We start from the raw sequence: 57671 nt of genomic DNA, 5'->3' as shown, positions 1-57671 counted from the left end.
ACCGGTCGAACGGTGGTACACGATCACCGGGATCGAGGACTCCCCGACGGCGTACCGGACGTGGTCGACCAGCCCGGAAGGCGGACCGGTGACCAGGTAGGGCGGCAGGAGGAGGACGCCGTCCGCGCCGCCCGCCTCAGCCGCCGCGATCCCGGCACGGGCCGTCGCCGCACCGCCGCCCGCCCCGACCCACACCGGCACCCGCCCGGCGACGACCTCACGAGCCTTACGCAGGATCGCCGCGTGCTCGTCCGGGGACAGCGAGCTGAATTCGCCCGTACCGCAGGCGACGAACAGCGCCCCGGCTCCGGCGGCCACGTGGCTCTCGACGGTTTCCGCGAACGCGTCGAGGTTGAGTTCCAGCCCCTCGGTGAAGGGGGTCAAGGGGAACGCCAGTAGGCCGTCGAGCTCGACTCGTGTTGACGAGTTCTCGGCGGGAGAACGTGCCTCGAACTTGGGCTGTGCCATGGATTTCTCTTTCGTTCTTTGTGGATGGTCCCGGGTTCGGGCCCGGTCAGGCGGGCACGGTGGTGCCGTCCTGCGACTTGCGGGGTAGGACGTCGTCGTCGCGGTCGATCGTGTCGATGATCTCGTCGGTGGAGGCCTTGCGTTCGGGCATGAGGTAGCCGAGCCCGATGAACAGCCCCAACGAGACCAGGATCGGGGTGGACACGGTGACCGCGAGGGTGGCGTTGTAGCCGTAATAAGCGATCGCGTAGGCGACGAGACCGCCCGCCCACGAGATCAGCGCCGCGCGGGAGCCGGAACCGCGGAACCACGGGAGCATGCCGAGCAGCAGCGGCACCGAGATCGGGCCCATCAGGGCGGCGACCCAGAGCACCACGATACCGAGCACACCACCGAGTTTGGGGGCCTGCGTGGCGACCGCCATGGTCAGCACGATGAAGATCGCGGTAGTGACGCGGGCGGCCAGCAGACCCTGCGCTTCGGTCCACCGCCGGGTCTTCTTGAACAGCACCGGCAGCATGTCGCGGGTGATGACCGCGGAGATCGCGTTCGCGTCGGACGACACCATCGCCATCGTGTGGGAGAAGATGCCGGCCAGCACCAGCCCGATCAGTCCCGGCGGCAGGAAGGTCGTCGTCATGATCGCGTAGGCGTTGTCCGGGTTCTCGATGTTCGGGATCAGCAGCGGTGCCGCGAACATCGGGAACATCATGAACACGGGCCACACCAGGTACAGGATCGAAGAGAGCCGCGCGCCCCGTCGTGCCGCGTGCGTATCCGGCGCGGCCATGTAGCGCTGCGCCAGGTTCCACATACCGCCGTTGTACTCCAGTGTCTTCACCAGCACGTAGACGAGTAGCACGACAGTGGTGAACTTCGACGTGGTCGGGTTGAGGTGGCTCGGCGGGAGGTCGCCCCACATGGTCCACAGACCGGAGACGCCGCCGAGTTTGCCCAGCACCACCCAGAGCATGGCGATGGCCGCGATGGCCTGGATCACGAACTGGCCGAAGTCGGTGAGCGCGTCGGCCCACAGACCGCCGACGGTGCAGTAGGCCAGCGTGACCGAGCCGGTGATGATGATGCCCCAGGTGTAGTCCACCCCGGCGAAGACGTTGAGGATGGTGGCGATCGCGAACCACTTAGCCGCGATGTCGAAGATCTTCAACAGGCTGCCGCTCCAGGCCAGCGCCTGCTGAGTGGGCACGTTGAAGCGTTTCGCCAGATACTCGAGCGGCGAGGCCACCCCCAGCTTCGACCGGAGCCTGTTCCAGCGTGCGGCGAACAGCCAGCTGCCGATACCGACGCCGATGCCGATACTGGCCATGCCCCAGAAGTAGACGGTGATCCCGCTCGTATAGGCCACGCCCGCGTAGGCGACGAACAGCACCGCGCTGTAGCCGGACATGTGATGTGAGATCCCGGTCAGCCACCAGGGCATCCGGCCTCCGGCGGTGAAGAAGTCCTTCACATCGTGGATCCGTTTGTGCGACCACCAGCCGATCACGACCATCAACGCGAAATACGCGCAGACCATCGCCCAGTCGAGTACGTGCACCGCTGACTCCTTTCCGCGTTCACGAAGGCCCAGCCCGACCTGTTCACATGCATGAACGGAGTCTGTTATAGTGATTATGTTCATCCATAAGAACGCTGTTCGGACGCTAATATGGCCGGAGTCACAAGTCAACGGCCGGATGGAGGAGCGCGGATGCCACCGCAGGAAGCCGCTGTCACCGTGGCGAACGGCGCGTCCGCCGCGCCCGAACCCGCCGGGGTCAAATCGGCCCGGCGGGCGATAGACCTCATCGAGGCCTTCGCCGCGAACGACGTCTGGCTTTCGTTGTCAGATCTCCACGCACGCACCGGTTTCCCCAGGTCGAGCCTGCACGGGCTGCTCCGCACCCTGCTCGAAGCAGGCTGGCTGGAGGTGGACACCAACACCGCCCGCTACCGTCTCGGCGTCCGCGCGCTGATCTGCGGAACGGCGTACCTGGACCGCGACCCGGTCGTCCCGTACGCGACCGAGGCACTGGAACGGATTCGGGAGAAGACCGGCTTCACCGCGCACTTCGCGCGCCGCGAAGGCACTGATGTCGTCTACCTGGAGACGCGCGAGTCCCGACACTCGACGCATCTCGTCTCCCGCGTCGGCCGCACCTTGCCCACCCACGCGACCGCGCTGGGGAAGGCGTTGCTGGCCGAACTGACGCACGACGAAATCGACGCGCTCCTGACCGGGGAGCTGTCGGCGCTGACCCCGAACACCATCACCACGGCCGAAGCACTGCACGCCGAATGCGCGAAGACCCGCGAACGCGGCTATGCGGCGGAAATCGAGGAAGGGAGCCTCGGCGTCCGGTGCGTCGCGGCCGTGATCCCGTACCGCATCCCCGGCACCGACGCGATCAGTTGCTCCATGCCGGTCACCGAAGTCACCGACGCCGACGCCCGGCGCGTCGGTGAACTCCTCGCCGAAATCACCGCGGAACTCGGCCAGCAACTGCGCCGCGCCGGCATCCGCTGACCGACCCGCACTTCTTCCACTGACAAGGGGCACCCATGGCAGACCAGCGCGTCCTGATCACCGGCTCGGCGGGCATCGTCGGCACCCTGATGCGGCCGCGGCTGCGCCGTTCCGGGCGGATACTGCGGCTGCTCGACCTGGCTTCGCAGCCCGAAGCCGAAGCGGGCGAGAGCGTCGAACTGATCACCGCCTCGGTGACCGACCCGGAGGCGATGGCTAAGGCGTGCGACGGCGTCGACGCGTTGATCCACCTCGGCGGGCACAGCCGTGAGAACTCGTGGGAAGCCACCCTCGACGTCAACATCAACGGCACCCACACCGTTCTCGAGGCCGCGCGGGCGGCCGGTGTGCCGCGCGTGATCCTCGCTTCCAGCAACCATTCCGTCGGCTTCCGCCGCAACGACGACGCGGGCGAAGACGGCCTCCCCGCCGACTCGTCGCCGCGGCCCGACACCTATTACGGCGTCAGCAAAGCGACCATCGAAGCGCTCGGCAGCCTGTACCACTCGCGGTTCGGCATGGACGTGATCGTCATCCGGATCGGCTCCTGCTTCGAAAACCCGCTCGTCCTCGGTCCGCGCGGCCTGACGACCTGGCTCTCCCCCGACGACGGCGCCCGCCTGTTCGAGGCCTGCCTGAGTTACCCCTCCCCCGGCTACCGGCTGATCTGGGGCGTCTCGGACAACACGCGCCGGGTCTACTCACTCGCCGAAGCCGAGGCGCTGGGCTACAAATCGCTCGACAACGCGGAGACCTACGCGGATCAGCTGGCGGACAAGCCCGCGCCGACCGGAGTGGCTGCGGAATACGTCGGCGGGCCGTTCTGCACCGCACCGCTGGGGGCGCACAACCCGCTCTGAGGCGAGACGGCCGCATCCCGGTGGGCGGCCGCTTTCACACCGTGCGTCGTGAGTGTGCTGAACGACTGGAGCGGTTCGCGGCGGGGTCGTGAGTGGCAAATAGGGTTAGAACACGAATCGCCACTCACGACCCCCTGTACCGACACCCCGCGTACCCCTGGCGCCATACCGGCAACAGTCCATAAAGGACACCATGGGCCGAGGTGCGCGAGCTGTCGTCACCGACAAAAAGGACGACCTGAGCCACCGGCTCGATCACGCCATATTCGTCCTACCACTCACGACCCTGCCCTGACAGTGAGACCCCGGCCGGCGTCAAAACGCCTCAAGACTCCGAGAGGAGGCTGGGATTCTCGGTCAGCCAGAGAACGCCGGCCGGGGGAAGCTGGAGGATCGCGGAGGCCGGCTGGCCGTGCCACGCCTCCTCCGTCGCCTCAACCTCGCCCAGGTTGCCCACATCCGAGCCACCGTAGGAACCCGCATCCGTGTTGAGCACCTCGCGCCAACGGCCCGCCGACGGCAGACCGACGCGGTAGTCGTGGTGCGGGGTCCCGGCGAAGTTCGCCACACACGCCAGACGTGAGCCGTCCTCGCCGATGCGCAGGAAGCTGAGCACGTTGCCGCCCGAGTCGTTGGCGTCGATCCAGGCGAACCCCTCCGGGGTGGTGTCCCGGCTGAACAGCGCCGGGGTCGAGCGATACAGCTCGTTCAGGGTGCGCACCAGCTCCCACACTCCTCTGTGCAGGGGCGCGTCCAGCAGATGCCAGTCGAGCGAACGTGATTCCGCCCATTCGGCGGCCTGGCCGAATTCGCCGCCCATGAACAGCAACTGCTTGCCGGGGTGCGCCCACATGAACGCCAGCAGCGAACGCAGTCCGGCCGCCTTGTTCCACTCGTCGCCGGGCATCCGGTCCCACAGCGATCCCTTGCCGTGCACCACTTCGTCGTGGGACAGCGGCAGCATGAAATTCTCGCTCCAGGCATAGGCGAGGGAGAACGTCATCTCGTTGTGGTGGTAGGCGCGGTGCACCGGCTCATGGGACAGATAACGCAGCGTGTCGTGCATCCAGCCCATGTTCCACTTGAAGCCGAAACCGAGCCCGCCAAGATGCGTGGGGCGCGTGACGCCCGGCCAGGCGGTGGACTCCTCGGCCACCATCACCACCCCGGGGTGTCGCTTGTAGACGGTGGCGTTCAACTCCTGAAGAAATCGTACGGCGTCCAGGTTTTCCCGACCACCGTATTGGTTGGGCAGCCACTCCCCATCCTTACGCGAGTAATCGAGGTAGAGCATCGACGCGACCGCGTCGACCCGAAGGCCGTCCAGGTGGAATTCGTCGAGCCAGTACAGCGCGTTGGCCACCAGGAAGTTGCGGACTTCGTTGCGGCCGAAGTCGAATACGAGGGTGCCCCAGTCCGGCTGTTCGCCGCGGCGCGGGTCCGCGTGTTCGTACAGCGGCGTGCCGTCGAACCGGGCGAGCGCCCAGCTGTCACGCGGGAAATGCGCCGGTACCCAGTCGACGAGCACGCCGATGCCCCGCCGGTGCAGATGGTCGACGAAGTACCGGAAGTCGTCCGGCGAACCGAACCGCGCGGTCGGCGCGTAGTACGAAGTGACCTGATAGCCCCAAGAGCCGCCGAAGGGGTGCTCCGACACCGGCAACAGCTCGACGTGTGTGAAGCCGGTCTCGACCAGGTAGTCGCCCAGCTGCTCGGCCAATTCACGATAGTCCAGGCCGGCGCGCCACGAGGCGAGGTGCACCTCGTAGACGCTCATCGGCGCCTTCGCCCAGTCGGTCGCCTCGCGCCGCGCGACCCATTCCTCGTCACCCCAGGTGTAGGCGGACGTGGTGACCACCGACGCCGTCGCCGGTGGTGTCTCGGTGGCGAACGCCATCGGGTCGGCCTTCTCGTGCCAAGTGCCGTCCTGGCCGAGGATGCGGAACTTGTAGCAGGTGCCCGGCTTGACGTCGGGCAGGAACAGCTCCCAGACACCGGACGAGCCGAGCGAGCGCATCGGCTGCGCGCGCCCGTCCCAGCCGTTGAAGTCACCGATCACGCGCACGCCTCGCGCGTTCGGCGCCCACACCGCGAACGACGTGCCCTCGACGACACCGTTCGGCGTCTCGTAGGAGTGCACCCGCGCTCCCAGCACCTCCCAGAGGCGCTCGTGCCTGCCTTCGCCGATCAAGTGCAGGTCCAGCTCCCCCACCGTCGGCAGCCAGCGGTACGGATCGTCCGTGACGACGGTGTGCCCGTCATAGTCGACCTCGAGCCGGTAGTCGCCGGGATGCTCGGGAACCGCGACGGCGAACAGCGCGTCGGCCACTCGCTCCATCGGGTATCGGTGGCCGCCGACGCACAGCGTGACGGCCTTCGCGCCGGGCCGCAGCGTCCGCACCGCGAACGCGGTGCCCGCCGAATGGGCGCCCAGCACCGAGTGCGGATTGTGGTGGGACCCGGCCAGGAGCCGGTCGATATCGGCGGCCGGCGGGGCGGCGTCGGGCAGGTCGTCCGGTGCGGCGTTCGAGTTCACGCTTCTCCTTGAGCGATGCGGGCGATCGAGGCGAGCGGCACGCCCAGCCAGTCCGGCCGGTTCGCGTACTCGTAGGCCACCTCGTAGATCGCCTTGTCCAGTTCGAAGGCCCGCAACAGTTCGTCTTGGTCGCCGGGGGACACCGACGTGTCTTCCCTCGCCACGGCGTAGCCCTTGTAGAAGGCGGCGCGGTTGCGTGCGGCCCACTCGGCTGCCTGCTGCGCCAGTTCCACGTCGTCCGGCTGCCCGACCAGCATCTGCTGAGCGGCGTAGTCGAACGAACGCAGCATGCCGGCGACGTCCCGCAGCGGCGAGCGGAGCGCCTGCCGCTCCTCGACCGGGGCGGCGGGCTCGCCTTCGAAGTCGATCAGCAACCAGCCGTTGACCGTCCTCAGCACCTGACCGAGATGCAGATCTCCGTGGATGTACTGCATCGGGACGGCGTCGGCGGATACCCCGCGCAGCCTCTCGAATGCCGTCCGCAGCATCGGGGCGTGCTCGGCCAGCTCCGGCACTTGCCCGACGACGGTCTCCAGCCGGGCGACCATCGCCCGCACGGTGCGTTCGAGTTCGGCGGCGTCGGCGGCCTCCGAACCGAGGGCCTTCGCCAAGTCCGCGTGCACCTCGGCGACCGCTCGGCCGAGCCGCTCGGCCTCACCGGCGAAATCGCCGCCGACCTCTTCGGCGTGCCGGTCCTGGCTCGCCATCAGGTCCCGGACGCTCGTGGTGGCCATCGCCCAGCCGTCGACGGCGTCGGGAATGAACCGCTGAAGCATCCCGACCGTGGTCGGCTCCCCGTCCAGCTCACCGGTGATCGAGCCCAGCGGCTGCGCGATGTGCTTGCTGCCGATCTTCTGCAGGGCGCGATGCAGCAGCAAGTCCTTGTTCTCGCCAGGGCTCAGCTTGCGGAACAATTTCAGGATGTACTGGCCGCCGTACACGAGCGATGTGTTGCTCTGTTCGGAAGTGATCGGCCGAGCCCGCAGCCCGGTGTCGAGCTCGATCCCGGCTTCGTGCTCGAACGACAGCGTTCCGACCTGACCGCCGCGGGCCATCAGGTCCAGCAGCACGCTGGTCAGGTCCGCGTCACCGGACGCCTCGTACGCGTTGAGCTCGCCGCCGGCGCCGATCCAGCTGGTGGAGGTGATCTCCGGCGGATGCGTGCGGCGTCCGACGAGCAGCTGGTAGGGCTCACGCCGCCCGTCCTGATCGACTTCGACGACCACGTGCAGCAACTGCGGGTCGCCCTCGACCAGCTCGGTCACGCCGAGCGGCCGGACGGCGGTCACGGGCCGGTCCTTGCCGGCGAACCAGCGCTGCTTCGGCAGCCAGTGCTTCAGATCAGTGGCCAGTTCTTCGACCAGCACACGGGGGTCGATCAAAAGGGTCTCACCTCGTTTCGCCTGCTTCTGCCGGGCTCTGCAGTTGAAACCAGTAGAAGCCATGTCCGGGCAAGGTCAGCAGATAAGGCAGCTCGCCGATGCTCGGGAACTGCACGCCGCCGGTCAGCTCCACCGGCGTGGCCCCGCGGTGCGCCGCGAGGTCCAGTTCCACCGGCTGCGGGAAGCGGGAGAGGTTGTTGACGCAGAGCACCACGTCCTCACCGCCGTCCGGCCGTTTCCAGTGCCGCTTGTAGGCCAGCACGCTGGGGTTGGACCCACCGAGGTCCAGGAACTCGCCCGCGGCGAAGGCGTGGTGCTGTTTGCGCACCTCGATCATCCGCCGGGTCCAGTTGAGCAGCGAAGAGGCGTTGTTCGACTGCGCCTCGACATTGAGTCCCTGGTAGCCGTAGACCGGGTCCATGATCACCGGCAGGTAGATCCGGCCCGGGTCGCAGGAGGAGAACCCGGCGTTCCGGTCCGGCGTCCACTGCATGGGTGTGCGCACCGCGTCGCGGTCGCCGAGCCAGATGTTGTCTCCCATGCCGATCTCGTCACCGTAGTACAGAACGGGCGAGCCCGGGAGGGAAAGCAGCATCGCGGTGAACAACTCCTGCTGGTTGCGGTCGTTGTCCAGCAGCGGGGCCAGCCTGCGGCGGATACCGATGTTGGCCTTCATCCGCGGGTCCTTGGCGTACTCCGCGTACATGTAGTCGCGCTCGTCGTCGGTGACCATCTCGAGGGTCAACTCGTCGTGGTTGCGCAGGAAGATCCCCCACTGCGTGCCGCTGGGGATCTCCGGGGTCTGGGCGAGGATCTCGGAGATCGGGAACCGTGACTCGCGGCGCACGGCCATGAAGATCCGCGGCATCAGCGGGAAGTGGAACGCCATATGACACTCGTCGCCGCCGGCCTCGGGGTCGCCGAAGTACTCGACGACGTCCGAAGGCCACTGGTTGGCCTCCGCCAGGAGGATCCGCCCGGGGTACTCGTCGTCGACGACCTTCCGGCAGCGCCGGAGGAACTCGTGCGTGCGCGGCAGGTTCTCGCAGTTGGTGCCCTCTTGTTCGAACAGATACGGCACCGCGTCGAGCCGAAATCCGTCGATGCCCAGGTCGAGCCAGAAGCGCAGGACGTCGATCATCGCTTCTTGGACGTCCGGGTTCTCGTAGTTCAGGTCGGGCTGGTGGGAGAAGAACCGATGCCAGTAGAACTGGCCGCGCACCGGGTCGTAGGTCCAGTTCGACGTCTCGGTGTCGACGAAGATGATCCGCGCGTCGGGATAGCGGGAGTCGTCGTCGCTCCAGACGTAGTAGTCACCGTACGGACCGTCGGGGTCGCTGTGGGATTGCTGGAACCAGGGATGCGCGTCCGAAGTGTGGTTGAGCACCAGGTCGGTGATCACCCGGATGCCGCGGCGGTGGGCCTCGTTGAGCAGGAACACGAAGTCCTCGACGGTGCCGAATTCCGGCAGCACCGCGCGGAAGTCGCTGATGTCGTAGCCACCGTCACGCAGCGGTGAGGCGTAGAACGGCGGCAGCCAGAGGCAGTCGACGCCCAGCCAGGCCAAGTAATCCAGCCGCTCGGCCAGGCCCCGCAGGTCGCCGGTGCCGTCCCCGTTCGAATCGGCGAACGCGCGCACCAGCACCTCGTAGAACACCGCGCCCTTGAACCATTCCGGGTCCGACGGCGCCTGTTGCGCCGCCCGGAAGTCGTCGGCTTGCGGTTCCACCAGCATGCCGTCGGCGGTCATCGCCTCACCAGTGTGCGGCACGTCCTCCAGCCTCAGCGCCACATCGGGCCCGGCCTCTTCCGCCATAGCTCCACCTCGTATCCGCAAGTCCGTCGATCCGCAAAATCAGTCGGGGGTACTACCGAATGTTCAAGTGGCCAAGCGGCGCCTGAGCGCCACGACGTGAGCCACCGCACGCCAGGGTTCGAGCCGGACGAAGTTGGCCTGGCCCCAGTCCCAGGTGTCACCGGTGACTTCGTCCTGCGCGATCAGCCGGTCGTGCGGCTCGAAACCGAGGGCGTCCATGTCGAAGTGGAGCGTGCCTTCTTGGGCCAGGTACGGATCGAGCGTGACGACGGTGACCACGGTGTCGCCGGTGGCCGGGTCCTGTTTGGAGTAGGCCAGGAGGGCGTCGTTGTCGATGTGGTGGAAGTACAGCGTGCGCATCTGCCGCAGCGCCGGGTGGGCACGGCGGATGACGTTCAGCTTGGTCAGCCACGGCTCCAGGGATCGCCCCTCGGCGAGCGCGCCTTCGAAATCGCGCGGACGTAGCTGGTACTTCTCCGAGTCCAAGTACTCTTCGCTGCCCTCGCGGACCGGAAGGTGCTCGAACAATTCATAGCCCGAGTAGACGCCCCAAGTCGGCGACAGCGTCGCGGCCAAGGCCGCCCGCAAGGCGAACATGCCCGGGCCACCGCGTTGTAACGACTCGTGAAGGATGTCCGGGGTGTTGACGAACAGGTTCGGCCTGCCCTCGTCCCAGTGCTGCCACAAGTCGACGCCGAAGTCGATGAGCTCCTGCTTGCCCGTCCGCCAGGTGAAGTAGGTGTAGCTCTGGGTGAATCCCAGCCGCGCCAGGCCCCACAGCCGCGCCGGGCGGGTGAACGCCTCGGCCAGGAACACGACGTCCGGGTCGACCTCCTTCACCGACCGGATCAGCCAGGCCCAGAAGTCCGGTGGCTTGGTGTGCGGGTTGTCGACGCGGAAGATCCGCACCCCGTGGTCGACCCAGTGCAGGACGACCCGCAACACCTCTTCGTAGATCGCCTTCGGGTCGTTGTCGAAGTTGATCGGGTAGATGTCTTGGTACTTCTTCGGCGGGTTCTCCGCATAGGCGATCGAACCGTCCGGGCGGGTGGTGAAAAACTCCGGATGCTTGAGCACCCAAGGGTGGTCGGGTGCGGCCTGCAGCGCGAGATCGAGAGCGACCTCCAGGCCGAGGTCGCCGGCGCGGGCGACGAAGGCGTCGAAGTCCTCCACCGTGCCCAGCTCCGGGTGGACCGCGTCGTGCCCGCCCTCGTCGGCGCCGATCGCCCATGGCGAGCCGACGTCGTCGGGACCCGCGTCAAGGGTGTTGTTGGGGCCCTTGCGGTTCACCCGCCCGATGGGGTGGATCGGCGGCAGGTAGACGACGTCGAAGCCCATCCGCGCGACGCGGTCGAGCTCGGCCGCGGCGGTGGTGAAGGTGCCGTGCACCGGCTTCCCGTGCTCGTCCATACCTCCGGTGGAGCGCGGGAAGAGCTCGTACCAGGCGCCATAGGCGGCGCGTTCACGGTCGACCCACAGCTTCATGGCCTTGCCCTTGGTGACCAGCTCACGCACGGGGAACTCGTGCATCAGCTGCCGCACCTCGGGCGAGAGTGCGGGCCCGATCCGCTCGAGCAAGGCGCGCTCGGTGTCCCGCAGCGCTGTCACCGCCCCGGTCAGCAGCGACCGTTCGGCGCGCCGGTCCGGACGACGGGAGAGGCGTTCGAGCAGCCGGGCACCGATCTCGAGGTCGTTGGCCAGTTCGTCGGGCCCCTGACCGGCGGCGACCTTCACCTCGACCGCATGCGTCCACGTCGCCCACGGATCGCTCCAGGCGTCGATGCGATAAGTCCACAGTCCCCGGGCGTCGGGCACGATCACGGCCGCGAAGCCGTCGGGGTGGTCGGCACCGCGCGGAGCCATCCGGGTCTGCCGGGTCAGCCGGTCGCCCGGTCCGCGCCAGGCGACGGTGGCGGCCACGGCGTCGTGTCCCTCCCGCCAAACCGTCGCGGTGACAGGAATGTGCTCTCCCACAACGGCTTTGGCCGGATACCGGCCGCAGCTCACGCAGGGGGAGACGTCGTCGATGCCGAGCCGGCCGGTCATGGGCAACGCCCCTCAGGTGTCGGGGGTGGATGAAGACAGGCACAGCCTGCCCGAGTCGATCAAGGGCCCTGACGCCAGGGCCCTCTTTCGGGATACCCAAATCGATCGCGGCGAAACGCTTCTGTCACAAGAGATGTCCAGCCGGTCAAGGGCCGGGACCCCGCGACAGTCGGCTATGGCGGGAGCGAAGGACGAATTCCCACCGTCAGGGTGGGCAAGGAGGCCTTCACAACCTCCGGACCGCACCACCCTTCACGTCGGCTTCACCCGCGATGAGCACGTACCGGCCGTCCTTGTCACTCGCGACTCACCACGCCACCTGAGCCTCACCCTCAGGAGCTGCCTGTCCTCGGCGCCCTCAGCAAAAGCAGCGACCTTGCCGGAAGGGTGATCCTGCTCTTCGCCTCCAGGACACCGAAGTCGGCCGGAGAGCCGTCCGCCGAACTCGTGTCCAGGGACGCCTTGAACGTCTTTCCGTACTCCGGGCCGGGGAGGATCACTTTCACCGGCTCCGCGCCCGCGTGCAGCCACAACAGCCACGAATGGTCCGGCACCAGCTCGCCTTCACGGTTGCGGGCCTGGCTGTTCGAGCCGTCGATCCACATGCCCAGGGTGCGACGGTCCTCGAACCAGTCGCCTTCGTCGAACTCCTCGCCATCCGGGCGGAACCAGATCAGGTCCGGTTTGCCCGTCGGAGTGGTGCGGCCTTCGAAAAACTCCGGTTGGCGCAGGGCCGGGCTCGCCGCCCGCAGGCGGATGATTCGCCGGGCGAACGCCAGCATCGCCGTCGCCTCGTCGGCTCGCCCGTCGGGGGTCCAATCGAACCACGACGTGTCGTCGTCCAGGCAGTAGGCGTTGTTGTTGCCATGCTGGGTGCGCCAGAACTCGTCACCCGCCGTGAACATCGGGGTGCCCGTGGACAGCAGCAACGTCGCGAACAGGTTGCGGGCCTGGCGCGCCCGGAGCGCACGGACCTCCTGATCGGCCGTGTCGCCCTCGACGCCGTGGTTCCACGAGCGGTTGTCGTTCGTGCCGTCACGGTTGTCCTCGCCGTTGGCGTCGTTGTGCTTTTCGTTGTAGGACACCAGATCGCGCAGGGTGAACCCGTCGTGCGCGGTGATGAAGTTGATCGACTGCCACGGACGGCGAAGGTTGTGGTCGTAAAGGTCCGACGAACCCGAGAGACGGTAGGCGAGATCGCGTACTCCGGTCGCGCCACGCCAGAAGTCGCGTACGGTGTCGCGGTAGCGGCCGTTCCACTCCGCCCATTGGGCGCCGAAGTCGCCGACGCGATAGCCGTCCCCCGTCGCGTCCCACGGCTCGGCGATGAGCTTGCACCGCGAAAGCACCGGATCGGTCGTGATCGCGGTCAGCAGCGTCGAGTCGCGGTCGAACTTCCCCCCGCGCGGCCTGCCGAGCGTGCTGGCCAGGTCGAAGCGGAAACCGTCGACGCCCATCTCCTGCGTCCAATAGCGCAGTGAGTCGGTCACCAGCCGCACCACGGTCGGTGACGCGGCCTCGAGGGTGTTGCCACAACCGGTGATGTCGGCCAGGTGACCGCGGTCGGTGTGCAGGTAGTAGGCGGGGGCGTCCAATCCCCGGAAGCTCAGCGTCGGACCGTCCGGCCCGCCCTCGGCGGTGTGGTTGAACACCACGTCGATGATCACCTCGATGCCGGCCGCGTGCAGGGCCGCCACCATCAGCCGGAACTCTTCGACCTCGCGGCCGGGCTCGCTCGCGTACGCCGCGTGCGGGGCGAAATACCCCAACGGCGAGTAGCCCCAGTAGTTGTGCCGTTCGTTGCGGATCAGCGCCGGCTCGTCCTGGAACCAGTGCACCGGCAAGAGCTCCACCGACGTGACCCCGAGGCGGGTCAGATACTCGATGGCGACCGGGTGAGCCAGCCCGAGGTAGGTGCCGCGCAGCGACTCGGGAATGAACGGGTGCTGCTCGGTGAAGCCCTTGACGTGCAGCTCGTAGATCACCGCTTCCTCGAACGGCACCTCCGGCTTGGTGCCGGTGTCCGGCCCGCCGGGGGAGGTGACGACCGAAAGCGGCACGCTACCCAGAGAGTCCACAGTGGACATCCGGCCGCGATCGGGGTCGCCCGTGAAACCTTGGGCGGCGCGCAGGTCGGTGAGCGCGCCGGTGATGCGCCGCGCGTAGGGGTCCACCAGCAGCTTGTTCGGGTTGCACCGCAGACCGCGGGCCGGCTCGTAGGGCCCGTGGACGCGGTAGCCGTAGCGCTGCCCGGGGGTGACGCCGGGGACGAGCCCGTGCCAGACGCCGAAAGTCCGCTCGGTCAGCGCGATCCGCCGTTCGGACCCGTCGGTGTCGACGAGGCAGAGCTCGACGAAGTCGGCGACCGCGGAGGTGATCGCGAACCGGACGCCGCCCGCCTCGGCGTGGGCCCCGAGCGGAAACGGGCGGCCGGCGAGGACGTGATCAACGGAAGGTCGTGTGGCCATGGCCCGATGATCGCAGATCCGGACCGCTGTCTTCCGCTCCTGCCAGAGGATGATTCCTCCGGCAACCGCCGTCAGGGTGTCGTTTCCGCCAGGACGAAGGTCTCCGGCGGCAGCCGTGCCTCGTGACCGTCCACGGTGGCCGTTCCCCAGGCGAGCAGGGTGGCGGTGGCCTCGAGCGGGATCCGTGCCTCGGCCGGGCCGAAGTTGCACGCCAGCCGGAGCCCACCGCGGTGCAGTACGAGCCATGACCGGTCGGGGGCGGTCTCCACGCGCAGGTCCGCCACCCGAGGATCGGCCAGCTCGGGCCGCTCACGGCGCAATCGGATCAGGTTCCGGTAGAGCTCCAGCATCTCCCGGTGTCCCTCACGGTTCACTTCGGTCCAGTCCAGCCGCGAGCGCTCCACCGTGGCGGGGTCCATCGGGTCGGGCACCTCGGCCTCGCCCCAGCCGTGACGAGAGAACTCCCGCCGCCGTCCCGTGCGCACGGCTTCGGCGAGTTCCGGGTCGGGGAAGGAGGCGAAGAACTGCCACGGTGTGCTCGCGGCCCACTCCTCCCCCATGAACACCATCGGGGTGTAGGGCGAGCAGAACAACAGCGCCGCGCCGCAGGCGAGGCGGCCCGGCGCCACTGTCGCCGAGAGCCGGTCACCGGTCGCGCGGTTGCCGATCTGGTCGTGGTTCTGGAGGTAGCCGAGGAACCGGTGCCCCGGGACGACCGCGGTGTCGACCGGGCGGCCGTGGGTGCGCTCGCGGAACGACGACCAGGTGCCGGCGTGGAAGAACACCTCGCGCAGCACCCGTTCCAGTGCGTCCGGGGCCGCGAAGTCGGCGTAATAGCCGGACGTCTCGCCGGTGAGCTTGACGTGCAGGACGTGGTGCAGGTCGTCGGACCACTGGGCGTGCAATCCGTAGCCCCCGCGCTCTCGCGAGGTCACCAGCTTCGGGTCGTTGAGGTCCGATTCGGCGATCAGGGTCAGCGGCCTGCCGAGCACCGCGGCCAGCGCGTCGGTCTCGGTGGCGAGTTCTTCGAGCAGGTGGATGGCCCGTCGATCGGCCAGCGCGTGCACCGCGTCCAGGCGCAGGGCGTCGAGGTGGAAGTCGCGAAACCAGCTTAGCGCGTTGTCGATGACGTACCGGCGGACCTCGTCGGAGCCGGGGCCGTCGAGGTTGAGCCCCGGGCCCCAGTCGTTCTGCCCGGCGAAGTACGGCCCGAATCGGTCGAGGCAGGCACCTGAGGGACCCAGGTGGTTGTAGACGACGTCGAGGACGACGGCCAGCCCGCGGGCGTGGGCGGCGTCGACGAACCGCTTGAGCCCGTCCGGCCCGCCGTAGGGCTCGTGGACCGCGCCCCAGAGCACGCCGTCGTAACCCCACCCCGCGGTGCCGTCGAAGGAGTTGACCGGCAGCAGTTCGACGTGCGTTACGCCGAGCTCGACGAGGTGGTCGAGCCGCTCGATCGCCGCGTCGAAGGTGCCGCCCGCGGTGAAGGTGCCGACGTGCAGTTCGTAGAGCACGCCACCGGGCAGCTGCCGCCCGGTCCAGGCGTCGTCGGTCCAGGCGAACTCGCCGTGGTCGTAGACGCGCGACGCCTCGTGCACGCCGTGCGGCTGCCACCGCGACCGCGGGTCCGGCAGCGGCACGGCGTCGTCGTCGAGCAGGAAGGAGTAGGTGATGCCCTCCGCGTCGGCGTGCCACCAGCCGCCGTCACCGGCGGTCATCTCGTGCACCCCGGCGTCGACCCGGACCCGCACCCGTTGTGCCTCGGGGGCCCACACGCTGAACCTCATGCGTCTCCTCGCACCAGCAACGCGACCGGGTAACGGTCGAACAGTTCGGACAGTCGCGGCCGGGTGCCGAGCTCGCGACCGGTCACCACGTCGGTCCATCTGCCGTCGGCCAGGGGCAGCACGGTGTCGCCCCAGCCGCCGCCGGCGTCGAGACCGACCGGCAGACGGGTCACCGCGATCACCAGATCGGCCGATCGGGTGTAGGCCAGCACGTGCGCCGCGCCGCTGCCCTCCGCCCGCAGCGGCCGGTAACCGGAGAACAACGCGGGCCGGTCGCGGCGCAGGCGCAACGCCTTGTGCGTGATCAAGAGCTTCGCGGCGCCGGATGCGTCGACGGCGGGCTGTTCGCCGTCGACGATCCGGGCCAGGATGGCGCGACGGGCGCCGTAGTCGACCGGGCGCCGGTTGTCCGGGTCGACCAGCGAAAAGTCCCACAGCTCGGTGCCCTGGTACACATCCGGGACGCCGGGAGCGGTCAGCTGGACCAGCTTCTGTCCGAGCGAGTTCGACCAGCCGGGGCCGGTGATGCGGCCGGCGAAGGCTTCGACGTCCGCGGCCAGCTCGGCGTCGCCGAGGACGTCCTCGGGCCAGGCTGCGACGGCGGCCTCGAACTCCTCGTCATGGTCGGTCCAGCTGGTGCGGAGCTTCGCCTCCTTCGCCGCCTTGTCCAGATAGTCCCGCAACCGGTCCGGCTCGATCGGCCAGGTGGCGACCAGGGTCTGCCAGGCCAGCAGATTCAGCGACGGCTCGTCGATCCCGCGCCGCGCACTCCACCGGCGGACCGCGTCGGCGAACTCGCCGGGCACCTCCGCCAGCACGGTCATCCGGGCCCGGGTGTCCTCGGAGCGCTTGGTGTCGTGCGTGGTCAGCGTCGTCATCGCGGCCGGATGCCCGGCCTCACGCGAGGCCGCGAGCCGGTGGAACTCCTCGACGTCCAGTCCGAAACGGTCCGGATTGCCGCCGACCTCGTTGAGCGCGGCGAAGCGGGTGTAGCGGTAGAACGTCGTGTCCTCGGTGCCCTTCGCCACGACCATGCCGGAGGTCTGCTGGAGCCGGGTGGCCAGCTCGCCGTCCGGCTCGGCGCGCACCTGCGCGTCGAGCGCGTCGAGCGCGGCTTCGAGATCGGGCCGGTTCCGGCGGGCGGCGGCGATCGCGGCCGCCCAATGCGCCCCGCCTTCGGGCAGATAAGAGCGGTAGACGGGGAAGGCGACCATGACTTCGGCGACGGCCGCGCGTGCGGCGTCCGCGTCCACGCCGCGCAGCAGCGCCGCGATCCGGCGCACCTCGGCGACCAGGATGCGGTCGGTGACCAGCCGCCGCGCTTCGGTCTCCACGGCGTGGTAGCCGGTTTCGACGCCGAATTCGGCCGCGAGCGCGGTGAACGTCGGCTCCGCGGCCGGGTCGAGGAACACCCCCGCGATCTCACGCAGCGCGTCGTAGCCGGTGGTGCCGTCGACCGGCCAGCTCTGCGGCAGCGGCTCCCCCGGGTGCAGGATCTTCTCCGCCACGATCCACGCCTCCGGGGCGTTCTCCCGCAGCCGCTGGAAGTAGCCGCCCGGATCCGCCAGCCCGTCCGGATGGTCGACGCGCAGACCGGTGACGTCACCGTCGGCGACCCAGCGCAGTACTTCACCGTGGGTTTCGGCGAACACCTTCGGATCCTCGACCCGGACCGCGGCCAGCGTGGTGATGTCGAAGAACCGCCGGTAGGTCAGCTCGGCGTTGCCGCGGCGCCAGCCCACCAGCCGGTAGTGCTGGCGCTCGTGCACCTCCCGTGGCGTGCCGCCCCCGGTACCGGGGGCGATCGGGAACCGGTGGTCGTAGTAGACGAGTTCGTCGTCCTCGACGGCCAGCTCGGCGACCGCGTCGTCGTCGCCGAGCACCGGCAGCGCCAGCGGGCCGCGGTCCCAGTCGACGTCGAAGAATCCGGCGAACTCCGAGTCCCGGCCGTGGCGCAGCACGTCCCACCACCACCGGTTGACCTTCGGCACTTCGACGGACATGTGGTTCGGCACGATGTCGACGACCAGGCCGAGACCGCTCCGCTTGAGCGCCTCGGCCAGCTCCCGGCGAGCGTCCTCCCCGCCGAGCGCGGGCCGGGCCCTGGTCGTGTCGACCACGTCGTAGCCGTGGGTCGAGCCCGGTGCCGCGTCCAGCACCGGCGACGCGTAGAGCGCGCCGATGCCCAGGTCCCGGAGATACTCCACCAGCCCGGCGGCCTCGGCGAAGGTGAACTCCGGGCGCAGCTGGACACGGTAGGTGGAGGCGGGCACCGCCATCAGGACTCCGTTCGCTGGAGCACGATCAGGGATCGCGCCGGGAGGGTGAATTCGCCGCCACCGACGATCGGCTCGCGGTCCGCGGGCTCGACCTCGCCCGTGGCGGTGTCGACGACGACGGTCCACGCCCGGCCATGGCCGTCGCCGGGCAGGGCGGCGTCGATGTCTTCGTAGTGGGCGTTGAAGGCGAGCAGGAAGGAGTCGTCCGTGACCTTCATCCCGCGCGGGTCGAGATCCGGGATCGCGTCGCCGTTGAGGAAGACCACGACGGCCTTGCCGAAGCCGTCGTCCCAGTTCTGCTCGGTCATCTTGGCTCCGGCCGGGGTGAACCAGGCGATGTCGCCGAGCTTGTCGCCCTTGCCGACCGGGCGGCCCTGGAAGAACCGGCGGCGCCGGAACACCGGATGCTGGGCACGGAAGGCGGTCAGCCCGGCGGTGAACCGCGTCAGGTCCGCATTGCCGGCGGCGGCGTCCCAGTCGACCCAGGACAGTTCCGAGTCCTGGCAGTAGACGTTGTTGTTGCCCTGCTGGGTGCGGCCGAACTCGTCGCCGTGCAGGATCATCGGCACGCCCTGGGACAGCAGCATCGTGGCCAGCATGTTCCGTTGCTGACGCAGCCGGAGTCCCAGCACCTCGGCGTCGTCGGTCTCGCCCTCGACGCCACAGTTCCACGAGCGGTTGTCGTCGGCGCCGTCGCGGCCGTCCTCGCCGTTGGCCTCATTGTGCTTTTCGTTGTAAGACACCAGGTCTCGCAGCGTGAAGCCGTCGTGCGCGGTGACGAAGTTGATCGAGGCGAAGGGACGGCGGCCGTCGTCCTGGTACAGATCGGACGAACCGGTGATCCGCGACGCGAACTCCCCGAGGGTGGCGGGCTCGCCACGCCAGAAGTCGCGGACGGTGTCCCGGTACTGCCCGTTCCACTCCGTCCACAGTGGAGGGAAGTTGCCGACCTGGTAACCGCCGGGCCCGACATCCCACGGCTCGGCGATCAGCTTGACCTGGCTGACGATCGGGTCCTGCTGCACCAGGTCGAAGAACGCGGACAACCGGTCGACGTCGTAGAACTCGCGCGCCAACGCGGAGGCCAAGTCGAAGCGGAAGCCGTCGACGTGCATCTCGGTCACCCAGTACCGCAGCGAGTCCATGATCAGCTGCAGCGTGTGCGGGTTGCGCACGTTCAGCGAGTTGCCGGTGCCCGTGTAGTCCATGTAGTACTCGGGCTCCCCCTCGACCAGCCGGTAGTAGGCCTCGTTGTCGATGCCCCGCATCGACAAGGTCGGCCCGAGGTGGTTTCCCTCGGCGGTGTGGTTGTAAACCACGTCGAGGATGACTTCGATCCCGGCCTCGTGCAGGGCCTTGACCATGCCCTTGAACTCCTGGACCTGGCCACCCTCACCGGGCATCGCCGCGTAGGCGTCGTGCGGGGCGAAGTAGCCGATGGTGTTGTAGCCCCAGTAGTTCGTCAAGCCCTTCTGCGCCAGGACGTGGTCGGTGACGAACTGGTGCACCGGCAGCAGCTCCACGGCCGTGACCCCGAGCTCCCGCAAGTGGTCGATGACCGCCGGATGCGCGAGTCCGGCGTAGGTGCCCCGCAGCGACTCGGGTACGTCCGGGTGCTTGATGGTCATGCCCTTGACATGCGCCTCGTAGACCACCGTCTCGTTGTACGGGCGCTTCGGCGGCCGGTCGTTGCCCCAGTCGAAGAAGGGGTTGGTCACCAGCGAGTAGGGCACGTGGCCGGCGGAATCGTCGTCGTTGCGCGCCTCCGGCTGGTCGAACTGGTAGCTGAACAGCGACTCGTCCCACTTCACCCCGTGCGAAACGGCTTTGGCATACGGATCGATGAGCAGCTTGGCCGGGTTGCAGCGCAGGCCGCGGGCCGGGTCGTACGGGCCGTGCACCCGATATCCGTAGCGCTGCCCGGGACCGATGTTGAGCAGGTAGCCGTGGTGGACGAACCCGTCCACCTCGTCGAGGGGGTACCTCGTCTCGGTGCCGTCGTCATCGAACAGGCAGAGTTCGACGCGCTCGGCCACCTCGGAGAACAGGGCGAAGTTCGTCCCCACTCCGTCGTAGGTGGCACCGAGCGGGTAGGGCGTTCCGGGCCAAGGCCGCACTGAGGTCTCCTCGAGCTGGTTCGTGCCGGGAACGTCCGCGGTGAGCGGACGCTCTACTGGGGATTGCGTAACGATGTTCGTCACCGGGGCAGCGGCCGGGCCGCTCGCAGCGGCGCCACCGCGGCGCGCACGCTCTCCGTGGTGAAGAAGCCGTCGACGCTGACGGGAAGGCGGATCCGCCAATTAGGGTACTGGTCGATCGTGCCGGGCAGATTCGGCTGACGCGCCTGGCCGGTGACGTCGGCGGGCGAGGTCAGCACCAGCCGGCACGCCGCCGATGCCAGGAGGACGTGTAAGGCCACGACGGGATCTTCGTCCTCGATCCCTTGCCGGGCAAGGAGTTCCCGGAGCGCGGCCCGCTCGGTGGCCGCCGCCTCGTACTCGGCGTCCACGCCACGGTCCAGCAGGCCGAGCTCGGCACGGACCCGGACGTGCTCATCGGCCAGCCACCCGGCGACCGTCGGCAGGTCGTGGGTGGAGATGCTGGCCATCGCCTCCGGATCCCATTCGGCGGGCGGCACGAACGGCTGTCCCGGCGCGTCGTAGTCGCGCTGGAACCACAGCACGGCCGAGCTGAGCACCCCGCGCTCGTGCATGGTCTCGGTGACCACCTCCTCGACCGTGCCGAGGTCCTCGCCGACGACCACCGCGCCCGCACGCCACGCCTCCAGCGCGACCACACCGATCATCGCTTCGGCGTCGTAGGAGACGTAGGTGCCGCGGTGCGCGGGCTCGCCCGGCGGAATCCACCACAGCCGCCACAATCCGGCGACGTGGTCGACGCGGATGCCGTCGCCGTGCCGCAGTACCCCGCGGATGACGTCCCGGAGCGGCGCGTATCCGGCCTCGGCGAGCTTGTCCGGCCGCCACGGCGGCAGGTTCCAGTCCTGGCCCTGCTGGTTGAACGCGTCCGGCGGGGCGCCGACGCGTGCTTCGGCGGCGAAGACCTCCCGCTGCGCCCAGGTGTCCGCGCCACCGGGGTGCACCCCGACCGGGAGGTCGTGCACGATCCCGGCGGGCATGCCCGCCTCGCGTGCCGCTCGCCGGGCGGCACCCAGCTGGACGTGGCAGAGGTGTTGCAGCCAGCCGTGGAAGCCGATCCGGTCAGCGAGTTCTTCGCGCGCCCGCGTGACGGCGGAGCCCGCCGGGTCACGCAGTTCTTCCGGCCAGTCGCGCCAGTCCGCGCCGTGCCGCTCGGCCAGTGCACAGAACGTGGCGAAGTCACGCAGGCCGGAAGTGTCGGGCAACTCTTCGACACGGTGCGGCCACAACAGTTCCAGCGCCGCCCGCTTGGCCGTCCAGACGGCGTCGTAGTCGATGAGATCGCCGTCACGGTCCGGGGCGAGCGACAGGACGGCTTCCCGCGTGGCGGGATCGGCCCGCTCGAACGTCTCGGTGGCGGTGACACGCAGATAGATCGGATTGGCGAAGCGACGGCTGGCCGGGGAGTACGGCGAGCGCTCCACGGGGTGCGCCGGGCTGATCGCCTGGACGGGATTGACCAGCAGCACGCCGGTGCCGAGCTCGCGGGCCGAGCGCCCGGCGAACTCGGCCAGGTCGGCGTAGTCGCCGATCCCCCACGAATCGGCCGAGTGCAGGGCGTAGAGCTGCAGCATCCAGCCCCAGGCCGACGGGGCTTCAGGCAGCTTGGCGGGCACCACCGCCAGCACGACCTCCTGGTCTGCCGTGACGACGCGGTGCCAGCCGAGCGGCAGATCCGACGGCAGTTCGTCCTCGACCCGGCGCCGGGCACCGTCCTCCAGCACGACCTCGGCGGCCACGCCGAGCGGGTAGGCGGCGCCCTCCCGCACGACGATCGTCGGCGGCAGCGCGGTCGCCGCCCTGGCGGCTTCGACATCGGCGAGGGCCCGCTCGACGGCGGCCTCCTCCGAGGCGTCCACGTCGAACTGGGCGAGAACGGCGACGACGACATCGTCGGCCACCTCGACCCACTCATGGTCGGAATTCTCGTAGCGGGTGGCTATGCCGTAGGCGTCGGCGAGCCGGGCAAGAGGGCGGGTTTCGTCTCGGGCCACTGGACAAGCATCACGGTGCGAAGGTGATCGCGCCATCTGCGCGAGCGAAGTCACTCCGAGCAGCGCCCGGATCGCCCTGGGTTGGCAGTGTCGAGAGTCGGAGACCCGCCCGCCGAAGCCTCGTTGTGAGCCGATCTCAGGGAACCGGAAGAGGAGGCATCGCGGGCTCGTGAAGCCACCGTGAGAAGAAGGCGTCCAGCGAACGACCGGCGAACCGTTCGGCCAGCGCGACAAAGGCCGCGGTGGTAACCAGACCATGCCGGTTCTCCACCGCCCAAGCCTTCACCAGCGGAAAGAACATCGCGTCACCTACGGTACAACGCAAGGCGTGCAACAGAAGTCCGCCGCGTTTGTACACCCGCTCGTCGAACATCCGTGCCACGCCGGGGTCGGAAAGACGCAGATCCGCGGGTTTCGCCTGCATCCGCGCGTGCCAGGTCTTCGCCCACTCGTGCGCGCTCGGCCCGCCGGATTCCTCGGACCAAAGCCATTCCGCGTAGGTCGCGAAGCCCTCGTTCAGCCAGATGTGCCGCCAGTCGGCGACGGTCAGGCTGTTGCCGAACCACTGGTGCGCCAATTCGTGCACGACGAGCCGTTCGTGCGTGCGCCTCCCGTCGACGTGGTTGGCGCCGAAGATCGACATGCCCTGCGCCTCGATCGGGTCGTCGAGGGCGTCGTCGGTGACGACGACGACGTACTCCCCGAAGGGGTACGGCCCGAACAGTCGTTGCAGCGAGTCCATGATCCGGCCCTGCCGCCCGAAATCACGCGCGAATGCCCGGCGCAGGCGCGGCGGTACGGCGGCGCGTTGCGGGACCGAGGTGACCACGGAACCGCCGTCGAGGTTGATCCGGAACGCCTCGACGGACGGTTGCGAAAACCAGCCGGGCTGGGGACCGGAGACGAGTTCGACGTCGTCGTATCGTCCTATTTGGACACTCATCAGGTACGTCGGCGTCGGCTCGGGCCGTTCGAAGACCCACTTCGTGGTGCTCGCGCGCTCGTGTCGCGCCACCAGGTTCCCGGTGACGGCCACGAGATACGGCGACGACGTCGTCAGCGCGACGCGGTAGGTCGCCTTGTCCGACGGGTGGTCGTTGCACGGGAACCACGACGGCGCCCCGACCGGCTGGCTCGCGACGAGCGAACCGTCGGTCAGTTCGTCCCAGCCGATGTCGCCCCACAGCCCCGGAAACGGCCTTGGGTTGCCGACGTAATAGATCTCGACCCGGAACTCGCTTCCGGCCGCCAACGACTTCGCGGGCTTCACGTACAGCTTGTGCGCACGCCGCGTGTACTTGGCCGGTTTCCCGTTGACCAGCACGCGGTTGATGCGGAACTCGCCGAAGTCGAGTGTGAGCCGCGACAGCGCCTGCGTCGCCTCCGCGGTGATGGCCGCGGAGGCCGACAGCCGGTTGGGACCGATCTTGTAGTCGAGCTCGAGATCGTAGTGCCGGACACGGTAACCGCCATTACCGTGCCGGGGCAGATAGGAGTCACCGGAGGTGTCCGAGCCGGGCGAGGGCTGCGCGGAGGCCTTCGAAATCACCCGCGAACGAACCCCGCTTCCTACTTCGTCCAGGCCGAGATGGGATTGCCCAGCCAGCGCGAGTCGGCGGGAACCGCGTCGCCCCGGGTCACCAGGGAACCCGGTCCGACGGTAGTCCGCGCGCCGATGCTCGCACCAGGCAGCACGATACCGTGCGGCCCGAGCGTCGCTCCCTCGTCCAGGGTCACCGGCGACATCGTCATGATCCGGTCGTGGAACAGATGCGTCTGTACGACGCAGCCGCGGTTGATCGTCGCGCCGTCGCCCAGGCTCACCAGGTCCGACTCGGGCAGCCAGTACGTCTCCAGCCACACGCCCTTGCCGATCTTGACGCCCATGGTCCGCAGCCACGCCGGAAGCAGCGGTGTGCCACCGAGGGAACCGATCAGCCATGGCACGGCGAGCGCCTCGACGAAGGTGTCGGCGAGCTCGTTGCGCCAGACGAACGAGCTCCACAAGGGATGGTCGACCGCGCGGAACCGGCCGACGAGCAGCCATTTCATCGCGGTGGCGGTCAGCGCGGCGACGGCGCCGGCGGCGAGCAGCAGCGGCCCGCCGAGCAGCACCGCGACCAGGAAGCCGTACGACGACGCCAGCGCGAAGATCCCCGCGGCCACCAGCACGGTCAGCGCGACGCCGCACATCACCGGCACGATGCGGCACAGTTCGACGAGCGCACGCGCCGCCTTCAGCCGCAGCGGCGGCGTGTACGTGCGGCTCGTGTCGGCCGCGCCGACCGACCGGCGGACCGGCAGCGGCGGCATCCCGAGGTACGAGGAGCCCTTCTTCGCCTTGAGCGGAGCCGAGGACAGCACGCCGACCAGGCCACGTTTCGGCACCGAACGTCCCGGCGCGGCCATCCCCGAGTTGCCGAGGAACGCCTGCTTGCCGATCCGTGCCGGCGCGACGTGCAGCCAGCCGTGGCCGAGTTCGTAGGTGGCGACCATGGTGTCGTCCGCGAGGAACGCGCCGCTGTCCACCTGGGTCATCTTCGGCAGCGCGAGGACGGTGGACGCTTCGACGTTGCGGCCGACCTTCGCGCCGAGCATCCGCAGCCAAACGGGAGTGAACAGGCTGGCGTACAAGGGGAACAACCCTTCACGCGCCATGCCCATCAGCCGTTCGGTCGCCCAGACCTGCCAAGCGACGCGGCCGTGCACGGGGTGGTAGCCCTCGACCATGCCGATGCTCAGCGAGCGGACGCCGGCGAGCACGAGCAGGGCGTAGGTCACGAAGTACGCGATGGTCGCGAGCGGCGTGAACAGCAGTGCCTGGCCGAGCGCGGCGCCCAGCGAAGCCGTCCCCGTGATCGCGTAGCCGAGCACCGCGACCGCCGGAAACGCGGCGACAGCGGGCAGAAGACCGAGAGCGACCGAGGTCGCCCCGTAGACCGAAGACCAGAACCGCGAACGCGGCGGGCGGCTCGACGGCCACTTGAGCGAGTCCTTGGCGGCACGCGCCGCGGGCGCGCCGGCCCAGCGCTGTCCGGCGGGCACGTTGCCGCGGACGGTCGACCCGGCCGCGATCTCCGCGCCCTTGCCGATGCGCGAGCCGGGGAACAGCGTGCTGCGCGCGCCGATCCGCGCGTCGGCGCCGATCCGGATCTTGCCGATGTGCACGAGATCGCCGTCCACCCAGTGGCCGGTCAAGTCGACCTCGGGTTCGATGGCGGCACCGCGGCCGAGTTTCAGCATGCCGGTGACCGGCGGCGGCGAATGCAGGTCGACGTCCTTGGCGATCCGCGCGCCGAGAGCCTTGGCGTACGTCGTCATCCAGGAAGCGCCCGCGACACTGTCCGCCCCGCTGAACTCGGCGAGTTTCTCGGCCGTCCACAGTCGCAAGTGGACACTTCCACCGCGCGGATAGCTGCCGGGACGGACCCCGCGCAGCAGTAGCCGGGCGCCACTGGCGGAGATCGCGATCCGGCCGGCCGGGCTGAACAGCGCGATCCACGCGACGGCGATCCATGCCCAGCTCAGTGTGGGAGCCCAGGCGAAACCGGCCAGTGACAGCACATTCGACAGCGTCGCGGCGATCGTCGTCCAGCGCAGGCCGACCAGGCTCATCAGCGGGATCATCAGCAACGACTGGATGATCCCGGCCTCGCGCGGGGTCGGCGCGATGTCGCGGCGTTCGGTCTTCTCGCCGCTCAGCGCGTCCAACAGCGAAGCCAGCGCGCCGAGCTTCGGGTTGGCATAGATGTCGTTGACCGACACCTGCGGATGCCGGGTGCGGATCCGCGCGATCAGCTGCGCGGCCGTCAGGCTTCCCCCGCCGTTGGTGAAGAAGTCGGCCTTCGGGTTGCCGACCGAGACGCCGAGGATCTCCGCCCAGCCTTCGGCGAGCCAGCTCTCCGTCGGGGACAGACCGGATTTGGCGGCGTCCACAGTGGACAGCGGCCAGGGCAGCGCGTTGCGGTCGACCTTGCCGGAGGTCCGCGTCGGCAGGTCGTCGATCAGCGCCAGCAGCGGGACGAGCGCGGCGGGCAGCTGCTCACGCAGCCGGGTCGCGGCCTCGTCGTGGTCGAACTTCGTCCCCTCGGCGGGCACGACGTACCCGACGAGCACCTGGTTACCCGCCTTGGTGCGGCGGACCGCGGCCGCGGCACCCTGCACTCCGGGCAAGGCCTGAAGCGCGGCGTCGACCTCGCCGAGTTCGATCCGGCGGCCGCCGAGTTTGACCTGCTCGTCGAGCCGCCCGAGGAACAGCAGCCCCTCGGTTTCGGCGCGGACCATGTCACCGCTGCGGTACGCGCGGCGCCAGCCCAGCGAGGGCAGCGGCGCGAACTTCTCGGCGTCCTTCTCCGGGTCGAGGTAGCGGGCCAGGCCGACACCGCCGATGACCAGCTCGCCGGTCTCCCCCATCGCGACGGGCTCGCCCGCCTCGTCGACGACGGCGAGCTGCCAGCCGACGAGCGGCAGGCCGATGCGGACCGGGCCCTCGCCGGTCATCTGCGCGGCGCAGGCGACGACGGTGGCCTCTGTCGGGCCGTAGGTGTTCCAGACTTCGCGGCCTTCGACGGCGACGCGTTCGGCCAGTTCCGGCGGGCAGGCCTCACCGCCGAAGATCAGCAGGCGGACGTCTTCGAGCGCGTCGGCGGGCCACAGCGCGGCCAGCGTCGGCACGGTCGAGACGACGGTGATGCCCTGCGCGACCAGCCACGGGCCGAGATCGACCCCGGTCCGCACCAGCGAACGCGGCGCCGGGACCAGGCAGGCGCCGTGGCGCCAGGCGAGCCACATCTCTTCACAGGAGGCGTCGAACGCGACGGACAGGCCGGCGAGCACACGATCACCGGGGCCGATCGGCTCCTCGGTGAGGAAAAGCCGAGCTTCCGCGTCGACGAAAGCCGCGGCGGACGCGTGCGAGACGGCGACACCCTTCGGCTTACCGGTCGACCCGGAGGTGAAGATGATCCAGGCGTCGTCGGTCGGCGCGGGGCTGCCTTCCACACCGCCGGGCGAGCCGAGCACGGTGATCGCGCCGCCATCGGAGACGACGGCGGCGACGTCGGCCTCGCCGAAGACAAGTTCGGCACGCTCGTCCGGGTCGTCCGCGTCGACCGGCACATAGGCGGCGCCGACGGACAGGATGGCGAGGATGGCGACGTAGAGCTCGGCGGTGCCGGAGGAGATCCGGACGCCGACCCGGTCGCCGACGCCGACGCCGTTGGCGGTCAGCTTGCGGCCGTACTCGTCGATCTCTTCGACGAGCTTGCGATAGGACAGCGTGGTCTCGCCGTCGTCGATCGCGCCCGCGTTGGGATGGCGGGCGGCGGTCTCGGCGAGGATGTCGATCAGAGTGCGCTCACCGGCACCGAGACCGGACCAGAACAGGGCACGGTCGGCGATGGAGGCGGCCGACGGAGCGACGGTGACATCGGCGACGTCGGCGATCGGCCGGGAATCGGCGGTCAAGGTCATCGGGCGGCCACCACGGGCAGGAAAGAACCATGGGCGCTCAAGCCCATCACACACCTTTCGCGAAGTGCGTCATTCGGGCTCGCTCTCCGAATGAGGCGCCCGCTAGCGGACCTTTGACTTTACCGCAGTTGTACGACATATCTCGAGAGGGTCTCGGCAGAGTGTCGAACCTCACCGGCGGACACGCCGAAACCCGAGGTCAACGGCGTGTCCACCCAGTGAAATATTCACCTACATGGTGAGAAATCAGCGGGTCTTCGGTTTCCCTGCCGCTTTTCCGCCGACCTTGGGCCTTTGCTTCTTTTCCCGCACTCGGACATTCACCCGGACAGGGGTGCCTTCGAAACCGAAACGCTCACGGAACTTCCGTTCGATGAACCGCCGGTAACCCGCCTCGAGGAAGCCGGTGGTGAACAGGACCAGCGTCGGCGGCCGGATTCCCGCCTGGGTCGCGAACAGCACCTTCGGCTGCTTTCCACCGCGCACCGGCGGCGGGGTCGCGGCGATCAGGTCGGCCAGCCAGCCATTCAGCTGACCCGTGGGAACCCGCTGGTCCCAGGACTTCAACGCGGTCCGCAGCGCGGGCGCGAGTTTGCGCACGGACCGGCCGGTGAGCGCGGAGATGTTGACCTTGTCCGCCCACGGCACCCGCACCAGGCCGCGGTCCAGCTCACGGACCATGGCGTGGCGGCGGTCCTCGTCGACGAGGTCCCACTTGTTGAAGGCGAGCACGCAGGCGCGACCCGCCTCGACGACCATCGTCAGCACCCGCAGGTCCTGTTCCGAAAGCGGTTCGGCGGCGTCCAGCAGCACGATCGCGACCTCGGCCGCGTCGATCGCGGTCTTGGTCCGCAGCGACGCGTAGTACTCGGCGCCGTTGGCCGAGTTGACCCGCTTGCGCAGACCCGCCGTGTCGACGAACCGCCAAGTCTCGCCGTCCAGTTCGACCAGCGAGTCGACCGGGTCGACGGTGGTACCGGCGACCGAGTCCACAACGGACCGCTCCTCGCCGGAAAGTTTGTTCAGCAGGCTGGACTTGCCCACGTTCGGCTTGCCGACCAGCGCGACGCGGCGCGGGCCGGTGGTGGCGCGGTCGCCGTCACGCGGCATCGACGGCAGCGCCTTGACGACGGCGTCGAGCAGGTCGCCGGAGCTGCGGCCGTGCAGTGCGCTGACCGGGTACGGCTCGCCGAGGCCGAGCGACCACAGCGACGCGGTGTCGGCCAGCAGACGGTCGTCGTCCACCTTGTTGGCGGCGAGGAGCACCGGCTTCTTCGAGCGGCGAAGCACCTTGGAGACGGCTTCGTCGGTGGCCGTCGCGCCGACGCTGGCGTCGATGACCAGCAGCACCGCGTCGGCGGTGGCCATCGCCATCTCGGCCTGCGCGGCGACGGAGGCCTGCAATCCGGTCGCGTCCGGCTCCCAGCCGCCCGTGTCGACGAGGGTGAACCGGCGGCCCGCCCAGAACGCGTCGTAGGCGACACGGTCCCTGGTCACGCCGGGGACGTCCTGCACGACCGCTTCGCGGCGGCCGAGGATCCGGTTGACCAGGGTCGACTTGCCCACGTTCGGCCTGCCGACGACGGCGAGGACCGGTTGCGCGAGCTGCGCCTCCTCCTCGGCTTCACCCGCGGCGATCTGCGCGTCGAGCGCGGTGAATTCGGATTCGTCGGACCAGGAGCCGTCGATCTCGCCGACTCCGTCTATTTCTGTCATGTACTCAATCCTGTCGCGTGTCTTGGAGCCCGTGCTCCAAGCGCCATTCGTCCAGTGCCTTCACGAGGTCCGCGAGCGCGAGGCGAAGCCGCTCGGTTCCCTCCTCCAGCCCTGTCCTTCCCTTCCCGATCGCGGGAGTGAAAGGTTCGCCGACCATGATGTCGACGCGTGGCCGCCAACGCCTCTTGGCGCCGGCGGGTTTGTACGTCCCCCGAGTGGCGACCGGAACCACGGTCGCGTTCCCGGCGCGGACCAGGAAGGCCGCGCCGCGCTCGAAGTTTTCGGCGTCACCGAGGCCGCGGGTGCCTTCGGGGAAGATCCCCACCGCACCGCCGTCCTCGAGCACCTTGACCGCCGCCATCAGCGGTCTGCGGTCCACCGCACCCCGTCTCACCGGGATCTGGCCCAGTTTCGGGAAGAACCAGCCGACGAACCCCCGGAAGAGTTCCTCCTTGACCAGAAACGCCGTGCGGCGCGACAACATTCCGAACAGCAGCTGCGGTTCCACCATCGAGCTGTGGTTGGCGATGAACACCACCGGACCCGACGCCGGTACCCGCTCGCCACCATGGACCCGCACCCGGAAAGCGGGCCGGACGATGAACTTCGAGATCCCCCTGCCGAAGGTGTGGATCGGGCCGCTCGCGCCTTCGGGCAGTCCCTTCGCACTCACCTGGCGGCCTCGGCGGGGCAGCCTTCGAGGAGACCGCGGTGCAGCGCCAGTTCCGCCAGCGCGACGATCACCTGGTCGATGTTGAGCGCCGAGGTGTCCACCTCGACGGCGTCCTCGGCCGCGCGCAGGGGCGAAGCCGCCCGCGTGGAGTCCAAGCGGTCACGCCGGTCCACCGCCGCCTTCGCGACGTCGTGCGTGGATTCGCGGCCGGCGGCGGAATCCTGCGCGCTGCGGCGAGCGGCGCGAACCTCGGCCGAGGCGGTGAGGAAGATCTTGAGCGGGGCGTCGGGTGAGACGACGGTGCCGATGTCGCGACCTTCGACCACGATGCCGCCGACCCGGCCGAGCACCTCGGCGATGAGGTCGCGCTGCCGGGCGACCAGCAGTTCGCGGACCGAAGGAACGGCCGAAACCGGCGACACCGCCGTGGTGACGTCCGCACCGCGGATCTCGGCGGCGACGTCTTCACCCGCGAGGGTGACCGTCGCGTCGTCGGGACTGGTCCCGATGCCGAGTTCGGCCGTTCGTGCGACGTCGGAAACCGCGTCCGCGTCGGCCGGGTCGACCCCGGCGCGCAGGACGGCGAGGGTGACCATGCGGTACATCGCGCCCGTGTCGAGGTAACCGGCGCCGAGTTTCGTCGCGAGCTTCCGCGAAACCGTGGATTTCCCGGTTCCGGACGGGCCGTCCATCGCGACCACACCACGCAGGGCTCCCGTCACCGAAACTCTCCTCAGCTCATTCGTCGCTCACCTGATCGATGACCATTCTGCCTGGTGGCGCGCGACACGCCTCAGCCGCCCACGGCGAACCGGTCGACGAGCACGCTGATCCGTTCCGTGCGCCCGTGTGCCGGGAGCCGACGGCTGCGCTCGAGGGTGACCAGGCCGTGCAGGGCGGCCCAGAATGTCTCGGCGTAGTGGCCGTGGTCGTAGTCACCGGCCACCGGATCCACGGCTTCGAGCAGGGCGCCGAACGCGTCCTTCAACGGCTCGGGGCTGTCCGGACTTGTAAAGCTCAGTTCACTCGCGAGGGTGAAGATCGCGTCGTAGAGCGCGGGTTTGCGGTCGGCGAAGTCGAAGTAGTTCTCGGCCAGCCTCCGCAGGGTGCCCCGCGAGTCCTCCGTCGTGCCGGCTCCCTTCCGCATCTGCGCGGCCATTTCGGTGCAGCCCTCGAGGGCCGCGGCCACCATGATCGCCCCCTTGCCGGAGAAGTGGCTGTAGAGGACCGGCTGGCTGTACTCGATCTTCGCCGCCAGCCGCCGGGTCGTGACCGCGTCCCAGCCTTCTTCTTCGGCGATCTCGCGGGCGGTGGTGACGATCAGCTGTTCGCGCAGCGAGCGGTCCCGCTCGCGCCGGGGGTTCGTGACCATACGAATACCCTAGCATCGCTAGACAATCTAGCAGTGCTAGCATCAGCCGTCCGAGGGTGATCCGCTCTCCTCGCGGTCAAGGGGGTCCGCGACCTCGGCACGGCACTCGTGGTGCTCGCGCCGCTCCTGTTCCGGAACGTCCGCGCGCTGGGTTGGGCGATGCTCGCGCTGGCGTTCATCCCGCTCGGCGACATGCCGATCGTGCTGACCCACAACGGTTCCGTGGGGGCCGCGCTCGGCGTCCACGGCGCGACGTGCGCCGTGATGCTCGGATCTCGGCACTGTTCCTCATCCACCGAGGCAAAACGGACAGTGAGTTACTGTTGACGTCGTGAACGTCGAAGTGACCCCGCTCCCCGGAATAGGCGTCCGCAAGGACTTCGCCACCCGCAACGGCCGCCGCGTCGGCGTGGTGACCCATCGCGACGGACACATCGAGCTGATCGTGTCCAAAACGGACGATCCCGACGCCTGCCTGGCCTCACTTCCGCTCTCCACCGACGAAGCGGGCGCGCTGGCGAACCTGCTCGGCGCGCCCCAGCTGGTCGCCCAGCTCACCGAAGAGCACCGGGACCTGCCCGGCATCAACACCAAGCAGTTGCCGATCAAGGCGTCGTCGCCGTTCGACGGCCGGACGCTGGGCGACACGGCCATGCGAACACGCACGGGCGTCTCGGTCGTCGCGGTGATGCGGGCCGGGCAGGTTCACCCCTCCCCCATTCCGGACTTCAATCTCACCGGGGGCGACGTACTCGTCGCGGTCGGCACCTCCGAAGGGCTCGAGGCCGCCGTCAAGATCTTGAAGTACGGCTGATCGCGGATGGATCACACCGCACTGTCCTTGATCGAACTCGGGGCGGTCTTCTTCGGGCTGGGCGCGCTCGGCAGGCTCGCCGGGAAGATCGGGATGTCCCCGATCCCGCTGTACCTGATCGGCGGCCTGTGCTTCGGGCAGGGCGGCCTGATCCCGCTCGGCGACATCGGCGACTTCACCCACCTCGCCAGCGAGATCGGCGTCGTCCTGCTGCTGCTCCTGCTCGGCCTGGAGTACTCGGCGGCCGAACTGTTCACCGGGCTGAAACGCTCGTGGATGGCGGGGGTGGTGGACATCGTGCTCAACGCCGCGCCGGGTGCGATCGTCGCGCTCATCCTCGGCTGGGGGCCGATCGGCGCGATCGTGATGGCGGGGGTCACCTACATCTCGTCCTCCGGGATCATCGCGAAGGTGCTCGGCGACCTTGGGCGGCTCGGTAACCGGGAAACGCCGGTGGTGCTGTCGATCCTGGTGTTCGAAGACCTGGTGATGGCGCTGTACCTGCCGATTCTGACCGCGGTCCTCGGCGGTGTCAGCTTCCTCGGCGGCCTGAAGGCGGTCGGGATCTCGCTGATGGTGATCACGGTCGTCCTGGTGATCGCGTTGAAGTTCGGCCGGTACGTCTCCGCGGCGGTGGACAGCCCGGACCGCGAGGTGTTCCTCCTCAAGGTCCTCGGCGCGGCCCTGCTGGTAGCCGGCCTGGCTTCGGCGATGCAGGTGTCGGCCGCGGTCGGCGCGTTCCTGCTCGGCATCGCGATCTCGGGTTCGACGGCGGAGAACGCGACGCACCTGCTCGAACCCCTGCGGGATCTCTTCGCGGCCGTGTTCTTCGTCGTGTTCGGGCTCAACACCAACCCCGCGTCGATCCCGCCCGTGCTCGGCTGGGCGGTCGTCCTGGCGGTCGCGACCACGCTCACGAAAGTCGGCACCGGCTGGTGGGCCGCGCGACGCCAAGGCATCGGGAAGATGGGCCGGGCTCGCGCCGGAGCCGCGCTGGTCGCGCGAGGCGAGTTCTCGATCGTCATCGCCGGACTGGCGGTGGCGGCGGGCGCGGTGACCGGCGAACTCGCGGCACTCGCGACGGCGTACGTGCTCCTGATGGCGATCCTCGGCCCGACGGCGGCGCGGATCGTGGAGCCGGTGGCGCGCGCTCTGCAGCGAAGGTCCTTCGGGACGAAGAGCGCGGCCTCGCAGACCGGCTGACTCCGCCCACACGCGCCATGAACGGTCCGTTCCTTGCAAATTTCGCAAGGAACGGACCGTTCATTGCACTGGGTCAGCCGCGCTCGAGCAACTGCGCGGCCAAAAGTTCCTCGACCCAAGGCTCCCAGTCGCCGGGAGCCCAGGCACGATCACGAGTCAGGATCAGGAACAACTCCGGACTCAGCACGGCATAGAGGATGTCCGCCGCCTTCTCGACCGTGAGATCGGTCCTGACGCCGGGCTTCTCCAGTAGTGCCTTCGCCGCCGCCGTGTGCACGGCGTGGCGCGGGTCTTCGCGGTCAGGCCAGAGCTCGCGCAATTCGGGGTGGGCGGCGATCGCGGTGCGCACCATGTCGGTGAGGGCGGCGACCCGTTCGAGCACGGCGCGGCTACCCGTCACGAGGGCGGTGAGGGCCGTGCGCGCGTCCGGCGCGTCCGTCACTCGCGCGAACCATGGCCGCTCCATCGTCGCCACCGGAATGTCGTCGCCGGCGATCGCGACGTCGACCAGTTCCTTCAGCAACGTCGGCTTGTTGCGGAACGTGAAGTAAATGGTCTGGACGGCCACCCCCGCCCGGTCGGCGACCTGCTGAAGCGTGGTCGCCCCGTAGCCGTCGGCGAGGAAGAGTTCTTTGGCGGCCGCGATGATCCGCCGCCGCGTTTCCGCCGCCCGATCGGCCCGGGCGCCCTTGACACCGCTCATGATTGGAGTCTATCTCTAGAGTCAAGCACTAGAGTTCGACTCTAGTAACGATGACGATGGGGTGTCTCATGGTGGCGATCGCCAACCGGCAGCAGGCCGAAGCGTGGAACGGCTGGGAGGGAAGGCTCTGGGCGGATCGCCCGGAGCGTTACAACGGCATGATGGAAGCCTTCGACGCGCCGCTTTTCGCCGCCGCGAACATCGAAGACGGTCACGCGGTCCTGGACGTGGGCTGCGGCGCCGGGCTCACCACCCGGCTGGCCGCGAGAAAGGCCGCGAGCGGGCACGCGCTGGGTATCGACATTTCGGCGCCACTGGTGGAGCGGGCCCGCTCGGACGCGGCGGCCGAGAACATCACCAACGTCGAGTTCGTCCAGGGAGACGCGCAGGTGCACCCGTTCGAAGGGCCTGGCTTCGACGTCATCATGAGCAGGGGCGGCGTGATGTTCTTCGCCGATCTGGTGGCGGCGTTCGCTCATCTTCGCGAAGCGATGGCGCCGGGCGGCCGGCTGGCCTTCCTAGGGCCGCGGTCAGGCGACGTCGACAGCGCTTACGCCCGCGCGACAGCGGCTCTCGCGCCTTACCTCCGCGAGCCCTCCCCTGCCGCCCGGGGGATGGGTTCGCTGCTGGCTCCCGAGCGGATCACCGAAGTGCTCACGGCGGCGGGCTTCCGCGACCTCGAGATCAGCCCGGTGGACGCGGACATGGGCTTCGGGGCGAACGCCGACGACGCGACGGATTTCGTCTTCTCGATGGCCCCGATCCAGCACAACCTGCGGAGCGTGGACGCGGACTCGATCGCCGGGCTCCGCGACCGGGTACGGGGCGCGCTCGGCGAATTCGAGACTCCGCGGGGGGTGCGGATCCCCGGTGGGGTTTGGGTCGTGACCGCCGGACGCTGACGCTAGGAACGGTCCGTTCCTTGCGAAATTCGCAAGGAACGGACCGTTCATGGCGTTCGGTTACCCGCGCTCGAGCCCCGAAACGGTCGCCGGTGCGATCTGCGCCGGAGCCGCCGGAAGCGGAGCCGGAACGGCCGACGGTCCCGCACCCGAGACAGGCAGCGCCAGCGAAGTCTTGCCGAGGTCCACCGTGATCTTCGGGTACTGCGCCGGACCCGAGATGAACGAGCCGTCCGTCCCGCCGATGATCAGCGCCAGCTGATGTCCTTGCGGGACGACATGATCAGTACTCGCCAGCCGGAAGGTCATCGTGTACGGCTGCCCCGGCGTCAGCGGCGATTCCTGGCTCAGCGAACGGTGGTTGGCCAGGTCCGCCCAACCACGGCTGATGATGTTCAGCCCGACCGAGACCGAGTCGGCGCTCGTGTTCAGGTAACAGGCGTCATTGCCGGGCGCGCTCGCACCCCAGCACGACTGCGTCAGCTCGTTCTTGATGCCTTCCTTCGGCCCGGTGTAGTTCCGGATCGTCGCCGGGCCGTAGTCCACGAGGATCGCCGAGAGCCGTGCTGTGGACGTCGACGGCGTCGCGGTCACAGTCACCTTCGCCGTCCCTGACACGTGCAGATCCTTCGCCAGCGCGCCGGTGCTGAACAGCACGCGCCCGCTCGCGGTCTCCGTCGGCCTCGCGGCCCAGCTGTTCGAGGACTGGCCGGCGGTGTCGGTGAACGACGCCGTACCCGTCCCCGCGGTGGAGCCGAGGGTGCCGACGCCCGGCGTGCCGCCGGCCGAAGGACGCAGGGTGACCGCGCTCCCCGCGGGCCACGCCGCCTGGTCCACCCAGACGTCCGGCTCGCGTTCCACGCTCGCGCCCGGTGTCTTCTCGATACCGTTGTCCACGCCGAGCAGGTAGTGGTCGAACCACTTGTGCAGGGTGTCGACCCACGCCGAGCGCCGGTAGTCGAACGGGTCGACGTGACCGGCCTGCGTCAGCCAGAGCTTGCGCTCGACGTTCAGCGATTCCCACCACTGCCCGAAGTTGATCGTCTTGACGTTGAGGTCGCCCAGGCCGTGCGAAGCGAGCACGCTGGCCTTCACCTTCGACGCGCTCTGTACGTGGTCCCGGTCGAGCCAGAACGCGTTGTAGTCTCCGTTCGCCGTCGCACCGGCGGTCAGTTTCCGGTTCGCCTCAGTGCAGTCCTGCCCGCCGTTGCGCCGGGAGACGGTCTGCGCGAGCCCCGCCGGGCTGCCCTGGCGCAGGTTCGCGCCGTCGGAGCGGTAATAGTCGTACCAGGAGCTGATGGCGCCGATCGGCACGATGGTCTTGAGGCCGTCGACACCGGTCGCGGCGACTCCGTTGGCCACCGTGCCGTCGTAGGACTTCCCGATCATGCCGACCGCGCCCGTCGACCAGGTCGCGTTCGTCCTGGCCGAGCCGGTCGCCGTCGTGTAGCCCTTCGCCCGGCCGTTCAGCCAGTCGACGACCTTGCGCGCGGAGTTGACGTCCGAGGGCCCGCCGACGTCGGTGCAGCCACGGGATTTGTTGGTACCGGCCAGATCCACCAGGACGACGGCGTATCCGCGCGGGACGAAGAAGTTGTCGTAGTAGAGCGGGAACCCGACCGGCCTGCCCGCCGAGTCGTAGGTCTTGAGCTCACTCTCGTTGCCCCGCCCGCAGCACGAGTAGTACGGGCTCGCGTCCATGATGACCGGGACCTTCTTGCCCTGCGCCGCCGGTTCCTTCGGGCGGATGATGTCGGCGGCGACCCGGTCCGAACGGCCGTCGCCGTCCCCGTCGAGGCCGATGTCCACCCAAGCCGTCTCGCGGACGGCCTGGGCGAAGTCGTAGACCGGTTCGCTGCCCCGCGGTTTCGCCGCGGCCTGCGGTGCCGCGACCACGGCCGCGGCGATCGCCAAGATCCCTGCCAGCACAACTGTTTTCACGGTCGAGCCCTTCCCCGTCGGCTGAAAGCCAGTCAGGGAGAGCTAAACGCGATGATCGCCCGCGCAGTAGAGCGGAAAGTCTTACAGTCAGGCGCAGCCTGTCCGTTGAGGGTGGTGGCGGGGCGGGGTCCGGGCTTACAGATCGACGGCGCGGTAGAGCGAACCGACCTCGCCGCGGTTCAGTCGCCGGACCGAGCCCGACCGCTGGGCACCGAGCTGGACGTCGCCGAGCGCGGTCCGGACCAGTTTGCGCACCGGGTGCCCGGTGGCCGCCATCAGCCGCCGCACGATGTGCTTGCGACCTTCGTGGATGACCAGTTCGATCTGGGTACGACCGGCCAGCATGTCCTTGACCCGGAACTGGTCGACCTTGACGATGCCGTCCGGCAGTTCGAAGCCCGCCCGCAGTTCCTTGCCGAGACCGCGCGGGACGATGCCCTCCACCTCGGCGAAGTAGGTCTTGAGCACCTGGAACGACGGGTGCATCAACCGGTGGCCGAGGTCGCCGTCGTTGGTGAGCAGCAGAAGGCCTTCGGTGTTCTCGTCGAGCCTGCCGACGTGCACGATGCCGGGTGTCTCCTCGTACCGGCCGCGCAGGTAGTCGCCGACGCACGGGCGGCCGCGGTCGTCGCTCATCGTGCTGTGCACGCCCTTGGGCTTGTTCAGCACGAGATAGACGAGGTCCTCGCGGACCTGGACGCGGGTGCCGTCGACGTGGATCACGGAGTTGTCCGGATCGACCCGGCGGCCGAGCTCGGTGACCACCTTGCCGTCCACGCTCACGCGACCGCGCACGATCAGGTCCTCGGCCGCGCGCCGCGAGGCGACGCCGGCCTGCGAAAGGACCTTCTGCAGCCGAATGCCGTCGGGATGCGGGTCAGATGTCATCGATGGTGTCCACTTCGGGTAGCAACGGAGCGATGGGCGGAAGGTCGGCCAGGGACGAGAGGCCCAGTCGCTCCAGGAACAGCTCGGTCGTCACGTACAGCGTGCCTGTGGTTTCGGGGTCGGTCCCCATCTCCTCGATCAGGCCGCGTGCCAGCAGCGTCCTGATCACCCCGTCCACGTTCACCCCTCGGACGGCGGCGACCCTGGCCCTGGTCACCGGCTGCCGATAGGCGATCACGGCGAGGCTCTCCAGTGCGGCTCGCGTCAGCTTGGAACGCTGGCCGTCGAGCAGAAGCTTCTCCACGAACGGGGCATAGACGTCCCTAGTGTAGAACCGCCACCCTTCGCCGACTCGGCGCAGGTCGATTCCGCTGGTCCGCTCGGTGAACTTCTGCGCCATCGTGCGCAGCGCCACGGTGACCCGCGACACGGGTTGACCGATGGTGTCGGCGAGCGATTCCTCGTTGATCGGCGAGTCGACGACCAGGAGCAACGCCTCGAGCGCGGCTTCGAGCGCCTCGTCGGAGGTGAGATCTGGGTAGTCACCATCGCCTGCCACCACGAGCCCCTCGTCGGCAGGCGGCTCCGCCTCCCCCGCCTCCACTTCAGCCACCGGCGGGCTGAAAGCGTCCTTCACCTCATCGGACTCGGCGATGGGAGCTTTCGGCTCATCCCTGGTCTCGGGGATCTCTTCGGTCTTCTCGGTCTCTTCGGGACTCACCCGTACTCCTCGTCCTCCGCGGCGGCGAGGTCCTGTTCGGCCGCCACCGACGCCTGCGTCACGGACCCGCCGGTCCAGCGCACGTGCAGTTCGGCGAGCGCCTCCAGCTGCTCGAACTGGACCGTGGCCTCCCGGTACAGCTCCAGCAGCGCGAGGAACCGCGCCACGATCTCGACGGTGTGCTCGCAGTCCTCGACCAGCTCGCCGAAGGTCGCTTCACCTCGTTCCGCGAGCTTGAGCCGCAGCAGCGCGGCGTGTTCACGCACCGAGACCCGGCCCATGTGGATATGCGCGATCGACACCTGCGGCGGCGGCTTCGGCCGGAAGACCGCGACGGCGATCTCGGCGAACTTCGCCGGATCGACGCCGAGCATCACCTCGGGCAGCAGTCCCATGAACCGGTCTTCGAGCGCGACCGATCGCGGATATCGCCGCAGCGCGCCGGCCTCCAGCTCACCGAACAGCGCCGCGACCTGCTTGTACGCCCGGTACTGCAGCACGCGCGCGAACAGCAGGTCCCGTGCTTCGAGCAGGGCGAGGTCGTCTTCGCTCTCGACCTCGGCGGCGGGCAGCAGCCGCGCCGCCTTGAGGTCGAGCAGGGTCGCCGCGATGACCAGGAACTCGGTCGTCTCGTCGAGGTTCCACGCCGTGCCGAGCGCGCGGGTGTAGGCGATGAAATCGTCCGTGACCTGGTGCAACGCGACTTCGGTGACGTCGAGCTGGTGCTGCGAGATCAGCTGGAGCAGCAGATCGAAGGGACCCTGGAAGTTCGACAGGTTCACCTTGAACTTGGACGTGCTCAGCTCTTCACTGGCCAGTCCTTCGGGGACCATCCCGCCGTGCACGGTCTCGTGCACGACGGGGGTCTCGTCTGCCTCTGTCCGCTCGACCGGCTCTGAGCCGCTGGGAGCAGCCGCGGCCGGGTCGTCCATCAGCTCTCGGTCTCTTTCCCGTCCTCGCTACCCGCCCGCAAGCGCTGGACGAGCACCGATTCCTCGCCCGCCGCGTCGAAATCGGCCAGCAGGACCGCCACCGCCTCGCGGACCAGCCTGCCGCGATCGAGCACGAGTCCGTGCTTCGCCCGGAGGTTCAGCCTGGCCTGCTCCATCGCCAGCAGTTCGTCGCCGGAGACGTAGACGGTGATCTTCGCGTCGTGCTTGGTCCGCCCGGAACCGCTGCGCGCGGCACGGGTCAGCTGTTCCTTGTGCGCGGGCCCGGTCTCGTCCCCGGATCCGTTCCCGTTGCCGTCCCCCGTCGAGGGGGCGGGCTGTTCGGGCGCGGGCGGGAGATCGAGGGCGGGGCTGGAGGTGATCCTGAAAAGTTCGGACGCTCCGGGCAGGGAAGCTCGCCTGCTCACCGGGCGATCACCTCACGGGCCAGCGCGCGATAGGCCGCCGCGCCGGCTGATTTGGGGGCCCACGTCGTGATCGGCTCGCCCGCGACGGTCGTCTCGGGGAACCGCACGGTGCGGTTGATCACCGTGTCGAACACGATGTCGCCGAATGCCTCCACCACTCTCGCCATGACCTCCTTCGAGTGCAGGGTTCTCGGGTCGTACATGGTGGCGAGAATCCCCGTGATGTCCAGTTTGGGGTTGAGGCGTTCCTGCACCTTCTCGATGGTGTCGATCAGGAGCGCTACGCCTCGCAGACTGAAGAACTCGCACTCCAGCGGGATGATCACACCGTCCGCGGCGGTCAGTGCGTTCACCGTCAGCAGGCCTAGCGAGGGCTGGCAGTCGACAAGAACATAGTCGTAGTCGTTCATGACCGGACGAAGGACCCGTAACAAAGTGTGTTCGCGCCCTACCTCTGCGACCAACTGGACCTCGGCCGCGGACAGGTCGATGTTGCTCGGCAGCAGGTCGACGCCGTCCACCCGGGTCTTCCGGATGACGTCGGTGATGCTGACCGAGCGCTCCATGATGACGTTGTAGACCGTCTGGTCCAGCTCGTGCGGCTGAATGCCGAGGCCGACCGAGAGCGCGCCCTGTGGGTCGAAGTCGACCAGCAGTACCCGGCGGCCGCATTCGGCGAGCGCCGCACCCAGGTTGATGGTCGAGGTGGTCTTGCCGACGCCGCCCTTCTGGTTGCACATGGCCATCACCAGTGCGGGGCCGTGCCGTTCCAGCGGCGGCGGGTCGGGGATCTCGCGGTACGGACGGCCGGTGGGGCCGATACCTTCCCTCTCGAGTTCTTGCTGCTTGGTTTCTTTGGCGCGCTTGGCCTTGCGGCCGCGGGAAGAGATCGTGTCCTCCGACGGTTCGTCGCCGTCGTGTTCGGCGGGGGTGGCGATGGTCACCTGGCGGAGGCTCGCCGCGGCCGAACCGGCGGACGCGGACGGCTTCGCCGGCTCGTTCGGTGTCGACATGGCGCGAAAGCTCCTCTTCGGCAGGATCCTCGGCAGCCTATGCGCGATCCGTGAGTCGAGCCAATGAGGCACGCCGGGACCGACCGGGTCGTTTAGGCGCTCAGGACACGGCCTAGCCGAGCGCGCGGGGATGTGCTGTCGCGTAAACCTCGCGGAGCGTGTTGACCGTGACCAACGTGTACACCTGCGTGGTCGTCACCGAAGCGTGGCCGAGAAGTTCCTGCACGACGCGGACGTCGGCGCCGCCTTCGAGCAGATGCGTGGCGAACGAATGGCGCAACGTGTGCGGGGAAACGCCCGCCGTGATCCCCGCGGATTCCGCGGTGGCCTTGAGAACCTGCCACGCGCTCTGCCGGGAAAGCCTGGAACCGCGGGCGTTCAGGAACATCGCCGGTGTCCCCCTACCGTGCGTGGCGAGCGCCGGCCGCGCGCGGACGAGGTACGCGTGCACCGCTTCCAGCGCGGGACGGCCGATCGGCACGATGCGCTGTTTGCCGCCCTTCCCGTCGAGCAGCACGGTGCGTTCGACGTCGTCGATGTCGTCGACGTCGAGTCCGACGGCCTCGGAGATCCGCGCGCCGGTGGAGTAGAGCAGTTCCAGCAGCGCCCGGTCCCGCAGCGGCCGCATCCCCTCGGGCGGCGGGGTTTCGAGCAGTTTCAGCACGTCGTCCACCGGCAGCGCTTTGGGCAGCCGTTTGGCCGCGGCGGGCGGGCGGACCTCGCGGGCAGGGTCGTGCTCGGTGATGCCGTCGGCGTGCGCGAACTTGTGCAGCCCCCGCACGGCGACCAGTGCGCGAGCCGCCGAGGAGGCGGCCAGCGGCTGATGCTCTTCGTCGCCTTCGCGCAACGCCGCGCCGAACGAGGTGATGTGCGCCGAGGTGACGTCGGTGAAGCGTTCGACGTCGGCACCGGCGAGGTAGGCGGTGTACCGGCGAAGGTCGCGGGAGTAGCTGTCGAGGGTGTTCCTCGCGGTTCCGCGCTCGACCACCAGATGGTCGAGGTATGCCGCGACCACCTGGGCGACTCCGGTACCACCGACCCGTGACACACGGACACTCTAGGACCACCACGACCCGATCGGGGGTTCGCCGCGCGTACCGCGTCGCAGGGGTGAAAACGGGCTACCTTGGGACCATGTCCCAGCGACCGGACCCGGACGGGATGCGCGTCGGCACCGCCGAGCGCGAGGAGGCGGCGCGGCTGCTCGCCGACCACTACAGCCAGGGCAGGATCACGCCCGACGAGTACGAGGGCCGTGTCCTCGCCGCGTACGAGGCCGTGACGCTCGGCGAACTCCGGCCGCTGTTCCAGGACCTGCCGGCGCCGCATCCGACGTACCTGGCGCCGCGGTTCGACCCGCCGCCGTTCGTGCCCGTGTACCAGCACCCCGGCCGCGGTCACGCCGTACTCGCCGAAGTCGAAGATCGCCGCCGGGGTGCTGCAGATCGTGCTGCCGTTCGGGATCGGGCGGTTCTACACCGGGCATGTCGGGCTCGCTCTGGGACAACTGGCGGTCGTGGTGGTCACCTGCGGCATCGGGGTGATCTGGCCGATGATCGACGGGATCGTGCTGCTGGCGAACGGCGGCACCGACGCGCAGGGCCGCCGCCTCCGGGACTGAGCGCTCCCACGAATGCCATGAACGGTCCGTTACTGGCAAATTTTGCAAGTAACGGACCGTTCATGGCGCGCGAAGGGGGTCAGAGACCGCGCGAAGCGAACTTCGTCGGCCGGTCCTTCCAAGGCGCGTCCGCGGGCCGCGCCGAAGCCGCTCCCGAAAGCACCGCGTGCGCGGCGAGCACGCCACCGACGGTCGACCCGTTCACCAGCTCACCGGCCAGTGCCATCCGGACCGCTTCGGCGAGCGGGAACTTCCGCACGACGAGGTCCGCCTCCTCGTCGCCGAGGACCTCCCTGTCCACTTCGGACAGTTCGCGGGCGAGATAGACGCGGACGACCTCGTCGGTGAAACCGGGCGACGCCGCGACGTCGACCAGGGTCTCCCAGCGCTCGGCGCTGAGCCCGACCTCCTCGACCAGCTCCCGTTCGGCCGCGCCGACGGGGTCCTCCCCCGCCTTGTCGATCAGCCCGGCGGGCAGTTCCCACAGCCGCCGCCCGATCGGGTGGCGGTACTGGTGGATCAGCGTGACCGCGCCGTCCGCGTCCAGCGCGACGACGGCGACCGCGCCGAGGTGCTCGACGACCTCACGACGGGCGGTGCCGCCACCGGGCATCACGACCTCGTCGACCCGCAGCCCGACGACACGTCCGATGTGGACGTCCGATGTGGACGCGACGGTGAATTCGTGCTTGCCGGGTTCGGTCACCGGGCCACCGTCTGCGGGGCCTCGGGCAGCTCGACCGGCAGCCGCTCGGCGACCTTGCGGTCCACGACGGCCTTCACGAACGCGCTGAACAGCGGGTGCGGGCGGGTCGGACGGCTCTTGAGCTCCGGGTGCGCCTGGGTGCCGACGAAGAACGGGTGCTTGTCGGCGGGCAGCTCCACGAATTCGACCAGGTGGTCGTCGGGCGAGGTGCCCGAGAACACCAGACCGGCCTCGGAAAGGCGCTCGCGGTAGGCGTTGTTGACCTCGTAGCGATGGCGGTGCCGTTCGGAGACCTCGGTGCTGCCGTACGCCTTCGCGACCTGCGAACCCGGCTTGAGCTTGGCGACGTACGCGCCGAGCCGCATCGTGCCGCCCATGTCGCGCTCACCGGCGACGACGTCGCGCTGGTCGGCCATCGTGGAGATGACCGGGTTCGCGCCCTCCTCGTCGAACTCGGCCGAGTTCGCGTCCTCGATCCCGGCCAGGTTCCGCGCCGCGTCGATCACCATGCACTGCAGGCCGAGGCACAGGCCCAGCAGCGGCAGCCCGTGGGTGCGGGCGTAGGCGATGGCTCCGACCTTGCCCTCGATGCCGCGGATGCCGAACCCGCCAGGGATCAGCACACCGTCCACATCGGACAGCGCGGCCGAAGCACCGGCGGGGGTCTCGCAGGAGTCCGAAGGCACCCAGGCGATCTGGACCTTGGCGCGGTGGGCGAATCCGCCCGCGCGCAGCGCTTCGGTCACCGACAGGTACGCGTCCGGCAGGTCGATGTACTTGCCGACGACCGCGACCCGCACCGCCTCCGACGGGTTGTGCACCCGGTCGAGCAGGTCGCCCCACACGGTCCAGTCCACGTCGCGGAACGGCAGCCCGAGACGACGCACCACGTAGGCGTCGAGCGCCTCACGGTGCAGCACCTTCGGGATGTCGTAGATCGACGGCGCGTCGGGGCAGGCGATGACGGCCTCGGTGTCGACGTCGCACATCAGGCCGATCTTGCGCTTGAGGTCCTCCGGCAGCTCGCGGTCGGCGCGGCAGACGAGCGCGTCGGGCTGGATACCGATGTTGCGCAGCGCGGCGACCGAGTGCTGGGTCGGCTTGGTCTTCAGCTCGCCCGACGGGGCGAGGTACGGGACCAGCGAGACGTGGAGGAAGAAGCACTGGTCGCGGCCGACGTCGTGGCGGACCTGACGGCAGGCCTCCAGGAACGGCAGCGACTCGATGTCGCCGACGGTGCCGCCGACCTCGGTGATCACGACGTCCGGGCTGTTCCCGTCCTCGTCGGCACCCGCCGCGGCGGTGATCCTCGCCTTGATCTCGTCGGTGATGTGCGGGATGACCTGCACGGTGTCACCGAGGTACTCACCGCGGCGCTCCTTGGCGATGACCTCGGAGTACACCTGCCCGGTGGTGACGTTCGCCTTGCCGTCGAGAGCCCGGTCGAGAAAACGCTCGTAGTGCCCGATGTCCAGATCGGTCTCGGCGCCGTCGTCGGTGACGAACACCTCACCGTGCTGGAACGGGTTCATGGTGCCTGGATCAACGTTGAGGTAAGGATCCAGCTTCTGCATCGTGACCCGGAGCCCACGTGCGGTAAGGAGCTGACCCAGGCTGGAAGCCGTGAGTCCCTTACCCAGAGAGGAGGCAACGCCTCCGGTGACAAAGACATACTTGGTAGCCCGCGACTGAAGTCCCACGGGCTTCCACCTTATCCCACGCCCGCCGGGGCGCTCACCGGCCACGCCGCAAGCGTCCGATGGAGTGGAAAACCGCTACTCTCGCGGCGTGACAGACGCGCACGACACCTGGACCGCACCGGTCGCGGAAGGCCCGCTCGACGCGGACATCCGCGTCCCCGGCTCGAAGTCGATCACCAACCGGGCCTACGTCCTCGCCGCGCTCGCCAGCGCGCCGACGCGGGTGCGGACCCCGCTCGACTCCCGGGACGCGCGGCTGATGCTCGGCGCCCTCTACGCGCTCGGCGCGCATTCGCAGGGCAGCATCGGCGGTTACCTCGTGCACCCGCTCGGCCCCGGCCGCGTCCATCCCGAAGAGACCGTCCGGGTGGAACTCGGCAACGCGGGTACTGTCGCCCGGTTCACGCCCGCGCTCGCCGCGCTGGGCACCGGCCCGGCGCTGTTCGACGGTGACGAGGCGATCCGCCGCCGTCCCATCGGACCGCTGCTGAAGGCGCTGCGCGGCCTCGGTGCCCGCATCGACGACGACCGCCGTGACGCGCCGCCGTTCACCGTCCACGGCGAAGGCGGCCTGCGTGGCGGCAAGGTCGACCTGGATTCGTCGGCGTCGAGCCAGTTCCTGTCCGCGCTGCTGCTCGCGGGACCGTCGTTCCAAGAGGGCGTCACCGTGCGCCTCGTCGGCGGTCAGGTGCCGAGCGAACCGCATATCGCGATGACCGTCGAAATGCTCCGCCGCTTCGGGGCCACTGTGCAGCGCGAGGGCGTCGAGTTCCACGTCGCGCCTACGAGGCTTTCCTGCCCCGAGTACATCGTCGAACCGGATCTCTCGACGGCCGCCCCGTTCGTCGCCGCGGCGGTCGCGACCGGCGGCACGGTGCGAATCGCGGGCTGGCCGCAGTGGACGACACAGCCCGGGGACTGGCTGCGCAGCCTGGTGCCGGTCCTGGGCGCCACCGCCGAACTCGACGCGGGCGGCCTGACGGTCACCGGCAGCGGCACGATTCCCGGCGTCGAGCTGGACTTGCACGACGTCGGCGAGCTGACGCCGGTGATCGCCGCGCTGCTGTGCTTCGCCGAGGGACCGTCGGTCATCTCCGGGGTCGCGCATCTGCGCGGCCACGAGACCGACCGGCTGACCGCGCTCGCCACCGAACTGTCGTCGCTCGGCGCCGACGTCCGCGAGACCGAGGACGGGCTGCGGATCACGCCGGCGCCGCTGCACGGCGGGAAGTTCCACACCTACGACGACCACCGGCTGGTGATGGCGGCCGCGGTACTCGGCCTGAAGGTCGACGGCGTCGAGGTGGAAAATCCGGCGACGGTCGGGAAGACCTTCCCCGGATTCACCGAGGCCTGGACCGCGATGCTCGTCGGCTAAGCGAGCCCTCCGGCGAAGGGGGTTTCCCGCCACTGGTCGATCATCGGTTTCATGCCGTCCACCAGCATCGGCAAATCGGGCGCCATCGACAGGCATGCGACCACCTGAAGCAGGCCCAGCGCTTCGAAGGTGCGCAGCACGCCTTCGTCGACCTCGCGCAGGCCGAGTTCGACGGCGGCGGCGTTGTAGGCCGCGATGCCTTCGGGACCGTTGAAGGCGAGGTCGCGTTCGATCGGGCCGCGGTTCACCAGTTCGAAGTCGGAGTAGAGCTCGCCTTCGGTGGTGACGATCAGGTTGTAGCCCGGCGCGTCACCGTGGACCGGCTGGACGGTGGCCCCGGGGAACGCCTTGGCGAAGGCCTCCTCCGAGGCCAGCAGCGGCCGGAAGACCGCCCATTCGCGGCGGGCGCGGTCGAGGTCGGCGGGGGCGAGCAGCTCCGGCCTGCCTTCGAGCCGGGCGAGGCCGTCGGAGATGAACGGGTCCAGACCGTTCAGGAACGCCAAATTCCCGGGATAGTCGCGAAGCGCGGCGTGCAGCTTCGCCACGAGCTTGGCCGAGTGCTCCACGGTGAGGTTCGCGTCCTCGACGAACTCGATGAGCTCCCAGAAGGTCATCGAGAAACCGTCGCGCCGCACAGGCTCCGCCGGGACCAGTGGGCTCGGCTTGACGACCGGGAGCCCTTTCTCGCCCAGCCAGGCGGCGACGGCGAGTTCACGCCGCTGGTCGGCCGACTGCGTCTCCAGCGTGGTCGTACGCGGCAACACGGTCGGCACGCGCACGACGACGGGCGAAGGCGCCAGCCGCACGATGACGGAGAAAACGTCGTACAGGACTTCGGGTTCGGTGACGGTGATGCCGAGGTCGCGGCCCGCGGAAACCGCGGCGGCCACCGCCCGCGCGGTGCGGGCGGCCCGTTGTTCGTCGGTGATCATGCCGTGAGTCTGGCATGTCCGGTTCACCCGTCTTCGGGGAACAGCGCCTTCAGCGTGACCTCCCGGTTCACCCGCACATGTTCGACGGCGTGGACCCGCGCTCGGCCCGCGTCGCCCGAAGCGATCGCGTCGTAGAGGCGGCGGTGTTCGTCGAGCAGTTCGCCCCAGCGCTCGTTCTGGCTGGTGAGCCAGCGCAACCTGCCCTCGAGCGGGCGGAGGATCTCGTGCAGGAGCCCGTTGCCCGCCAGCTCGACGATCTGGTCGTGAAAGCGGGTGTTGAGCAAGGTGATCCGGGCCGGGTCGCCGTTTTCGGTCGCGCGGGCGGCGTCGGTCAGCAGCCGCTCGAGCACGCGCAGTTCCGCTTTGCCCGCCCGTTCGGCGGCCAGCCCGGCGGCGAGCCCTTCGAGCGCTTCACGGACGTCGAACAGCTCCTCGACGTCGGCTCTGGCCAGCCGGCGCACGACGATGCGCCGGGGCGACTGGACGACGAGGAAGCCTTCGGCCTCCAGGCTGCGGATGGCCTCGCGCACCGGGACCCGCGAGACGCCGAGGTCCTCGGCGAGTTCCCGTTCGACCAGCCTGTCCCCCGGCTTCAGCCGTCCGTCGAGGATCCGTTCACGCAGCTCGTCCCGGACCCGTTGCCGGGTCGCGGCCAGCGGCTGACGCGGTCCTTCCCCGGCCACCGAACCCCCTCGTTCAACCCCGCCGCAACAGCTCGTGACCCGAGTCTATCGGCAGAAACTTTGACGACGGACGACCGCCATTTTTCCGCGTTTAGTCCTCTGAATGCGGTGCTTGCGTGTGCAACTACCGCATTCAGAGGACGAAATGCGAAGGGGTCAGTTGCCGGCGGCGGCGATCCCGGGTGCGGGAGCCTGGGCGTTACCCGCGATGCCGTAGCGTCCCGCGCCGCCTTCGAGCTGCTCGCGCAGCGCCATGATCGTGGTGACCCGGCCCGCCGCGGTCTCCGCGTTGTCCACAGTGGACAGAATGGAGGTCGACGAGGTGTCGGCGCGGACGACGCCGATCGCGCCGGTGCCGTCGGCGGATCCCGCGTCGCCGGCCAGGACGGCGCCCGCGCCGGAACGGTCGAGCTGCGCGGCGAACCGCGCGATGGTCGAGGCACGGTCGCCGGCGCCGTCCCCGGTGTACTTGGAGCCGGTGAGCACGAGCGCGAGCTGCGCGGGCTTCACCTCCCCACCGGTCTTGAGGAAACCGCCGTCGGTGAGCCCGCCGAGCGCGGCCGCCAGCTCCACCGGCGTGGACTGCGGCTGTGCGTTGTCCTTGTTCAGCAACGCCACCGAGCCGAGCAGAGCACCGGCGAGGGTGCCGGGGTCGCCCGCGGTCGGGAACTGCACACCGGCGGGCTGCAACCGCGAGACGACGTCACGCAGCTGATCCGACCGCAGCGGGTCGGAGAACGCCTCGGTCAGCTGGATCTCGCCGGTGACGGCGGCACCCGCCTGCCCGACGAGTTGCTTGAGCGCGTCGCGGTCCGCGGGCTTCGCGTCCTCCGTGGTCACCAGCACCACCGAACGCTTGTCGAGCTGCCCGGCTACGACCTTCGGCCCCATCGCACCGGCGAACGCGTCCGCGTCACCGAGCCTCGCGTTGAGCGAGTTGCGCTGCGCCTCCAGATCCGCGACCTGGGAACCCAGGTCTTCCTTCTGGCCGGCGAGCCCGGAAAGCAGTGAACCGTTCAGCGCCGTGGACCCGAGCACCACCCCGAGCGCGAGCGCCAGGAAGCAGGCGGCGATGGAAACGATGTGGTACCGCAGTGAAATCACGTGAAAAGTCCCTTGCCCCAAGCGATGAACGAGTTCCAGGTGTCACGGATCCAGTCGACGTAGACCGAACCCACGTCGGACACCAGCAGCGCGGCCGCGACGGCCACCAAGGCCGCCAGCACCAGCAGGACGATGGCGCCGATGGACACCCGGTTGCGGTGCAGGGTCGCGACCGCCTTGCCGTCGACCAGTTTCGTGCCGAGCTTGAGCCTGGTGAGGAACGTCGACGGATTCGACCCGGACCGGCCGTGGTCGAGGAACTCCCGCAGCGTCGCCTGGAATCCGACGGTGACCACCAGGCTCGCCTCGTGCGCGTCGGCCAGCAGCAGCGCCAGGTCCTCGGCGTTGCCCGTCGCGGGGAAGGTGACCGCGCCGATCCCGAGGTCCTGGATGCGCTCGACACCCGGCGCGTGCCCGTCCGGCTGCGCCGGGACCACGACCTCGCCTCCGCTGCGCAACGTCTCGGCGCCGATTCCGTGCGGGTCGCCGACGATGACGTCCGGCTGATATCCCTGCGCGCGCAGGGTGTCGGCTCCGGCATCGACACCGATCAGCACCGGACGGTGCTCGGAGATGTACTTCTTCAGCTTCTTGAGGTCCTCGGCGTGCCCGTTGCCCCCCGCGACCACGAGGGCGTGCCGGTCCTTGAGCGGAACCCGGATCTCCGGGACGCCGACACCGTCGAGGATGAGACTGCGTTCCCGGCGGAGGAATTCGATCGTGTTCGCGGAGAACGCTTCCAGCTGGGTGGACATCCCGGCCTTGGCCTCGATCATCTGATCCGCGACGCTCTCACGCGTCTGCTGGACCCCCGATCCGAGCTGCCGCTCACCGATGTAGACGACGCCCTCGTGCAGGCGGAGTTTCGTGCCGTCCTTCACCTTGCGCAGCAGTTCGCCACCGACCGAATCGACCAACGGGATCCCGGCCTCGAGCAGGATCTCCGGGCCCAGGTTCGGGAACCGGCCGGAGATCGACGGCGAGGCGTTCACCACCGCCGCGACTTCGGCCTCCACCAAGGCATCCGCCGTCGAACGGTCGAGATCGAGCTGGTCGAGGACGACGATGTCGCCAGGGCTCAGCCGACGGAGCAGCTCACGCGTACGCCTGTCGACCCTGGCGACGCCGGTGATCCCGGGGAGGGTCTCTTGGTTACGCGTGAGCAAACCGGTGAGCTTCATGCGACCGATAGTGACAAATTCGCGCGGCCTTCCGTGTCCGCCACGCCGATGGAAACACGCCGATTAACCCACACCGGTTCGGCTACCCGGTCGTGACAGGCATTACTTCGCTTTCTTGCGCTTTCCGCCGCGACGGGCTTTGGGCTTGTCCGGCGCGCTCTTGTCGGCCTCGGCGACGGCGAGCAATTCCTCCGCGTGCGCGCGGCCGGTCTCGGTGCTTTCCATTCCCGCTAGCATGCGGGCGAGTTCGACGACGCGCTCGGATTGTTCGAGCACACGCACGCCACTGCGGGTCACCCCGCCGCTGGTGCCCTTGTCCACCACCAGATGCTGATCGGCGAACGCGGCAACCTGCGGCAGGTGCGTGACCACCAGGACCTGGTGACTACGCGCCAGCCGCGCGAGCCGCCTGCCGATCTCGACCGCGGCCCGGCCGCCGACCCCGGCGTCGACCTCGTCGAACACCAGTGTCTGCACGGTGTCCGCGTGCGCGAGGACGACCTCGATCGCCAGCATCACGCGGGAAAGCTCACCGCCGGAAGCGGCCTTGTGCACCGGAAGCGGCGGCGCGCCGTTGTGCGCGCGCAGCAGCAACTCGACGTCGTCGACCCCGTCGGCGCCGGCGTGCGCGAGCCTGCCTTCGACCTTGACCGCGTGCGGGTCGCTCTCGTCCACGGTGCGCCGCTCGACGGTGATCTCGATCTCGGCCTGTCCCATGGCGAGCCCGGACATCTCGGCGGTGATGGCCTCGGCCAGTTCGCCGGCGGCCTCGACGCGCGCCTTCGACAGGGTCAGGGCGTGTTCCGCCAGTGTGATGGCGAGTTCGTCGCGGCGGACGGCCAGTTCGGCCAGCGCCTCCTCGGAAGTGTCCATCGTGGACATCCGGCGGCGGGCGTCGTCGGCCCAGGCGAGCACGCCGTCCACGTCGGCCGCGTATTTGCGCGTGAGCCGCTTCAGATCGGCCTGGCGCGCGAGCACCTTCTCCAGCAACGCCGGGTCGGCGTCGAGCGTTTCGAGATAGCTGCCCAGCTCGGTGCCCACTTCGGACAGCAGTACCGAGGCCTCGTCCAGCCGGGGCTCGAGTTCACGCAGCACGGCGTCCTCGGAACCGTTCAGGTGGCGGGTCGCCTCCCCGATCAGTCCCAGCGCGCCGGGCGCGTCCGGATCCCCGTCCGCCGAACCGGCGACGGCGGCGTGCGCCGCACCGGCCGCCGTCCGCAGTTCGTCGACCGCGGCCAGCCGCTTGATCTGCTCGGTGAGTTCGGTGTCCTCTCCCGGTTCCGGCGCGACGGAGTCGATCTCGGCGAGGCCGTGGCGCAGCAGGTCGGCCTGCTGGGCCATCTCACGGGACCGGGTGGACCGCTCGGTCAATTCGGCGACGACGGCGAGCCATTCGTCCCGCACCGCGCGGTAGCGCTCGAGCGGTTCGGTGACGGCCTCGCCGGCGAACCGGTCGATCACCGCGCGCTGCTCGGCGGGCCGCAGCAACCGCAGCTGATCGTTCTGCCCGTGGACCGCGATCAGCTGCTCGGACAGATCGGCCAGCACACCGACCGGCACCGAACGGCCGCCGAGGTGGGCGCGGGACCGGCCGTCGACCGAGACCGCGCGCAGCGCGATGACGCTGCCGTCCTCGTCGACCTCCGCCCCGGCGTCGGTGACGATCCGGGTGGCGCCCTCGGCACCGCCCAGCTCGAAGCGGCCTTCCACGAAGGCCTTCAGCATTCCCGTCCGCACCTTGGACACTTCGGCTCGGCCGCCGGAGAGCAGGTGCAACCCGCTGACGACCATGGTCTTGCCCGCACCCGTCTCACCGGTGACGACGGTGAAGCCCGCGTGCAGTTCCAGCAGGGCGTCCTCGATGACTCCGAGGCCCTGGATGCGCATCTCGGCCAGCACGACGCCCACCGTAGCGGCCCACCCCGACCATTCCCGCACCCGGCACGTCATGAAAGGGTCGTTCACGACGAAAAACGTCGTGAACGACCCTTTCATGACATCCGTCAGCGGGCGTGTCGCTCCCGCCAGCCCTTGATCGGCAGCGAGAACTTGTGCACCAGCCGGTCGGTGAAGGGGCCTTCCCACAACCGGATCAGGCGCACCGGCACCCGGCCGCAGGTGACCCGCACGGCCGCGCCGGCGGGAAGATCGAAGGTCCGCGATCCGTCGCAGGTCAGGACGGCGGGCGAGCCGTCCGGATCGATGGCGACGGTGATCTCCGAATCGCGGGAGACGACCAGCGGCCGCGAGAACATCGCGTGCGCGTTGCTCGGTACCACCAGCAGGGCCTCGACGTCCGGCCAGATGATCGGCCCGCCCGCGGAGAACGCGTACGCCGTCGAGCCGGTCGGCGTGGCGCACAGGACACCGTCGCAGCCGAAGGACGACACGGGCCTCCCGTCGACCTCGATGAGCGCGTCCAGCACTCGCTCACGCGAGCTCTTCTCGACACTGGCCTCGTTGAGCGCCCACGTGTTGACGGTCTCCTCGCCGTCGACGGTGACGATGACGTCGACGGTCATCCGCTCTTCGACCTGGTAGTCACCGTCGACGGCACGCTGGACGGTGTCGGCGAGCTTGTCGGAATCGGCCTCGGCCAGGAAGCCCACGCGGCCGAGGTTCACCCCCAGCACCGGAACGCCGTTCGGCCTGGCCAGTTCCGCGGCGCGCAGCAGCGTGCCGTCACCGCCGAGCACGAACACCAGCTCGGTCCCGGCGGCCGGATCCTGCTCCGGCGCCATGACCGTGCAGGGCCCGCCGATCCCGCCGTCCGCCTCCAGCATCTCCTTCACGTCCTCGTCGAGCACCCGCAGCCGCACACCGGCCTTGGCGAAACGGGCCGACACCTCGCGTGCCGCGTCCCGGGTCGCGTCCCGGTCCGGGTGCACGACGAGCAGCACCTCGCGATCGCTCATTGGGGTCCCTCCAGGACTGCGGTGCGGACGAGCCGCTCGGCGTCGGTGCCGACGGTCTCTCCCGCCCCGCGGGTAAGCCAGACGAAGTATTCGACGTTCCCGGACGGCCCGGGAAGCGGGCTCGCCACGACACCCCGCAGACACAGGTCCAGCTTCTCGGCCTCGGCGAGCACGCCGAGCACGGATTCGACCCGGAGCTCCGGGTCACGGACGACGCCTCCGCTGCCGAGTCTGTCCTTGCCCACTTCGAACTGCGGTTTCACCATCGGCACCAGATCGGCGCCGTCGCGTGCGCACGCGGCCAGCGCGGGCAGCACGAGTTTGAGCGAGATGAACGAGAGGTCCCCGACCACGAGGTCCACCTGCCCGCCGAGATCTTCCGGGGTCAGCTTACGGACGTTCGTCTTGTCGAGCACGACCACGCGGTCGTCGGTGCGCAGCCGCCAGTCCAGCAGGCCGCGGCCGACGTCGGCGGCGATCACCGTGGCGGCGCCGTCGCGCAGCAGGACATCGGTGAAACCACCGGTCGAGGCGCCCGCGTCGAGGCAGCGCTTTCCTTCGACGGAAAGGCCTTGCGGGGAAAAGGCTTCGAGCGCACCGAGCAGTTTGTGCGCGCCGCGGGAAGCCCAGCCGGGGTCGTCGCTGTCACGCACCACGATCGGCGCGCCGGACTCGACCCCCGTCGCGGGTTTGGTGGCCACCATCCCGCGCACGCTGACCTTGCCCTCGGCGATCAGCGCGGACGCCTGCTCCCGGGAACGGGCGAGACCCCGCCGGACGAGTTCCGCGTCCAGGCGGGCGCGTTTGGGCACGCGGTCAGACCTTGTCGATGGTGGACAGCGCCACCGTCAGCTCGGTGTGCACGGCTTCGAAGCGGTCGACGTGCTCCGAGAGCGGAAGCGCGGCGAGGTCGTCGAGACCCGCCACGGCTTCGTCGATCCCGGCTCGGGGATCCGTGTCCTGCTGCGCGTACAGCGCTGATGGTCCCTCTGCGGGAAAGCGTGCCTCGGTCTGATCCGGCGGAGGTCCCGGCACCGGGGGTCGCGGAACGGGATGGAAGTGGTCTTGCACCCCACCAAGTTAGCAGCGCTGGTCAGGCCAGGCGCAGCTCGCCGAGCGCGGCGCGGGCGGTGTCGCCCACACCACGGACCTCGGTGATCCCCGACTCCCAGGCCGCCGCGCACAAGGAGCGCAACAGGTCCAGGGAGTCGCCTTCACCGTCGGCTTCGAGCACGTCACCCTGTGCGGTGACGCGCCAGCCGTCCTTGGGCCCGATTTCGAGGAGATCCGCGCGGCTGCTGAGCCCGGACAGGTCCCACGACAGGTAGCGGGGACGTTCCTCGGGCCTGGCCTTGATCAAGGACGCCGCGTCGGCGACGCCGGTCAGGACGCAGAGCGCGTCGATCCCGGCCGCGACCGCGCCTTCGATGTCGGTGTCCAGCCTGTCGCCCACGACGAGCGCCCGCTCCGCGCCGGCGTCCCGCGCCGCCGTGGTGAACAGCATCGGCGTCGGCTTGCCCGCCACCAGCGGTTCGACGCCGGTGGCGGTGCGCAACGCGGCCACCATCGACCCGTTGCCCGGCAGCAGTCCGCGTTCGGTCGGCAGGGTGGCGTCGATGTTGGTCGCCACCCACAGCGCGCCCGCGCGGATGGCGAGGCACGCCTCCGCGAGAGCGGCCCAAGTGTTCTCCGGAGAATGCCCCTGAACAACGGCCGCCACGTCCGGACCGGCTTCCCGGACCGTCCGCAGCCCGGCCGACTCGATCTGTGCGGCCAGCGAGTCCGTGCCCACGACGAGCACCACGGAACCCTTGGGCAGCCGCTCACCCAGCAAGGTGGCGGCGGCCTGAGAGCTCGTGTGGACTTCTTCGGGGGTGGCCGGGAGTCCGAGTGCCTCCAGGTGCGCGGAGACCTCCGCGGGCGCCTTGGAGGCGTTGTTGGTCACCCACCGGACGGCGGTGCCGCGGTCCCGAAGCGCCCGGAGTGCTTCCGGTGCGCCCGGGACCACGGTGCCGCCGTGATAAACCGTGCCGTCGAGGTCGAACAGGACCGCGTCGTACCCGGCAGACAGAGCGTCAGCCATTCGTGAGCTCCGCGGCGCGCTCGGCGGCGTCGGTCTCGTCCTCCTCGTCGGCCTCTGCCGCGTTCAGGAACCAGCGGATCGCCTCGTCCTTGCGATCGGCGGCGGCGAGGTTGTCGGCGTAGGCGTAGAACAGCCGGGCGCTCCACGGGTCGCGCTTCTCCGCCTTGAGGTCGTCGCCCTGCAGGGAGACAACGGCGGCGTCCAGCTGGCCGAGATCGCGCCGGGCGCCGGCGGCGACGATCGCGAGTTCGATCTGGGTCGCCTTGGCCAGGCGCTCCTTGTCGACCTCCTTCGCGAGGTCGAGTGCCCGCTCCGGCCGGCCGATGGCGCGTTCCGCGTCGGCGATGATCGCGATGTGGTCGTCGGTCCGCGTCATCCGGCGGACGGCCCGCAGCTCGGACAGTGCCTCGGACCAGTTGCCCGCGTGGTAGGCGACCAGGCCGAGCGCCTCACGGACGATCGGGACCCGCGACGCCTTCGCCTTCGCGTACTTGGCGTGCTCCATCGCGGCTTCGGGGTCTTCGTCGACGAGGCCACCGGCCGCGACGAGGTGCTTGCCGACGGTGTCCGCAAGCGCCTTGGGCAGCGTGCGGAGCTCCCGCCGGACCTCCTCGTCGAGATCGGAGAACTCGATGCCTTCGGGCAGCTCCGGGGCCTCGAGCAGCTCACGCGCCAAGGTCTCGTCGTCGACCGGCTTGTCCTCGGTGCGCGGCGAGGAACGGAAGTCCTTGCGGCCTTCGGAACGGTCGCGCTGGGGACGGTCGTCGCGCTTGCGGTCGAAGCCGCCGCGCTTGTCGTCGTAGCGCTTCTCCGGCCGGTCGGACGAACGGCGGTCCGGACGGTCACCGGACGGCCGGTAGGCACCACGCTTGTCGTCACCGCGGTTGTCGTCGCCACGCTTGTCACGGTCGCCGAAGCTCTTGCGCTCGTAGCCACCACCGCTGGGACGGCGGTCGCTCGAGGAGGGACCACGACGGTCGCCGCCGCTGTAGCCACCGGAACGGGAGCCGCCGCGGTCGTCGCGGTAGGACGGACGCCGGTCGTCGCCGCGCTTGTCGTCACTCCGGTTGTCGCGGTCACCGTAGGACTTGCCCTGGGGGCGGCCCTCGTAGCGGTTGCCGGACGGGCGGTCGTTGGAGCGGTCGCGATTGTCCGAGCCGTAGCCGGAATGAGCCGGACGACTGTCGGAGCGCTTCTCGTACCGGCCCTCCGAACGGCTGTCGGAGCGATTGTCGGAGCGGCTGTCCGAACGGTTGTCTGAGCGGTTGTCCGAACGGTTGTCTGAGCGGTTGTCGTAGCGACGCTCGGGGCGGCTGTCGGACGAGCGGTAGCCGCCGCGGTTCTCGGACCGGTAGCCGCCGCGGCTGTCACTGCCGCGGCTGTCGCCGCCGCGGTATCCACCGCGATCGCCGCCACGGCTGTCGCGGTTGTCGGACCGGTAACCACCGCGGTCACCGCCGCGGTTGTCGCTGCCCCGGTTGTCCGAGCGGGAGCCACCGCGGTTGTCGTTGTCCGAACGGTAACCGCCGCGCTTGTCGCCGCCACGGTCGTCCGAGCGGTAACCGCCGCGGTCGCCGCCCTTGTTGTCACGGCTGTCGCGCCGGTCGTCGGAACGGAAGCCGCCACGACGGTCGTTGTCGCGACCACCGGACCGGTCGTCACGACGATCACCGGCACCAGGGCCACGACGGTCGTCGCTGTTGTTGTAGCGCGGGCGGTTCTCGTCACGCCCCTGGCCTGCGAACCGGCTGCCACCGGGGCGCTGGTCACGGGGACCGTCGCCGCTGCGCGCGGGCTTACCGGGATAGCTGCTGCTGGATCCGCGTGCGCCGCGGTCGTCGCGACGCGGGCGACCCTGGTAGCCGCCATCACGGCCGCCCCGGTCCTGCCCGCCGCCGGCGGAACCGCGCCGGTCACCTCGCTGCGCGTCAGACCGGCCTCCGCGGGGACTGTCGTCCCGGCGACCCGACCGGCCGGACGCGCCATCATCTGAGTCACGTCGACCGAACTCGGACACCTGGCCTCCTGCCACTATTGAAAAGTTTCGACACTTGCGCCCACCTGACAGGTGGGCCAACGGACCATTCTAGTCGGTCCATGGACATGAAAAGAGACAGGGCCCTGACCGGGGAGAACCTGTTGGGGTTCTCAACCCTGGTCAGGACCCTGTCCTGAAGTTAGTCCGGCGGTGTCCTACTCTCCCACAACCCTTCGGTTGCAGTACCATCGGCGCTGTCAGGCTTAGCTTCCGGGTTCGGAATGGGACCGGGC

Annotated in this window: 44 protein-coding genes, 1 rRNA gene and 1 pseudogene (1 of these 46 running past the window's edge); 8 read left to right on the top strand and 38 right to left on the bottom strand. The window is 69.3% G+C overall.

Annotated features, from left to right (window positions below; all coding sequences use genetic code 11):
- On the bottom strand, nucleotides 1–468 hold the start of the coding sequence (locus ACZ6DT_RS34055) for a 5-dehydro-4-deoxyglucarate dehydratase (RefSeq protein WP_465603000.1). 516 nt of this gene lie to the left of the window's left edge; 468 of the gene's 984 nt are visible here — the first part of the coding sequence; it begins with the start codon at nucleotides 466–468; the stop codon falls past the left edge of the window.
- Between the two features lie 46 nt (nucleotides 469–514).
- Nucleotides 515–2026 carry a sodium:solute symporter family protein gene (locus ACZ6DT_RS34050; protein WP_465602999.1) on the bottom strand — a complete coding sequence of 504 codons (1512 nt, stop codon included), beginning with the start codon at nucleotides 2024–2026 and terminating at the stop codon, nucleotides 515–517.
- Nucleotides 2027–2179: 153 nt separating this feature from the next.
- On the opposite strand from ACZ6DT_RS34050, the gene ACZ6DT_RS34045 reads away from it, so the two are divergent.
- On the top strand, nucleotides 2180–2995 hold the full coding sequence (locus ACZ6DT_RS34045; protein ID WP_465602997.1) for an IclR family transcriptional regulator: 816 nt from the start codon (nucleotides 2180–2182) through the stop codon (nucleotides 2993–2995).
- A gap of 35 nt (nucleotides 2996–3030) precedes the next feature.
- On the top strand, nucleotides 3031–3855 hold the full coding sequence (locus ACZ6DT_RS34040; protein WP_465602995.1) for an NAD-dependent epimerase/dehydratase family protein: 825 nt from the start codon (nucleotides 3031–3033) through the stop codon (nucleotides 3853–3855).
- A 325-nt stretch (nucleotides 3856–4180) separates the two neighbouring features.
- Here the strand turns inward: ACZ6DT_RS34040 and glgB are convergent, their stop codons facing one another.
- From glgB to ACZ6DT_RS33965, 15 genes are all read right to left on the bottom strand, one after another.
- Entirely contained in the window at nucleotides 4181–6391 is a 2211-nt protein-coding gene (gene glgB, locus ACZ6DT_RS34035; protein ID WP_465602994.1) for a 1,4-alpha-glucan branching protein GlgB, read from the bottom strand.
- Entirely contained in the window at nucleotides 6388–7773 is a 1386-nt protein-coding gene (locus ACZ6DT_RS34030) for a maltokinase N-terminal cap-like domain-containing protein (RefSeq protein ID WP_465602992.1), read from the bottom strand. The genes glgB and ACZ6DT_RS34030 overlap by 4 nt, the downstream gene beginning before the upstream one ends.
- A 7-nt stretch (nucleotides 7774–7780) precedes the next feature.
- On the bottom strand, nucleotides 7781–9589 hold the full coding sequence (gene treS, locus ACZ6DT_RS34025) for a maltose alpha-D-glucosyltransferase (protein WP_465602991.1): 1809 nt from the start codon (nucleotides 9587–9589) through the stop codon (nucleotides 7781–7783).
- Between the two features lie 63 nt (nucleotides 9590–9652).
- Entirely contained in the window at nucleotides 9653–11635 is a 1983-nt protein-coding gene (locus tag ACZ6DT_RS34020; protein ID WP_465602990.1) for a maltotransferase domain-containing protein, read from the bottom strand.
- Nucleotides 11636–11967: 332 nt separating this feature from the next.
- Nucleotides 11968–14103 carry a glycogen debranching protein GlgX gene (gene glgX / locus ACZ6DT_RS34015; RefSeq protein ID WP_465602988.1) on the bottom strand — a complete coding sequence of 712 codons (2136 nt, stop codon included), beginning with the start codon at nucleotides 14101–14103 and terminating at the stop codon, nucleotides 11968–11970.
- 71 nt (nucleotides 14104–14174) lie between these two features.
- Nucleotides 14175–15890, bottom strand: a complete 1716-nt coding sequence (treZ, locus tag ACZ6DT_RS34010; protein WP_465602987.1) for a malto-oligosyltrehalose trehalohydrolase — start codon at nucleotides 15888–15890, stop codon at nucleotides 14175–14177.
- The gene (gene treY, locus ACZ6DT_RS34005) at nucleotides 15887–18169 is read right to left on the bottom strand and encodes a malto-oligosyltrehalose synthase (RefSeq protein WP_465602985.1); all 2283 of its coding nucleotides are present in this window, start codon (nucleotides 18167–18169) and stop codon (nucleotides 15887–15889) included. The genes treZ and treY overlap by 4 nt, the downstream gene beginning before the upstream one ends.
- Nucleotides 18169–20286: a glycogen debranching protein GlgX gene (gene glgX, locus ACZ6DT_RS34000; RefSeq protein WP_465603155.1), complete on the bottom strand. Its 2118-nt coding sequence runs from the start codon at nucleotides 20284–20286 to the stop codon at nucleotides 18169–18171. The genes treY and glgX (ACZ6DT_RS34000) overlap by 1 nt, the downstream gene beginning before the upstream one ends.
- Before the next feature lie 80 nt (nucleotides 20287–20366).
- Entirely contained in the window at nucleotides 20367–22322 is a 1956-nt protein-coding gene (gene malQ / locus ACZ6DT_RS33995) for a 4-alpha-glucanotransferase (protein ID WP_465602983.1), read from the bottom strand.
- A gap of 136 nt (nucleotides 22323–22458) precedes the next feature.
- Entirely contained in the window at nucleotides 22459–23871 is a 1413-nt protein-coding gene (locus ACZ6DT_RS33990) for a M1 family metallopeptidase (protein ID WP_465602981.1), read from the bottom strand.
- Nucleotides 23872–23891: 20 nt separating this feature from the next.
- Entirely contained in the window at nucleotides 23892–27794 is a 3903-nt protein-coding gene (locus ACZ6DT_RS33985; protein WP_465602979.1) for a Pls/PosA family non-ribosomal peptide synthetase, read from the bottom strand.
- A gap of 246 nt (nucleotides 27795–28040) precedes the next feature.
- Nucleotides 28041–29510, bottom strand: coding sequence for a ribosome biogenesis GTPase Der (gene der, locus ACZ6DT_RS33980; protein ID WP_465602977.1), 1470 nt, complete (start codon nucleotides 29508–29510; stop codon nucleotides 28041–28043).
- Between the two features lie 4 nt (nucleotides 29511–29514).
- Nucleotides 29515–30183, bottom strand: coding sequence for a lysophospholipid acyltransferase family protein (locus ACZ6DT_RS33975; RefSeq protein WP_465602975.1), 669 nt, complete (start codon nucleotides 30181–30183; stop codon nucleotides 29515–29517).
- Complete coding sequence (gene cmk, locus ACZ6DT_RS33970; RefSeq protein WP_465603153.1) at nucleotides 30180–30884, bottom strand: (d)CMP kinase; 705 nt, start codon at nucleotides 30882–30884, stop codon at nucleotides 30180–30182. The genes ACZ6DT_RS33975 and cmk overlap by 4 nt, the downstream gene beginning before the upstream one ends.
- Before the next feature lie 92 nt (nucleotides 30885–30976).
- Nucleotides 30977–31555 (bottom strand): TetR/AcrR family transcriptional regulator, encoded by a 579-nt coding sequence (locus tag ACZ6DT_RS33965; protein ID WP_465602973.1) that lies wholly within the window; start codon nucleotides 31553–31555, stop codon nucleotides 30977–30979.
- Nucleotides 31556–31666: 111 nt separating this feature from the next.
- Here ACZ6DT_RS33965 and ACZ6DT_RS33960 point away from each other — a divergent pair, with 111 nt between their 5' ends.
- Genes ACZ6DT_RS33960 through ACZ6DT_RS33950 form a run of 3 tightly spaced genes read left to right on the top strand, consistent with a single transcriptional unit; the run spans nucleotide 31667 to nucleotide 33572 of the window.
- Complete coding sequence (locus tag ACZ6DT_RS33960) at nucleotides 31667–31882, top strand: DUF4267 domain-containing protein (RefSeq protein WP_465602971.1); 216 nt, start codon at nucleotides 31667–31669, stop codon at nucleotides 31880–31882.
- 4 nt (nucleotides 31883–31886) lie between these two features.
- Nucleotides 31887–32369 carry a cation:proton antiporter regulatory subunit gene (locus ACZ6DT_RS33955; RefSeq protein WP_465602969.1) on the top strand — a complete coding sequence of 161 codons (483 nt, stop codon included), beginning with the start codon at nucleotides 31887–31889 and terminating at the stop codon, nucleotides 32367–32369.
- A gap of 6 nt (nucleotides 32370–32375) precedes the next feature.
- On the top strand, nucleotides 32376–33572 hold the full coding sequence (locus tag ACZ6DT_RS33950; RefSeq protein WP_465602968.1) for a cation:proton antiporter: 1197 nt from the start codon (nucleotides 32376–32378) through the stop codon (nucleotides 33570–33572).
- A 73-nt stretch (nucleotides 33573–33645) separates the two neighbouring features.
- On the opposite strand, the gene ACZ6DT_RS33945 is transcribed toward ACZ6DT_RS33950, so the two are convergent.
- Nucleotides 33646–34275 (bottom strand): TetR/AcrR family transcriptional regulator, encoded by a 630-nt coding sequence (locus ACZ6DT_RS33945; RefSeq protein WP_465602966.1) that lies wholly within the window; start codon nucleotides 34273–34275, stop codon nucleotides 33646–33648.
- A gap of 50 nt (nucleotides 34276–34325) precedes the next feature.
- On the opposite strand from ACZ6DT_RS33945, the gene ACZ6DT_RS33940 reads away from it, so the two are divergent.
- Nucleotides 34326–35177 carry a class I SAM-dependent methyltransferase gene (locus ACZ6DT_RS33940; protein ID WP_465602964.1) on the top strand — a complete coding sequence of 284 codons (852 nt, stop codon included), beginning with the start codon at nucleotides 34326–34328 and terminating at the stop codon, nucleotides 35175–35177.
- 60 nt (nucleotides 35178–35237) lie between these two features.
- On the opposite strand, the gene ACZ6DT_RS33935 is transcribed toward ACZ6DT_RS33940, so the two are convergent.
- The 7 genes from ACZ6DT_RS33935 to xerD form a co-directional block, all read right to left on the bottom strand.
- Nucleotides 35238–37106, bottom strand: coding sequence for a Xaa-Pro dipeptidyl-peptidase (locus tag ACZ6DT_RS33935; protein ID WP_465603151.1), 1869 nt, complete (start codon nucleotides 37104–37106; stop codon nucleotides 35238–35240).
- A 147-nt stretch (nucleotides 37107–37253) separates the two neighbouring features.
- Nucleotides 37254–38006 (bottom strand): pseudouridine synthase, encoded by a 753-nt coding sequence (locus ACZ6DT_RS33930; RefSeq protein WP_465602963.1) that lies wholly within the window; start codon nucleotides 38004–38006, stop codon nucleotides 37254–37256.
- Nucleotides 37996–38727: an SMC-Scp complex subunit ScpB gene (scpB, locus tag ACZ6DT_RS33925; RefSeq protein WP_465602962.1), complete on the bottom strand. Its 732-nt coding sequence runs from the start codon at nucleotides 38725–38727 to the stop codon at nucleotides 37996–37998. The genes ACZ6DT_RS33930 and scpB overlap by 11 nt, the downstream gene beginning before the upstream one ends.
- Nucleotides 38724–39659 carry a segregation and condensation protein A gene (locus ACZ6DT_RS33920; RefSeq protein WP_465602960.1) on the bottom strand — a complete coding sequence of 312 codons (936 nt, stop codon included), beginning with the start codon at nucleotides 39657–39659 and terminating at the stop codon, nucleotides 38724–38726. Before ACZ6DT_RS33920 ends, scpB begins: the two co-directional genes overlap by 4 nt.
- On the bottom strand, nucleotides 39659–40084 hold the full coding sequence (locus ACZ6DT_RS33915; RefSeq protein ID WP_465602959.1) for a cobyrinic acid a,c-diamide synthase: 426 nt from the start codon (nucleotides 40082–40084) through the stop codon (nucleotides 39659–39661). Before ACZ6DT_RS33915 ends, ACZ6DT_RS33920 begins: the two co-directional genes overlap by 1 nt.
- Complete coding sequence (locus ACZ6DT_RS33910; protein ID WP_465602957.1) at nucleotides 40081–41097, bottom strand: ParA family protein; 1017 nt, start codon at nucleotides 41095–41097, stop codon at nucleotides 40081–40083. The genes ACZ6DT_RS33915 and ACZ6DT_RS33910 overlap by 4 nt, the downstream gene beginning before the upstream one ends.
- A gap of 112 nt (nucleotides 41098–41209) precedes the next feature.
- Nucleotides 41210–42112 carry a site-specific tyrosine recombinase XerD gene (gene xerD, locus ACZ6DT_RS33905; RefSeq protein WP_465603150.1) on the bottom strand — a complete coding sequence of 301 codons (903 nt, stop codon included), beginning with the start codon at nucleotides 42110–42112 and terminating at the stop codon, nucleotides 41210–41212.
- 119 nt (nucleotides 42113–42231) lie between these two features.
- Here xerD and ACZ6DT_RS33900 point away from each other — a divergent pair.
- Nucleotides 42232–42718, top strand: a pseudogene (locus tag ACZ6DT_RS33900) (DUF1707 domain-containing protein).
- Nucleotides 42719–42797: 79 nt separating this feature from the next.
- Here the strand turns inward: ACZ6DT_RS33900 and ACZ6DT_RS33895 are convergent.
- Both ACZ6DT_RS33895 and ACZ6DT_RS33890 read right to left on the bottom strand, forming a co-directional pair.
- On the bottom strand, nucleotides 42798–43424 hold the full coding sequence (locus tag ACZ6DT_RS33895) for an NUDIX domain-containing protein (RefSeq protein ID WP_465602955.1): 627 nt from the start codon (nucleotides 43422–43424) through the stop codon (nucleotides 42798–42800).
- Nucleotides 43421–45124: a CTP synthase gene (locus ACZ6DT_RS33890; protein WP_465602954.1), complete on the bottom strand. Its 1704-nt coding sequence runs from the start codon at nucleotides 45122–45124 to the stop codon at nucleotides 43421–43423. Before ACZ6DT_RS33890 ends, ACZ6DT_RS33895 begins: the two co-directional genes overlap by 4 nt.
- An 88-nt stretch (nucleotides 45125–45212) precedes the next feature.
- On the opposite strand from ACZ6DT_RS33890, the gene aroA reads away from it, so the two are divergent.
- Nucleotides 45213–46502 (top strand): 3-phosphoshikimate 1-carboxyvinyltransferase, encoded by a 1290-nt coding sequence (gene aroA / locus ACZ6DT_RS33885; protein WP_465602952.1) that lies wholly within the window; start codon nucleotides 45213–45215, stop codon nucleotides 46500–46502.
- On the opposite strand, the gene ACZ6DT_RS33880 is transcribed toward aroA, so the two are convergent.
- From ACZ6DT_RS33880 to rrf, 11 genes are all read right to left on the bottom strand, one after another.
- Nucleotides 46499–47434 carry a phosphotransferase gene (locus ACZ6DT_RS33880; protein WP_465602950.1) on the bottom strand — a complete coding sequence of 312 codons (936 nt, stop codon included), beginning with the start codon at nucleotides 47432–47434 and terminating at the stop codon, nucleotides 46499–46501. The two genes, aroA and ACZ6DT_RS33880, sit on opposite strands and share 4 nt — an antisense overlap.
- Nucleotides 47435–47457: 23 nt before the next feature.
- Complete coding sequence (locus tag ACZ6DT_RS33875) at nucleotides 47458–48117, bottom strand: GntR family transcriptional regulator (protein ID WP_465602949.1); 660 nt, start codon at nucleotides 48115–48117, stop codon at nucleotides 47458–47460.
- Nucleotides 48118–48273: 156 nt separating this feature from the next.
- Nucleotides 48274–49221, bottom strand: a complete 948-nt coding sequence (locus ACZ6DT_RS33870) for a copper transporter (protein ID WP_465602948.1) — start codon at nucleotides 49219–49221, stop codon at nucleotides 48274–48276.
- Nucleotides 49218–50402, bottom strand: coding sequence for a putative cytokinetic ring protein SteA (steA, locus tag ACZ6DT_RS33865; RefSeq protein WP_465602947.1), 1185 nt, complete (start codon nucleotides 50400–50402; stop codon nucleotides 49218–49220). Before steA ends, ACZ6DT_RS33870 begins: the two co-directional genes overlap by 4 nt.
- A gap of 102 nt (nucleotides 50403–50504) precedes the next feature.
- The gene (gene recN / locus ACZ6DT_RS33860) at nucleotides 50505–52352 is read right to left on the bottom strand and encodes a DNA repair protein RecN (protein WP_465603149.1); all 1848 of its coding nucleotides are present in this window, start codon (nucleotides 52350–52352) and stop codon (nucleotides 50505–50507) included.
- A 53-nt stretch (nucleotides 52353–52405) separates the two neighbouring features.
- Entirely contained in the window at nucleotides 52406–53317 is a 912-nt protein-coding gene (locus ACZ6DT_RS33855; RefSeq protein ID WP_465602945.1) for an NAD kinase, read from the bottom strand.
- A complete protein-coding gene (locus ACZ6DT_RS33850; protein WP_465602943.1) occupies nucleotides 53314–54129 on the bottom strand; it encodes a TlyA family RNA methyltransferase in 816 nt (271 codons plus the stop codon). The genes ACZ6DT_RS33855 and ACZ6DT_RS33850 overlap by 4 nt, the downstream gene beginning before the upstream one ends.
- A 4-nt stretch (nucleotides 54130–54133) precedes the next feature.
- Entirely contained in the window at nucleotides 54134–54388 is a 255-nt protein-coding gene (locus tag ACZ6DT_RS33845; RefSeq protein ID WP_465602941.1) for a hypothetical protein, read from the bottom strand.
- 22 nt (nucleotides 54389–54410) lie between these two features.
- Complete coding sequence (locus ACZ6DT_RS33840) at nucleotides 54411–55400, bottom strand: HAD-IIA family hydrolase (protein ID WP_465602940.1); 990 nt, start codon at nucleotides 55398–55400, stop codon at nucleotides 54411–54413.
- On the bottom strand, nucleotides 55393–57417 hold the full coding sequence (locus ACZ6DT_RS33835) for a tetratricopeptide repeat protein (RefSeq protein WP_465602938.1): 2025 nt from the start codon (nucleotides 57415–57417) through the stop codon (nucleotides 55393–55395). The genes ACZ6DT_RS33840 and ACZ6DT_RS33835 overlap by 8 nt, the downstream gene beginning before the upstream one ends.
- 163 nt (nucleotides 57418–57580) lie before the next feature.
- Nucleotides 57581–57671: ribosomal RNA gene (gene rrf, locus ACZ6DT_RS33830) — 5S ribosomal RNA — on the bottom strand; the annotation flags it as partial.

Source organism: Amycolatopsis sp. NPDC041971 (assembly GCF_055588925.1).
Note: the sequence above shows the minus strand (reverse complement) of the source record. Positions and strands in the feature narration are given on the sequence as shown.

What these genes read in the sequence shown, in the direction of transcription:
- ACZ6DT_RS34045 (WP_465602997.1), top strand. Translation starts at nt 2,180, where the DNA reads ATGCCACCGCAGGAAGCCGCTGTCACCGTGGCGAACGGCGCGTCCGCC.
- ACZ6DT_RS34040 (WP_465602995.1), top strand. Translation starts at nt 3,031, where the DNA reads ATGGCAGACCAGCGCGTCCTGATCACCGGCTCGGCGGGCATCGTCGGC.
- treS (WP_465602991.1), bottom strand. Translation starts at nt 9,589, where the DNA reads ATGGCGGAAGAGGCCGGGCCCGATGTGGCGCTGAGGCTGGAGGACGTG.
- ACZ6DT_RS34020 (WP_465602990.1), bottom strand. Translation starts at nt 11,635, where the DNA reads ATGACCGGCCGGCTCGGCATCGACGACGTCTCCCCCTGCGTGAGCTGC.
- glgX (WP_465602988.1), bottom strand. Translation starts at nt 14,103, where the DNA reads ATGGCCACACGACCTTCCGTTGATCACGTCCTCGCCGGCCGCCCGTTT.
- treZ (WP_465602987.1), bottom strand. Translation starts at nt 15,890, where the DNA reads ATGAGGTTCAGCGTGTGGGCCCCCGAGGCACAACGGGTGCGGGTCCGG.
- treY (WP_465602985.1), bottom strand. Translation starts at nt 18,169, where the DNA reads ATGGCGGTGCCCGCCTCCACCTACCGTGTCCAGCTGCGCCCGGAGTTC.
- ACZ6DT_RS33985 (WP_465602979.1), bottom strand. Translation starts at nt 27,794, where the DNA reads ATGACCTTGACCGCCGATTCCCGGCCGATCGCCGACGTCGCCGATGTC.
- der (WP_465602977.1), bottom strand. Translation starts at nt 29,510, where the DNA reads ATGACAGAAATAGACGGAGTCGGCGAGATCGACGGCTCCTGGTCCGAC.
- ACZ6DT_RS33965 (WP_465602973.1), bottom strand. Translation starts at nt 31,555, where the DNA reads ATGGTCACGAACCCCCGGCGCGAGCGGGACCGCTCGCTGCGCGAACAG.
- ACZ6DT_RS33950 (WP_465602968.1), top strand. Translation starts at nt 32,376, where the DNA reads ATGGATCACACCGCACTGTCCTTGATCGAACTCGGGGCGGTCTTCTTC.
- ACZ6DT_RS33945 (WP_465602966.1), bottom strand. Translation starts at nt 34,275, where the DNA reads ATGAGCGGTGTCAAGGGCGCCCGGGCCGATCGGGCGGCGGAAACGCGG.
- ACZ6DT_RS33940 (WP_465602964.1), top strand. Translation starts at nt 34,326, where the DNA reads ATGACGATGGGGTGTCTCATGGTGGCGATCGCCAACCGGCAGCAGGCC.
- ACZ6DT_RS33930 (WP_465602963.1), bottom strand. Translation starts at nt 38,006, where the DNA reads ATGACATCTGACCCGCATCCCGACGGCATTCGGCTGCAGAAGGTCCTT.
- ACZ6DT_RS33920 (WP_465602960.1), bottom strand. Translation starts at nt 39,659, where the DNA reads ATGGACGACCCGGCCGCGGCTGCTCCCAGCGGCTCAGAGCCGGTCGAG.
- ACZ6DT_RS33910 (WP_465602957.1), bottom strand. Translation starts at nt 41,097, where the DNA reads ATGTCGACACCGAACGAGCCGGCGAAGCCGTCCGCGTCCGCCGGTTCG.
- ACZ6DT_RS33880 (WP_465602950.1), bottom strand. Translation starts at nt 47,434, where the DNA reads ATGATCACCGACGAACAACGGGCCGCCCGCACCGCGCGGGCGGTGGCC.
- steA (WP_465602947.1), bottom strand. Translation starts at nt 50,402, where the DNA reads ATGAAGCTCACCGGTTTGCTCACGCGTAACCAAGAGACCCTCCCCGGG.
- recN (WP_465603149.1), bottom strand. Translation starts at nt 52,352, where the DNA reads ATGACGTGCCGGGTGCGGGAATGGTCGGGGTGGGCCGCTACGGTGGGC.
- ACZ6DT_RS33855 (WP_465602945.1), bottom strand. Translation starts at nt 53,317, where the DNA reads ATGAGCGATCGCGAGGTGCTGCTCGTCGTGCACCCGGACCGGGACGCG.
- ACZ6DT_RS33840 (WP_465602940.1), bottom strand. Translation starts at nt 55,400, where the DNA reads ATGGCTGACGCTCTGTCTGCCGGGTACGACGCGGTCCTGTTCGACCTC.